Here is a 57317-nt window from a genome sequence, read left to right as displayed (position 1 = left end):
AGCTCGGCACCATGCCGATCCTGCTGTCGGCCTCCGAACAGCTCAAACAGCAGGTCATGCCCTCCATCGCCTCCGGCGAGACCACCGCCTCCTACGCGCTGTCCGAACGCGAAGCCGGCTCCGACGCCGCCGCGATGAAGACCCGCGCGCACGCCGACGGCGACAACTGGGTGCTCAACGGCGCCAAGTGCTGGATCACCAACGGCGGCGAATCCAGCTGGTACACCGTCATGGCCGTCACCGACCCGGACAAGGGCTCCAACGGCATCAGCGCCTTCGCCGTGCACCGCGACGACCCCGGCTTCGTGGTCGGCCCCAAGGAGAAGAAGCTCGGCATCAAGGGCTCGCCGACCGTGGAGCTCTACTTCGAGGACTGCACCATCCCCGGCGACCGGATCATCGGTGACCGCGGAACCGGCTTCAAGACCGCGCTGCGCACCCTCGACCACACCCGCCCCACCATCGGCGCCCAGGCGCTCGGCATCGCGCAGGGCGCGCTGGACGCCGCGATCGAGTACGTCAAGGAGCGCAAGCAGTTCGGCACCGCCATCGCCGACTTCCAGGGCGTGCAGTTCATGCTCGCCGACATGGCCATGAAGATCGAATCCGCGCGCCAGCTCGTCTACGTCTCCGCAGCACGCGCCGAACGCGGCGAGGGCAACCTCGGGTTCATCTCGGCGGCCGCAAAGTGCCACGCCTCGGACGTGGCCATGGAGGTCACCACCAACGCCGTCCAACTGTTCGGCGGCGCGGGCTACACCCGCGACTTCCCCGTCGAGCGCATGATGCGCGACGCCAAGATCACCCAGATCTACGAGGGCACCAACCAGATCCAGCGCATGGTGATGGCCCGCTCGCTGCTCAAGGGCTGACCGCCCCGCGGTGGTGGTCCAGCGTCCGACAGGCCACCACCGCTCAGCGCGACCGGGACGCGTCCCCGGCCGACTCCGCCGCGTCCTCCTCGGACGCGACGCCCTGCGCCAGGTAGTTACCGGCCTCCGCGTACAAGCTCGTCAGCAGCCACGCGCCGACCCCGATGTCGTCGCCGATGCCCAGCAGCGGCAGGAGATCCGGCACGAAGTCCAGCGGCCAGACCAAGTACGCCCCCGCTACCAGCCACAGCAGCACCTGGTAGCGCGGCAGCAGCGGATTCCGCCCGCGCGCCGAGGCCACGACCATCCGCGGCACCGCCGCCGCACGCCGCACCGGACCACCCGCCGGCGCGCTCCGGTGCGCGCGGGCCACCCCGCGCACGACCGCGATCCTGCGGCGCAGCAGCGCGAGCACCCCGGCGACGAGCACTCCCGCACCACCGGCCAGCAGTCCGATCGGCAGCAACCACCCACCGGGGGACTCCCCGCCCATCGCTACGGACAGCACCAACCCGGCGAGCACCAGCACACCGCCGACGACGATCACCGGCACCTCCTCGTCCTGCGACCAGCCTGCCACGCGTGGGCTGCCCGGTCACCGCCCCGCACCTCCGAGCAGCGCCGCGCCGAGATCCGTGGCACGGTCGACCCTGCCGCACACACGCCGCACACCGGGGAGAACCGTGGTCGACCAGGCCGAATCCCGTTCCTCGCGCAGCGGTTCGCTCGTCCGCGCCAGCAGCGCGATGGCGCTGGCCACCGCGGTCAGCCGGGTCAGCGGCCTGCTCGCCAAAGTGCTCCTGGTCGCCGTACTCGGTCTCGGCGTCATCAACGACTCCTACACCGTCGCCAACACGCTGCCCACCGTGGTCAACGAACTGCTGCTCGGCGGCGTGCTCACCAGCATCGCCGTCCCCCTCCTGGTCCGCGCCCAGCAACGCGGCGCACGCGAAGGCGAGAGCTACGCGCAGTGGATGATCACCATGGGAGCGGTGCTGCTGGGCGTGGCCACCGTGCTGGCCGTCCTGGCCGCACCCCTGCTCACCGCGCTCTACCTCGGCCCGGACACCCGCGCCAACGCCGCGCTGACCACCGCCTTCGCCTACCTGCTGCTGCCCGGCATCATCTGCTACGGCCTGTCCGCGCTGCTGCAAGCGATCCTCAACGTGCGCGGGGTGTTCGGCACCCCCGCCTGGGCCCCGGTCATCAACAACCTCGTCGTCATCGCCACCGTGTTCACCTACGCGGCCATGCCCGGCGAGATCTCCACGGACCCGGTCCGCATGGGCGAACCCAAACTCCTCGTGCTGGGCCTGGGCACCATGTCCGGCATCGCCGCCCAAGCGCTCATCATGATCGCCTCCCTGCGGCACAACGGCTTCCGCTTCCGCTGGAACTGGGGCTGGGACCACCGGCTGGCCGAATTCGGCGCCCTGGCGTTCTGGGTCGTGCTCTACACCGCCGTCAGCCAGGTCGGAATGGTGGTCATCACCCGCGTCTGCGGCCAAGGCTCACCTGGCAGCGTCGCCACCTTCAACTACGCCTGGCTGCTGTCCCAAGTCCCTTACGGCGTGCTCGGCGTATCCCTGCTGACCGCGCTCATGCCCCGCATCAGCCGCTCCGCCGGAGACGACGACCACCACTCCTTCGTCGCCGACCTGTCCCTGGGCACCCGGATGAGCGCCGTGCTGCTCATGCCCATCAGCGCCCTGATGTTCGTGGCCGGCGGTTCGATCGGCGTCGCCTTCTTCTCCGTCGGCGCCAGCGACGTCGCAGCCGGCGACCGACTCGGCTGGACCTTGGCCGCAGCAGCTCTGGGCATCGTGCCCTTCGCGATCACCATGCTCCAACTGCGCGCGTTCTACGCCATGAAGGACGCGCGCACCCCGACCTGGATCAACGTGATCATGGTCGCCGTCCGCAGCGGACTGTGCTACCTGGTACTCGCGCTGGCCACCGCCGATGACCTCGTCGTGGGCGTGGCCGCGGCGATGTCGGTGAGCTTCCTGCTCGGCGCCGTGGTCGGACAACTGTGGCTGCGCACCCGCCTCGGGCGCCTGGAAACCCGGCGCACCATCATCGGCGTGCTGCGCGCCCTCCTGGCCTCGGCCATCGGCTGCGCCTGCTCCGCAGCGGCCGTGGCCGCGTTGCGCGGCATCACCGGCGAACTCGATCCGGTCAGCGACGCATGGCTCTCCCTGATCATGCACACCGTGGTCGTGCTCGCCACCAGCTTCGGCGTGCTCATCCTGCTGCGCGCACCCGAGATGCAGCCCGTCGTGCGCAGGCTCTCCCGACTGGCCCGGCGCAGCGGCTGACCGATCACTTGCGCTCGCGCACGTGCAACCGCGTCCGCTGCGTGCGCAGCGCCCGCAGCTCCGGCGGATCCGGCAGCGGCTCCAGCGGCTCCCCGATCGCCCACTCCAGCAGCAGGTCCGCCAACTGCGGATTGCGCGCCAACACCGGGCCGTGCAGATAGGTGCACACCACGTGCCCGCTGACGGCACCCTCGACCCCGTCATGCCCGTTGCCGGTCCCCCGGGTGACCCGACCCAGCGGCTGCGCGTGTTCGCCCAGCACCGTGCGGCCCAGGTGGTTCTCGAAACCGGTGAGCATGCCGACCGCCCCCAGCGTGGCGTGCTCGGTCACCTCCCCGATCGCCCTGCCAGCACCCGGTTCGGTCCACGCGTCCACGAGCCCCAAGCCCTCGTGCTCGTCACCGTCACCGGTGACGAACCCGGTCCCCAGCACCTGCAGCCCCCCGCAGATGCCCAATACCGGCGCTCCCCTGCTCACCGCCCGCTGCAGACCGCCACCGCGGCGCAGGAAGTTCACCGCCGCCACCTGGGCGACGTCCTCTCCCCCGCCGATCATGTACACGTCGCAAGACTCGGGGACCTCCTGCGCCGAGGACAGCACCGTCACGGCCTCGCTGTCGATACCGCGCCACTTCAGGCGCTGAGCGAGCACCATCACGTTGCCCCGATCCCCGTAGGTGCCGAGCAGATCGGGCAGCACGAGTGCAATCCGCACCGGGTCGCGCGTCATCCTCGCCTCCTCGCGAACACGTCACGGAACGCCGTGTAGTTGGCGATCACATCCGGGACACCGTCCGGCATCCCGACCAGCGCTTCGTCCACATCGGACTTGACCCAGCACTGCACGCCGGCGTAGCGCAACCGCACCGCCAGGTCCAGCGCCCGATCACCGGCCACGTACACCGCACGACCGCGCAGCACCTCGAACTCCACGTCCCACAGCCAGGACACGTCGTAGCCGTCGGCCTCGCGGCTGTTGACCACCAGCACCAGCGGGCGACCGTGCCCGGCCGCGAGTTCGAGCATCTCCAGCCAACTCGCCGGGTTCTTGGCCAGCAGCAACCGCACCGAACGACCGGCGACCCGGACCGTGCCGTAGCGGCCCGCAGCCTGGTCGATGCGGCTCACATGCTCCAGCGCGGCATCCCCACCGCACCCCAGCAGCAGCGCCGCGGCCAGGGCGAACGTGGCGTTGACCCGGTTCACGTGCCCGGGCAGGGCCAGCGCGAGCCGGTGGTGCGCACCGGCGGCGTCGAACACCCCCGTCTCGGTGACGGTCCAATCCGGGGCGGGACGGGACAACCCGCACCGGCACGACCAGGGCCCCCGCTCGTCCTGCTCGATCGAGGCACCGCAGCGCGGGCAGTTGAGCGCGTCCTCCCGCCACCGCAGTCCGCCGGAAACCCAGGTCGTCCGCGGGTGGTCGGCCGCGGCCTGCACGATGTTCGGGTCGTCGGCGTTGGCCACCACCCGCGCTCCCGGAGCCTGCTCCAACGCGCGGCGCAGGCTGGTCACCACCGTGCGAATCTCGCCGACGCGGTCCAGCTGGTCGCGGCTGAGGTTGAGCAGCAGGATCACCGCCGGTTCGAACTCGCCGGTGATCTGACCGAGGTGCAGCTCATCGACCTCCAGGGCCGCGAAGGGCGCCTCCCGATCACCGATCAACGCCGCCACGTGCCCGTCGGGCATGTTCGCCCCGGTCGCGTTGCTGACCGCGGGCGCCTGCGAGCGCAGCGCCTCGGCGACCATCTGCGTGGTGGTGGTCTTGCCGTTGGTGCCGGTGACCATCACGACACGCCGCCCGAGGACCAACTCCGCGAGCAGGTTCGGTTGTACGGTCAGAGCCAACCGACCACCGATCATCCCCCCGCTGCCGAACCCGAACCGCCGCGACGCCCACGCAGCCATCCGACCCGCCCCGATCGCCGCCGCCGTCCGCGGCCCGGCCCGGCGCCGGGCGGGCGGCTCGGGAATGCCCGGCCCCGGTACGACGTGCCAGCGCTGGTCGAGCGCGGTGGACTCGGCCGGATCCGAGTTCACCGGAGCTTCGGCGGATCCCCCGGTGGTGTCGGGCATGCGTCCCCTCCCCCTGACACGCCCCGGTCCGGGGCGGCTGCGCGCTGCGCGGGGGCGCCCCCGGCTCTAGCTCTTGCCGGTCCCCGGGTGCACCGTCCGCCGCTTCCTGGCCAGTGTCGCTCGGGTCCGGCGAAACAGCGCGACGATCAGCAGCGCCACCCCCGCCAGCACCGCGCTCGGCGCGACCCAACCGGTGAACGCGCTCAGCTCGGTCGATGCCACGTGCTGCACGAGGTGCATCGCACCGTCTCCTTCCGTGACCGATCGCGGGGGCTGCTGCGCACCGGGGAGGTAGCTCGAAACCCGGCGCGCGCCCCCGTCATCATCGCTCGGGATCAGGAGTCGTGCCTGCACAACATGCCCGCGGGCCACCCTTCCGGAATCGTTTCACCCGCGACGGCATTGCCGCTGCACACAGCGTATTTGCTGCACGGCGTAGTGGATCTCGGGGAAATGGCGCAGATCTCGATCTAGTCCACTGTGGATCATGGCGGAATCGGTGCAGTCCCGCGCCGGCATCGCCCACTCGGTGCGGCCTCCCGGTTCACCGCGGAAGAGCGGTCGCATCGGGGATAACCTTCAACACGAAAGCATTTCGTAGATCGTGCACCGGTAGCGGAGGCGGTGAACGTTTGCCATCCGAGTGAAAACCGGTGCCGCGGGGGAACGATCCCGCATCGAGGGGTATGCAACCGACGACGGGCGACGCAGGATCGGCGCAGAGGACCGCACCAGTGCGATCGACCCGAGGCCACTCACCGCAGCGGCGCGCGAGCACAAGGGCGCCGTCCCGGCGATGCGCCAGGAGGGAGCCCGCAGTGCTCGAAGTTCTCATCGTCCTGTTGCTGCTGGGCGGCCTGGTCATGGGCGGCATCGGCTGGACCACGTGGGACGTGCTCAGCGACCTCCGCCGGCACCGGCTGAAGTGAGCCGCACCGCGCACGACCCCGAGACGCGAAAACGAGGAACCCCGCCCGGAGAGAGACAGGCGGGGTTCCTCCAGCACTCGGTCACCGCAGACCGGGTGGTCAGTTCACGCTGAGCTCCTGACCCGGGAAGATCAGGTGCGGGTCGTTGACGACCTGGCCGTTCTGCTCGAACACGGCCTGCCAGTTCACGCCGAACTGCTCGGCGATCGCACTGAGGGTGTCGCCCTGCTGCACGGTGTAGTCACCGGACATCGGCGCGGCCTCGGACTGCAGCTGGAGGTCGCCCTCCTCCTGCGCCGGCTCGGCCTCTTCCTGGACCGGCTCGGCCTCTTCCTGCGCCGGCTCGGTGGACTCGGTCTCCCCGCCGGCCTCGACGTCCTGATGCTCGGCACCGCTACCGGCCGACAGACCGGCCTCCGGACCGCACGACGGCCACGCCTCCGGGCCCTGGCCCTCCAGGATGCGCTCGGCCACGGCGATCTGCTGCTCGCGGGTGGCGTCCGACGCGCTGGCGGCGTACTCGTCGCCGCCGTAGGCCGACCAGGTGGACGGGCTGAACTGCAGGCCGCCTTCGTAGCCGTTGCCCGTGTTGATCTGCCAGTCGCCGCCGCTCTCGCACTCGGCCACGGCGTCCCAGGTCGACTCGTCGGCGGCGTTGGCCGGCAGCGTCAGGGCGAACGGCGCGGCCATGACGGCGCCGGTCAGCGCCACGCGGGCGATGTTGCGGTTCGCGTTTCCGCTCTTGCGGTGCTTGCCTCGGGAGCTAGCCATTTCTGTTCGTCTCCAGCTGTGCCTGCCCTGGCACCAGGCCGGTTTCGCGGGGTGCGCTCTCGTCGGCACCTCGGTGGCTGGTCGGTCCGCGGGCCCCTGCCCCCGTTCGCGTGTCGGGGGTCGGAAGCCCGCGGGGCAGGGCTCGGCAAGGCGGACTTCCGGTCGTGCGGTCGGCTCGGGGCGCCGACCGGGGGACACGCTACGTAGCGAAAAACGCGCGACCAAACCACACGGTCGTGGTGATCGTCACAGAAACAGCACCAAGATCGCTGCGATTTGATCGTATTCGCAGGTCAACTCGTGATCACAGCGAGCAACGTTCGAACAAAGGTGATCACCGAGGGTGAGACAAGACCCACGAAACACTGGACGACCGGTGCACGCACCGCGGCGCATCGTACGCACCGTGTGCGGCGTACACCCCCCGGAAAACCCCGGGTTTCCTCGCCGTTTTTGTCCGGTGACCATGGGCCGGTAGTTTATTTCGGTCGTCGCTGAACTGATGGAGTGCATAAATCGACGGCGGGCTGTTCGAGCGCGAGAGGTATCGATCGCGGATCCGGTCAGCTCACGCGGGGGACGAGCCGGTGCGGTCGAGCCCGATCTGCAGCCCCGGCCTGCGCATGTGCGCGGTGAAGTAGGACAGCCCCTCGTCACGCGCAGTGATGGACCGGGTGCTGCCGCGCGGCAGCCACAGGACGGTGCCCTCGGTCAGCTCGCGTCCCGGCACGTGATCGGACCGCAGCACCCCGGCGCCACGCACCACGAGCAGCAGCACGTCCACATCCGGTTCAGCGTGCGCAGGGACGTGCTGATCAGCGGCGAGGTGCACCAGATTGGCGTCCAACTGGCGTCCCGGCTCGGCCAGCTTCCAGAGCACACCCCCGGCCCCCTGCCCCGGACCGAGCAACTGCTCGATCTCGGCGAGGACCTCGGGAACCGGCACCTCGGCGGACGGCTGCCCGCGCCCGCCCGGTACGTCTGCCTGCGCCACGTGCCACACCTCCCGCTGCGGCCGATAGTTTCGCACGCGACGATCGAGACCGGTCGGCCACGCCGGACGGAGTCAGCGGCTGCGCAGCCGCTGCGGCTCGACGGTGTAGCGAGGGTCGCGCGCCGAAGCGTGCCCGGCCTCGAAGATGCCGAACCGCGTCGCCAACCCGGCCCCGGTCAGGCACAGACCCGAAGCGACCGCGGCGATCCGGCTGCGCCGGGCGAGCAGCGCCGTGACCGACCCGGCCACCACCAGGGCCTCCGCGGTGCGCAGCAGCCGTCCCGCACGACCCTGCCCGAAGACCTCGCCGACCATGCCCGCGCGGCGCTGCATCCGCCGCGTCGCCGCCACTTCCAGCGCCGAACCCGCCACCGCCATCCGCCGTGCCGGACCGGCCTGCGCCGCCGGCGCCGCCACCACGCCCAGTCCGGCCGCGCTGGCCACAGCGCTGCCGGCGAACACGAACGGCAGTTCGCGGTAGGGCTCGTGCCACGCGGGCACCGCCGTATCGGCCAACAGCACCGCGGTGTAGGTCGTCATCGCCGGGGCCAGCACGGCCGCGGCCGACGAGCTCAGCCAGCCCAGCCGGGGCAGCAGCCCGGTGGCGGCGCTGACCGCGCCGGCCCCGGCCAGCGCGGAGAACGGGGCGAGCACCCACGAACCGACGCTCAGCGGCGACGTCGGTTTGAACACCCGCAGCATGTTCAGGAACCGCAGCGGGCGGCCGAGGTCGTGCACCAGGAACGCGACGCTCGCGGTAGCCCCGATCCCGGAGCTGACCCGCCCGGCGCGCGCCAGACCAGGTCGGCCGGTGAGCCCGGCGCCGGCCGCCATCAGCGCCGCGGCACCAGCCATCCCGCCTAGGTAGAGGTACGCGGGCACGTCCGGCACCTTCCACACCGGCTCCTTGATCACCGGCCGGCCGTAGTAGGTCGCCCCCTCGGAACGGGTCGGCTCGGCCGCTTCCCGCAGCTCGCCGGTCATCGCCGCCTCCCCAGGAAACTGCCCGCCACGATCGCCAGCGCGGTCGCCGCGCCGACCGCCGCGTGCCGCCACATCGACGGCAGGTCCCGCGTGGTCACCACCGGATCCGGCGGTAGCCCGTACACCTCCGGCTCGTCCAGCAGCAGGAAGAACGCACCGTCACCGCCGACGCCGTCATCGGGTTCGTGGCCGTACAACCGGGCCCCGCTGAACCCCTGCTCCTGCAGGTCGGCGACGCGCAGCGCCGCCCGCTCGCGCAGCTCGTCCAGCGGGCCGTACTGGATGGACTCCGTGGGGCAGGCGGTGGCGCAGGCCGGCGCGAGACCCGCGCCGAGCCGGTCCTGGCACAGCGTGCACTTGGCGACGCCACCGGTGTCCGGCCGCCGGTCGATCACCCCGTACGGGCAAGCCGGCACGCAATATCCGCAGCCGTTGCACACATCGTCCTGCACGAGCACCGTGCCGTGCTCGGTGCGGATCAGCGCCCCCGTCGGGCAGACGTCCAGGCATGCGGCGTGCGTGCAGTGCTTGCACACGTCCGACGACATCAACCAGCGGACCTGCTCCTCGTCCCCGCCCGGCGGCCCGAGAGCGGGCATCCCGAGCTCCTGCGCCGTACCGCGCTGCTCGACGAAGGCCACGTGCCGCCAGGTGGTGCCGCTGAGCTCGCCGGTGTTGTCGTAGGACATGCCGGTGAGGTCCAGTCCGTCCTCGGGCAGCAGGTTCCACTGCTTGCAGGCGACCTCGCAGGCCTTGCAGCCGATGCACACGCTGGTGTCGGTGAAGAACCCGACCCGCGGCGGGTGGTCGTCCGGATAGCCCGCATCGCCCGCCGGGTCGGCGAGCGGCCCGCTCAACCGGTTACCGGTCAACGTTCCTCCTCTCCGGTGCGTGCCGGGTGATCGAGGTATTCGGCGCCGGTGAGCTCAGTGATTCCCGCGCGCCGCCGGTACTGCTCGACCAGCAGCCGCAGGTCCGGGCCACGTGGGCGCCTGCCCGGCCGGATGTCGCAGGTTCCCGCCTTGGTCTCCATGATGTGCACGTTCGGGTCCAGCGCGACGTTGATCAGCTCATTGGCCGCATCGCCGGTGGTCAAACCGTTCGGCCCCCAGTGCCACGGGATGCCGATCTGGTGGATCGTGCGCCCGTCCAGCTGCAGCGGCCGGATCCGCGAGGTCACCAGCACGCGGCCCTCGATGGCGCTGCGCGCGGTGATCACGGTCGCCCAGCCCACGTGGTCGAGGCCGCGTTCGGCGGCCAGTTCCGGCGAGACCTCCAGGAACATCGCCGGGGCCAGTTCGGACAGGTGCGCCAGCCACCGGCTCATGCCGCCCGCGGTGTGCTGCTCGGTGATCCGGAACGTGGTGAACACGTAGGGGTACACCGCGCTGCCGCGCTCGTCCCCGCTGGGCTGGTAGCGGTTCTCCGGCCGCGACCGGACTTCCCGGGCGGGATTGCGCTGCTGGTGCGGGTGCAGCCGGTTCGGCACGGGTGATTCCTGCGGCTCGTAGTGCGCCGGGAACGGCCCGTCCACCAGCCCGGACGGGACGTACAACCAGCCGCGGCCGTCGGTCTGCATGACGAACGGGTCGGTCCCGGCGATGCCCTCCGGGCCGGTCGCCCCCGGCGCGGGGACGTGGTCGGGGCGCTTGTGCCGGTCGAAGTCCGGGATGTCGTGCCCGGTCCACTCGCCGCGCTCGGCGTCCCACCACACGTACGCTTTGCGGTCGCTCCACGGGTTTCCGTCCGGATCGGCCGACGCGCGGTTGTAGAGCAGGCGCCGGTTGGCCGGCCAGGCCCAGCCCCACTCCGGTGCGACCCGGGTTTGCTCACGACCGGGCGTGCGCCGCGCGGCCTGGTTGACGCCCTCGGCGCGCACCCCGCAGTAGATCCAGCAGCCGCAGGAGGTCGAACCGTCCGGGCGCAGCTGGGTGTAGGCCGACAGCGGGACGCCCTCCCCGCCACTGCCGTTGATCTCGGCCAGCACCGCATCGGCGCTGGGTTCGTCGATCGCCCCGTGCGTCGGGTAGTCCCAGGTGAGTTCGCGCAGCGACCGGTCCCGCGGCCGGTCGGAACCGCGCAGCTTCTCGCGCAGCACCCGCCCCAGGTGGTAGTAGAACCACAGATCGCTGCGCTGGTCGTCGCGCGGTTCCACCGCCTTGTGGTGCCACTGCAGCAGGCGCTGGGTGTTGGTGAAGCTGCCGTCCTTCTCCGTGTGCGCGGCGGCGGGCAGGAAGAACACCTCGGTGCCGATGTCCTCGGCGCGCATCTCGCCGGTGGCGATCTCCGGGCCGTCCTGCCAGAACGTGGCCGTCTCGACGAGGTTGAGGTCACGCACCACCAACCAGTCCAGGTTGGCCAGACCCATCCGCTGTTGGCGCGCGTTGGCGGTGCCCACCGCCGGGTTCTCCCCGATGACGAAATAGCCCTTGACCGTGCCCTCGATCTGGCCGACGACGGTGCGGAACGTGCTGTGGTCGCCGTCGAGCCGGGGCAGCCGATCGAAGCAGTAGTCGTTGTCCGCGGTCGCGTGCTCGCCCCACCACGCCTTGAGCAGGCTGATCAGATAGGAGCGGATGTTGCCCCAGTAGCCGCTCGCCTGCTCGTCTTCGGAGACGTAGGCGTCGAGGTCGGCGTGGGTGTGCGCGTGCGGCATCGGCAGGTATCCCGGCAGCAGGTTGTACAGCGTCGGGATGTCGGTGGAGCCCTGGATGCTGGCGTGGCCGCGGAGCGCGAGGATCCCGCCGCCGGGTCTGCCGATGTTGCCCAGCAGCAGCTGCAGGATCGAGGCGGCGCGGATGTACTGGACGCCGACCGTGTGGTGGGTCCAGCCGACCGCGTAGGCCATCGCGGTGGTGCGTTCCCGGCCCGAGTTGGCGACGAGAGTGCGCGCCACACGTAGGAATTCCTCCGCCGGAACCCCGCAGACCTGCTCGACCATCTCCGGTGTGTAGCGCGCGTAGTGCCGCTTGAGCAGCTGGAAGACGCACCGCGGGTGCTGCAGGGTCGGGTCGGTGCGCGCGTGGCCGTGGTAGACGGGGCCGCCGGAGCCGGCGCGCTCCGGACCACTGGTCTCCCGCTCGCGCGCGTGCCGCTTGCCCGCCTGCGAATCGGTGCCGCGGCGGCCCAGCGTCGGTTCGGCGAAACCGCCCTCGTACTGCCAGCTGGCCGTGTCGTAACTACCGGTCTCCGGATCGAATCCGGAGAACAGCCCGTCGAGGTCCTCGGTGTCGGCGAAGTCCGCGCCGACGATCATCGCCGCATTGGTGTAGTGCAGCACGTACTCGGCGAAGTAGGCGTCCTGAGTGAGCACGTGGTTGATCAGCCCGCCGAGGAAGGCGATGTCACTACCCGCGCGCAGCGGCACGTGCTGGTCGGCCAGCGCCGAGGTGCGGGTGAACCTCGGGTCGACGTGGATGATCCGCGCCCCGCGGTGCTTGGCCTCCATGACCCACTGGAAGCCGACCGGGTGCGCTTCGGCCATGTTCGATCCCTGGATCAGGATGCAGTCGGCTTCGGCGAGGTCCTGCTGGAACGTGGTCGCCCCGCCGCGCCCGAAGGAGGTTCCCAGACCGGGAACCGTGGAGGAGTGTCAAATGCGGGCCTGGTTCTCCACCTGCACCGCGCCCAGGGCGGTGTAGAGCTTCTTCATGAGGTAGTTCTCCTCGTTGTCGAGGGTCGCTCCTCCGAGGCTCGCGATGCCCGCCGTGCGGCGCAGGGGCCTGCCCTGCTCATCGGTGTCCTGCCAGGTCTCGTCCCGGGTGGCCAGCACCCGGTCGGCGATCATGTCCAGTGCGGTGTCCAGGTCGAGGTCCTGCCACTCGGTGGCGTGCGGCGGGCGGTAGCGGACCCGGCTCTCCCGCGTGGGCGAGGTGACCAGTTCACGGCTGGCCGAGCCCTTGGGGCAAAGCCTGCCGCGGCTGATCGGGGAATCCGGGTCGCCTTCGATCTGGGTGACCGCACCGTCACGCACGTACACCCGCTGGCCGCAGCCCACGGCGCAGAAGGGGCAGATCGAGCCGACGACCTCGTCGGCCTGCTCGGTGCGCGCGCGCCACGCGTCGGTGCTCGCGGAACGTGCGGCCGCGCCCCGGCCCAGCGGATCGGAACCGGTCAGCTGGCGCAGCACCGGCCAACGCAACCACTCCGGCATCGGGCCTCCTCGAACCGCGGTGTGCGTCGAGGAGAACCCCGCGGGTACCGGCTGCGCAACCCGCCGCGCTGCTGCGACCACTCGGCCGGGGTGGCGGGTCACGCCTCCCGGTCAGGCTTCGCGCACCGGTTCGGGATCCGGTTCTGCCTCCGGTTCCGGGTGCTCGGGCATGGTCCGCGGTAGCCACCGCCAGGCGATCAGCGCGGCCAGCAGGATCAGCCCCGCACCGACCAGGTGCGCCAGCTGCATGCCGTTCATCCAGGAGTCGGCCACGACCCGGGCGAACGCCCAGCCGCTCTCGCCGAGCATCCCGGCGACCTGCATCCCGCCGGCGAGCGAGGATTCGGCGGCATCGCGCAGCGGGCCGGGCAGGCCCTCGGTGAAGGCACCCAGCTGGGTGGCATAGCTGGTGCCGAGCACACTGCCCAGCACCGCCACGCCGAGCGAGGCACCGACCTCGCGGGTGACGTCGTTGGTGGCCGAGCCCATCCCCGCCCGCTCCCGCGGGACGGCGGCCATGAGCTGATCGGTGGCCGGGGCCATGGCCAGGGTCATGCCCAGCGCGGTCAGCGACAGCCCGCCGAGCAGGTGCCAGTAGCCGGTGCTCGCGGTCATCGTGCTGAGCACGCCCATGCCGAGCCCGGCCGCGACCAGCCCGCCGGCGACCACCGTGCGGGGACCGAGCGCGCGCACGAGGTCGGGCACCTTCGGAGCGACCACGAGCATGACGACCGACATGGGCAGCATGGCCAGCGCCGCGGTCACCGGGGAGTAGCCGAACACGAGGATCAGCGTCTGGCTCAACGCGAAGAACACGCCGATCAGCGCGAAGAACACCAGGGTCAGCGCCACGGCCGATGCGGAGAACGCGGCGTTGCGGAACAGCGAGATGTCCAGCATGGGGTCGCGGGCGTGTCGCTCCCAGAGCACGAACACCGCGATGAGCAGCAGACCGCCGAGCACCATCAGCAGGGTCCGGTTCGCCGCCCACCCCACGTTCTGCGCTTCGATGAGGGCGTAGACGAGCAGGGTGATGCCGGCGGTGGACAGCACGGCGCCGGGCAGGTCGATCCCGCCGATCGTGCGGTCCCGGGTGCCGCTGTGGGCGGGCACGTACCGGATCCCGGCGAGCACGCCGACCACGACCACCGGGATGTTGAGCGCGAACACCGCGTGCCAGGTGGTCACCTCCAGCAGCAGCCCGGCGATCACCGGGCCCAGCGCGGTACCACCGCCGGAGACCGCCGCCCACAGACTCACCGCCTTCGTGCGTTCCGCGGAGGGGAAGACGCTGGTGAGGATGGACAGGGTTACCGGCATGATCATCGCCGCACCCAAGCCGAGCACGCCGCGCGCGGCGATGAGCTCGGCGCTGGTGCTGACGAACAGCCACACGTACAGCGACGCCGCGCCGAACAGCACCATGCCGGTCTGCAGCATGAGCTTGCGTCCGTAGCGGTCGGCCAGCGCCGAGGTGGTGAACAGCAGTCCGGCGAACACCAGCGCGTAGGCGTTGTTGAACCACTGCTGCTCGGACATGGAGGCGCCGAGGTCCTGGGCCAGGAACGGCAGCGCCACGCCGAGCGAGGTGTTGGCGAGCATGGTCGCCGCCAACGCCAGGCACAGCACCAGCAACGTGGTCCACCGCCGCCGGTAGACCACCGGGTCGATCCCTTCGGCGACGGCTTGCTGCTCCCCCGGCGAAGGCCCACCGGCCTCCGGCCCGGCCGCTTCGGACCCCGACACGCGCTCCTCCGTTCGGCGACGACGACCCGACCAGGTTCGGTCAGTGCCCCCATTGTCCCGGGTGGCCCCGCGGGGTCGACCCACCCGGGTCCGCCCGGTGGGGTTCGGGTGTCGCACGACCTGCGTGGACGGGCGATGCCCAGTCGGCGTGGTGGCCGCCGCCGGCGTCCGCGCCCGCCGAGGAAGTGCCCGCGAAACGGTGAGCGGAGGTGTGCGCCTGCCCGGCACCTGCCGCCACGAGCTGTTCGACCCGGTCGCGCCGGACCCGTTCGTAGGTGTGCAGCGCCGCGGTCGTTCCGGGTACGTCGCGCAGGCACTTGCCGAGCACGACCGCGTCTTCGAACGCGAGGGTGGCGCCGATGCCGGCGGCCGGCGAGCAGGCGTGCACGGCATCGCCGACGAGCACGGTGCGGTCGTCGTGCCAGACCGGGGTGCTCGGCAGTTGCCGCGCGTTGACGGCCAGCACGTCGTTCCCGGAGGCGCGCACCACCCCGGCCGCGGGTGTCCGGTCGTCGCCGAGGTGGTCCAGGACCAGGCGCTTCCAGTCCTGCGGGCCGTTGCCGTCCAGTTCGTCGCGGGTCAGTTCCGGCCGCGGGATCCGGGCGAACCACCAGGTGGTCCCGTCCGGTGCCGTCGTGTAGCCGACGTAGCAGCGGCTGCCGTAGATCATCCGGTACCCGTCCGGGAAGGGGTCCGGGACCTCCCGCGCGCTGCCGTAGACGACGTTGATGCCCGCGTAGGCGGGTTCCGGCGCGGCCGGGTCGAGCATCCGGCGCACCGCGGAACGCAGTCCGTCGGCGCCGACGAGCAGGTCGGCGTGCTGCGCGCTTCCGTCGGCGAACCGGGCTTCGACGCCGTCGCCGCGGTGCTCGACACCGACCAGCCTGCGTCCGTGCTGCAGCTCCGCGCCGCGGTCGAGTACCTCGGCCTGCAGCTCCCGGTAGAGCGCGGCGCGGGTGAGGGTGCGCGGGCGGACCCGGGTTCCGTCCGACCGGTGCAGTTCGGCGGGGCGGTCGGCGTCGCGGACCTCGATGTCCGTCGCCGGGAACGAGGCGTCGCGCACGCGCGTCTCCGCGCCCAGCGCCGCCAGCGCGGTCAGCCCACCGGGCATGATCGCCAAAAACGCGCCGAGGTCCGCACCGCCGGACGGACGAGCTTCGCAGACCACGGTCCGCACTCCGGCCTGCCGCAGCGCCAGCGCGGCGGTCGCCCCGGCTGCTCCGCCACCGATGATCAGCGCTCGCACCCCTCGCCCCTCCCCCGTCGCGGACGTCGATCAGCCTGCCAGGCGGATCGGGCGGGATCCAGGCTGCCACTCACCCGTTCGAGTGCTGCGATCAGCCGAGCGGACTCGCATCGTGGACGGGTGGCGACCCGGTGAGGGGAGGAAGCCATGCCCTCGCGCAAGATCTGGACCGGTTCGATCAACTTCGGGCTGGTGACCATCCCGGTCGGCCTGTACGCGGCCACTGAGAACCACACCATCCAGTTCCACCAGTTCGAACGCGGCACCAACGACCGCGTGCGCTACAAGCGGGTCAACGAGCGCACCGGCAAGGAGCTCGGCTACGACGACATCGTCAAGGGCCGCGAGTACGGCGGTGCGGTGGTCACCGTCGAGCCGTCCGAGCTCGACGAGATCGCACCCGGGCGTTCGCGCACCATCGACATCACGGCCTTCGTCGACCTCGCCGAGATCGACCCGGTGCACTTCCAGAAGACCTACTGGCTGGCGCCGAACAGCAAGGAGCAGTTCCGGCCGTACAACCTGCTGCGCGCGGCGATGCGCGAGACCAACCAGGCCGGGATCGCGACCTTCGTGCTGCGCGGTAAGGAGTACCTCACCGCGGTGCGGGCCGACGAGGGTGTGCTGGCGCTGAACACGCTGTTCTTCGCCGACGAGATCCGCGATCCGGCCGAGATCATCTCCGACTCGGCGGAGCAGGCGGCGCCTTCGGACAAGGAGCTGCAGATGGCCACGACGGTCATCGACTCGATGAGCGAGTCCTGGGAGCCGGACAAGTACGCGGACACCTACACGGCCAAAGTCGAGGAGCTGCTGGCCGAGAAGGCAGCCGGGCACCAGCCGGAGACCGCCGAGGCCCCGCCCTCGCCCACCGATGTCATCGATCTGACCGAGGCGCTGCAACGCAGCGTCGACCAGGCCCGCGGTGGCCGTTCGCGGAGCGGGTCCGACGGCGAGGAGCTCACCGGGATGAACAAGGCCGAACTGGAGGACCGGGCCAAGAAGCTGGGGATCCGCGGCAGGTCGAAGATGAACCGGGCCGCGCTGGAGAAGGCGGTGGCTGCGGCCAGCCACGGTCCGCGCGGGCGCAGCAAGGCGTCCTGATGGGCACCGGCGCGAAACCGGCCGCCGAGGTGGCGGTCGACGTGCAGGGCCGCAGGCTCACTCTGTCCAATCTGGACAAAGTGCTGTACCCGGAGACCGGGTTCGCCAAGCGGGACGTGCTCGACTACTACCAGCGGGTCGCCCCCGCGCTGCTGCCGCACGTGCGCGAGCGCGCGGCGACGCTGATCCGCTTCCCGGACGGGGTGGGTGGCGGGTCCTTCTTCGAGAAGAACATCTCGCGGCACGCCCCGGACTGGGTCCCCACGGCCCGCGTGGTCAGCGGAGCGCAGGGACGCGGCAGGGCGACGAACCACCACGTGCGCCTCGACGACCTGCCGACACTGGTGTGGACGGCCAACCTCGCCGCGCTGGAACTGCACGTTCCGCAGTGGACGGTCGGCCCGGGTGACGAGCGGCGCTGCCCGGACCTGCTCGTGTTCGACCTCGACCCGGGAGAGCCGGCGACGATCGTGGAGTGCTGCCGGGTGGCCGAGCAGCTGCGCGAGGAGGTGGGCGCCGACGGGCTGCGCCCGTACCCAAAGACCAGCGGTTCGAAGGGCATGCAGGTGTACTGCCCGGTGCGCACCGACCGCCCGGAGCGCACGGCCGAGTACGCCAAGGACCTGGCCTGGCGGATGTCGGCGGCGGCCCCGGACCGGGTGCTGGCCCGGATGGCGCGGGCCGAGCGGCACGGCAAGGTGTTCATCGACTGGAGCCAGAACAACACGGCCAAGACCACCGTGGCGCCGTACTCGCTGCGCGCCCGGGCGCAGCCGACGGTGTCCACCCCGGTGACCTGGGCGGAGGTGCTGGCCTGCCGCCGACCGGCCGATCTCGCGTTCACCAGCGCCGATGTGCTCGCGCGGCTGGCCGACGGGCCAGACCCGATGGCCGATCTGCACACCGATCCGACTCCGCTGTGAGGCTGCGGACGCCGGTGCGCGCCGGCGCCCGCAGCGGGTCACTCGTCGAAGTCGATGGTGACCGCATCGGTGACCGGGAGCGACTGGCAGGTCAGCACGAACCCGTCGTCCACTTCGGACTGTTCGAGGGCGAAGTTGCGCCGCATGGTGACCTCGCCGCCGGTGACCTTGGCCCGGCAGGTACCGCAGACGCCGCCCTTGCACGCGAACGGCAGGTCCGGCCGCGCCTTCTGCGCCGCGTCCAGCACCGGCACGTCGCGCGGCAGGGACAGCTCCGAGGAACGCCCGTCCAGCACGACGGTGACCTCGCTGGCCGGCCCGTCGAAACCCGGGCCCTCATCGCGGCGGACGGGCTCGGGCGGCAGGTCGTCGACGTAGAACAGCTCCTGATGGATCCGGCCCGCGGTGACCCCGTGCTCGCCCAGCACCTCCTGCGCGCCGGTGACCATGCCGTAAGGCCCGCACAGCCACCACTGGTCCACCCCGCCCGGGTCCAGCACGGTCGAGAGCAGGTCGCGGAGCTTGTCCGCGTCGAGGCGGCCGCTGAACAGCTCGGACTCGCGCGGTTCGCGGGACAGCACGTGCACGAGCTCCAGCCGGGAGCGGTAGCGGTCCTTGAGGTCGGCGAGTTCGTCGGCGAACATCACCGTGTCGGTGCGCCGGTTGCCGTACACCAGGGACACCGTGGCACCGGTCTCGCGCAGCACCGACGCGGCGATCGACAGCATCGGGGTGATGCCGGAGCCCGCCGCGACGAGGACGTGCCGCTCGTCGCGGTCCAGCTCCGGGGAGAACGACCCGGACGGCGGCAGCACGTCGATCCCGTCGCCGGGCCGCACCTCGTTGACCAGCCAGGTGGAGAACAACCCGTCCGGGACCAGGCGCACCCCGATGCGCGGGGCCGTTCCGCGGGCCGCGCAGATCGAGTAGCTCCGGCGCTCCTCGCGGCCGTCCAGCACGCGGCGCAGCGTCAGCGACTGCCCGGGCCGGAAGTCGTACTCATCGGCCAGTTCCGGGGGCACCTCGAAGGTGACCGCCACGGCGTCGTCGCAGAGCCGGTCGACCTCGGCCACCCGCAGCCGGTGGAAGGAGTTGCGCCGGCGCCGGTTCGCGCCCGTGCCGGTCGCGGACTCGTCGACGGTAACGGGACTGGACACGGTCAGATCTCCTTGATGTGCTCGAAGGGTTCGCGGCACGACAGGCACCGGCGCAGCGCCTTGCAGGCGGTCGAGCTGAACTGCGAGAGCTCCTCGGTATCGCGCGATCCGCATTGCGGGCACGGCACGGCCGGCCGCGGCGCACCCAGCGCCAGCGGCACCGGTCCGGTCGGCCGCGCGGGCGCGGTGCCGGGTGGTGCGATGCCGTACTCGGCGAGTTTGCGCCGGCCCTCGTCGCTGATCCAGTCGGTGCTCCACGGCGGGTCCAGCACCGTGCGGACCTCGGCGTGGAAACCGGCCCGGGTCAGTGTGTCGTGCAGTTCCGTGCGCATCTCGTGCATGGCCGGGCAGCCGGAGTAGGTGGGCGTGATGGACACGACCACCGTTCCGGTCTCGGACAGCTCGACGCTGCGCAGCACGCCGAGGTCGGCCAGCGTCACGACCGGCAGCTCCGGGTCGGTCACCGTCGCGGCGACCTCCCTGGCGTGCTGCAGGTCCACGTGGGTGCTGGTCACCACGTCGCCTCCGGGTGCGCGCGGGCGAGGCTCTGCATCTCGGCGAGCAGGAACCCCAGGTGTTCGGTGTGCAGGCCGTCGCGCCCGGTCCGGCCGGCGACCCCGGACAGCGGAGCGACGTCCGCGGGCACCGGGATCCCGGCTGCCCCACAGACCTGCGCGAGCACCTGGTCGAACTCCTGGCGCAGGTCGGCCGGGTCGGGTGCGATGCCGCTGTCGACCATCCGGCGTTCGGTGGCGCCGGCGTGGAACAGCTCGTCCACCAGCGGCCAGATCTCGCGCAGGCCCTGCTGCGTCCGGCGGTGCGACTCCTCGGTCCCGCCGCCGAGCCGCAGCACCCAGCGGGCCGCGTACTCGCGGTGGTAGGTGAGTTCCTTGCCCGCCTTGGACGCGATGGCCGACAGCATCGGGTCGTGGCCGACCACCAGCCGGTCGAACAGGGCCAGGCGCCAGCTGGAGAAGACCAGCAGCCGGGCCACGGTGTGCCCGAAGTCGCCGTTGGGCAGTTCGGCCAGCCGCACGTTGCGGAACTCCCGTTCCTCGCGGAAGTAGGCGAGCTCGTCCTCGGTGCGGCCGGTCCCGTCGACCTGGCCGGCGCGGGCCAGCAGCAGTCGGGCCTGGCCGAGCAGGTCCAGGGCGATGTTGGCGAGGGCCAGTTCGTCTTCGAGCTCGGGGCTCGCGGTGACCCATTCGCTCAGCCGCTGCGACGCGATCAGCGCGTCGTCGCCGAGCATCAGGCAATACCGCGCGAGCTCGGCACCGTCGACGCCCGCGGGCGGGTTCGGGTCGATCCCGGCCAGCGGGTCGTCGAATCCGGTGCCGAAGGCCCACCGGCCCTCGCCGTCCTCATCGGCGGCGGTCAGCGCCTCGTAGGCGTTGTCGAACGACATGAGCCGACCTCACATGTGCGGAACGTTGTCGGGAATGCTGTAGAACGTCGGGTGCCGGTAGACCTTGTCCCCGCTGGGCTCGAAGAACGGATCCTTCTCGTCCGGGCTGGAGGCGGTGATGTCCTCGGCCTTGACCACCCAGATGCTCACGCCCTCGTTGCGCCGGGTGTAGAGGTTGCGCGCGTTGTGCAGCGCCATCTGCTCGTCCGGTGCGTGCAGCGAGCCGACGTGCACGTGGTTGAGCCCGCGCTTGCCGCGCACGAACACCTCGAACAGCGGCCACCAGGCCCGCGCGGCACCGTTGTCGTCGGAACTCATCGGGCCTCCTCCTCGGTTGCGGCCTGCTTGGCGGCGTAGGCGGCCGCCGCGTCGCGCACCCACTGCCCCTCCTCGTGCGCCCGGCGGCGGCGGGCCAGCCGCTGCTCGTTGCACGGGCCCTGGCCGGACACGACCTGCTTGAATTCCGACCAGTCCGGTTCGCCGAAGTCGTAGTGCCCCCGCTCGGCGTTCCAGTGCAGCTCGGGATCGGGCAGCGTGACGCCGAGCGCCTCGGCCTGCGGCACGGACATGTCCACGAACTTCTGCCGCAACTCGTCGTTGGTGTGCCGCTTGATGCGCCAGGCCATGGATTGCTGGGTATTCGGCGAATCCCCGTCCGGGGGGCCGAACATCATCAGCGAGGGCCACCACCAGCGGTCGGTGGCGTCCTGCACCATCTCCCGCTGCTCGTCGGTGCCGCCCATCATCGTCATCAGCGACTCGTAGCCCTGGCGCTGGTGGAACGACTCCTCCTTACAGACCCGCACCATCGCCCGCGCGTACGGACCGTAGGAGGTGCGGCACAGCGGCACCTGGTTGCAGATCGCAGCCCCGTCGACCAGCCAGCCGATCACGCCGATGTCAGCGAAGGTCAGCGTCGGGTAGTTGAAGATCGACGAGTACTTCTGCCTGCTGTCGATGAGCTTTTCGGTGAGCTCACCGCGGTCCACGCCCAGCGATTCGGCCGCGGAGTACAGGTACAGCCCGTGGCCGGCCTCGTCCTGCACCTTGGCCAGCAGGATCGCCTTGCGCCGCAGGCTCGGGGCACGGGTGAGCCAGTTGCCCTCCGGCTGCATCCCGATGATCTCCGAGTGCGCGTGCTGGGCGATCTGGCGCACGAGGGTCTTGCGGTACGCCTCGGGCATCCAGTCCCGCGGTTCGATCCGCTGGTCCTTGGCGACGCGGTCGTCGAAGTGCTGCTGCAGCTCGGCCTCGCCGAGCTCGGCCATCGCGGTCATGCCTGCTCCTCGCCTCCCTTGGCCACCAGGGTGAGCACGTCGTACTTGGCCACTGATGCGCCGTCCTGGTTGGTGACGTCCACATCCCACCGGACCTCGCCGTGCTCGGCGTCGACCCGCGGGATGATCTGCTTGGCGGTGATCGTCACGGTGATCTCGTCGCCGGGGTAGGTCGGCGTCAGGAACCGGAGGTTCTCCAGCCCGTAGTTGGCCAGCACCGGCCCGGGTGCCGGGTCCACGAACAGGCCCGCGGCGAACGAGACGACGAGGTAGCCGTGCGCGACGCGTCCTTCGAAGAACGGGTTGGCCGCGGCGGCGTCCTCGTCGGTGTGCGCGTAGAAGGTGTCCCCGGTGAACTCGGCGAAGTGCTCGACGTCGTCCAGGGTGACCACCCGCGGTGCGGTGACCACGCTGTGGCCCACCCGCAGTTCGCCGAGGTGTTTGCGGAACGGGTGCACCTCGCTGCTGCGGCGCTCGGCGCCGGCGACCCACTGCCCGGTCACCGCGGTGAGCACGCCCGGGTCGGCCTGCACGGCGGTGCGCTGCATGTGGTGCAGCACCCCGCGGATGCCGCCCATCTCCTCACCGCCGCCCGCGCGACCCGGTCCTCCGTGCACCAGCTGCGGCATCGGCGAGCCGTGCCCGGTGGATTCCGCGGCGTTGTCCCGGTTGAGCACGAGCAGCCTGCCGTGCCGGGACGCGGCGCCGAGCACCACCTGCCGGGCGAACTCGGGGTCGGCGGTGACCACGGACCCGGCCAGCGAGCCGGCGCCGCGGCGGGCGAGCGCGATGGCCTGCTCGGTCGTCTCGTAGGGCAGCACGGTGCTGACCGGGCCGAACGCCTCGACCTCGTGCGGCTCCGGGCGGTCCGGGTCGGTGCAGCGCACCAGCAGCGGCGGCAGGAACGCGCCGGCGACGGCGTCGGCCCCGGTGACCTCGAAGTGGTCCGGGTCGCCGTACACGAGCTCCCCGGCTTCCAGCAGCGACTTCAGCGAGCGCAGCACCTCTTCGCGCTGTTCGAGCCCGGCCAGCGCGCCCATGCGCACGTCCGGGTCGGCGGGGTCGCCCACCACGACCTTGTTCAGCCGCTCCTTGGCCGCGGCGACCACCGCGTCGATCTGCGCGGCCGGCACCAGGGCCCGGCGGATGGCGGTGCACTTCTGCCCCGCCTTGACGGTCATCTCGGTGACCAGCTGCTTGACGAACAGGTCGAACTCCGGGGTACCGGGTTCGGCGTCCGGGCCCAGGATCGAGCAGTTCAGCGAGTCGGCCTCGACGTTGAACCGCACGGACTGCGCGTTGACCACCGGGTGACTGCGCAGCTTGCGGCCGGTCGCGGCCGAACCGGTGAAGGCCACCTGGTCCTGGTCGGTGAGGTGGTCGAGCAGATCGCCCGTGCTGCCGCAGATGAGCTGCAGCGAGCCGGCGGGCAGCAGTCCGGACTCGACCATGAGCTCCACCAGCCGGTGGGTGAGGTGCGCCGACTGGCTGGCCGGCTTGATCACGCTGGGCACCCCGGCCAGGAAGGCGGGTGCGAACTTCTCCAGCGGGCCCCACACGGGGAAGTTGAACGCGTTGATCTGCACCGCGACGCCCTGCAGCGGGGTGCACACGTGCTGGGCGACGAACGTGCCGCCCTTGCTCAGCGGCTCGACCGGACCGTCCACGTAGACGGTGCTGTTGGGCAGTTCGCGGCGGCCCTTGCTGGAGTAGCTGAACAGCACCCCGATGCCGCCGTCGATGTCGAATTTGGCATCGCCGAGCGTCGCGCCGGCGCGGTGGGCGAGCCCGTACAGCTCCTCGCGGTGCTCGCGCAGGTGGGACGCCAGCGCCTTGAGCAGCGCAGCGCGCTGGTGGAAGGTCAGCTCCGCGAGCGCAGGCCCCCCGGTGCTGCGGCCGTAGTCGAGCACACCGGCCATGTCGATGCCCGCAGTGGAGATCCGCGCGATCTCCGCACCGGTGACGGCGTCGCGCAGCGGAACTCCGTCGTCCGCCGGGACGTGCCAGTCACCGTTGACATAGCTCCGAAGGGCAGCCATGCAGCCCGACCTCCTCCGCCTGGTTCGTGGGCGTGTCGTGAACCGGTCGAATTCTTTAACTGACCGTTCGTTCGGTGACGCTAGCACCGCGATCGGCGCGGGACCAGAACCGGCCCGGCGGATCAGGAAGCTGTACCGAGTCAGCAGCCGACCCGCCCGCTCGCGCTCTTGACAGGACGAGAGGCCGCAGTATTAATTACCGACTATTCGTTCAGTTGAGGGCGGTGAATCCGGTGCAGCAACCCGCATCCCCGACGGCCAGCCCGGCCGAAGCGATGTTCGACGAGGACCACGCTTCGCGGGCGCTCGGCATCGAGCTCGTCGACAACGGCGAGGGGCACGCCACCGCCCGCATGCGGATCACCGCCGAGATGGTCAACGGCCACGGCAACGCCCACGGCGGTTACATCTTCCTGCTGGCCGACACCGCGTTCGCCTGCGCCTGCAACGACAGCCATGAGACGTCCACCGTCGCCTCGGGAGCCGACATCACCTACGTTCGGCCCGCGCGCCGGGACGACGACCTGGTCGCCCGGGCGCACGAGCGCACGCGGTTCGGGCGCAGCGGGATCTTCGACGTCTCGGTCACCCGGGGCGACGAGGTGATCGCCGAATTCCGCGGCCACAGCCGCACACTCAGAGTCGAGGGAGTCAAGCCATGACGGGGACGACGACGTCGCTGACATCGACGCGCAGGCTCGGGACCGCGCCCCGCCCCGAGGAGCTCGACCCCGCGGAGCGCTACTCCGCCGACGAGCTCGCCGCCGTGCAGTTCGACCGGCTGCAGCAGACCCTGCGCCGCGCCTACGACAACGTCGCCGTGTACCGCGAGCGGTTCGACGCGGCCGGAGTCCGCCCGGAGGACCTGTCCAGCCTCGCCGATCTGGCGAAGTTCCCGTTCACCACCAAGCACGACCTGCGCGACAACTACCCGTTCGGCATGTTGGCCGAGCCCATGTCGAACGTGCGCAGGCTGCACGCCTCCAGCGGCACCACCGGCAAGCCGACCGTCGTCGGCTACACCGACAACGACCTCGACGCGTGGTCGGACGTCGTGGCCCGCTCGATCCGGGCCGCCGGTGGGCGCCCCGGGCACATGGTGCACGTCGCGTTCGGCTACGGGCTGTTCACCGGTGGGATGGGCGCGCACTACGGCGCCGAACGGCTCGGCTGCACCGTGGTGCCCGCCTCCGGCGGGATGACCGCCCGGCAGGTGCAGATCATCGAGGACTTCCGGCCCGAGATCATCATGGTCACGCCCTCCTACATGCTCACGCTGCTCGACGAGTTCGAACGCCAGGGCATCGACCCCCGGTCCACCTCGCTGCGCGTGGGCATCTTCGGCGCCGAGCCGTGGACCGAGCAGATGCGCGTGGAGATCGAGGAGCGCCTGGACATCGACGCGGTGGACATCTACGGGCTGTCCGAGGTGATGGGGCCGGGCGTGGCCGCCGAGTGCGCCGAGACCAAGGACGGCCTGCACATCTGGGAAGACCACTTCTACCCGGAGGTCATCGACCCGTTCACCGGCGAGGTGCTGCCGGACGGGTCCGAGGGCGAGCTGGTGTTCACCTCGCTGACCAAGGAAGCGCTGCCGATCATCCGCTACCGCACCAAGGACCTCACCCGGCTGCTGCCGGGCACCGCGCGCTCGATGCGGCGCATGGCCAAGGTGACCGGCCGCAGCGACGACATGATCATCCTGCGCGGGGTCAACGTCTACCCCACCCAGATCGAGGAGCTCGTGCTGCACACGCAGGGGATGTCCCCGCACTTCCAGCTGGTGCTCACCCGCGAGGGGCGGATGGACAAGATGACCGTGCGCGTGGAGGCCCGGCCCGACTGCCCCGGCGTGCGGCGCGACCCGGCGGCCACCGAACTCGCCAAGGGCATCAAGGACGGCGTCGGGATCAGCACCGAGGTCACCGTGGTGGACCCCGACACGCTGGAGCGCTCCGTGGGCAAACTGCGCCGGGTGGTGGATCGGCGCGACGCCTGAGCGGGACGGTTGGGATACTGGACATGATGGAGGGCAACACGGGACGGGGATCCGGCCGCCGAGGTCGTCCGGGCTACGACCTCGGCACGCTGCTGGACGTGGCGGTGCGGGTGTTCAACGAGCGCGGCTACGAGGGCACCAGCATGGAAGACCTCGCGCAGCGGCTCGGGATCACCAAATCGGCGATCTACTACCACGTGTCCAGTAAGGACGAACTGCTGCGGCTGAGCGTCAACCGCGCGCTGGACGCGTTGTTCGCGGTCACCGAGGAGAAGGCCTCGACCACCGGCAGTGCCCTGGACCGCCTGGAACACGTCCTGCGTCGCAGCGTCTCGGTCCTGGTCGCCGAGCTGCCGTTCGTGACGCTGCTGTTGCGGATCCGCGGCAACACCCGGATCGAGCGCCAGGCGCTGGCCCGACGCCGGGAGTTCGACCGCATCGTCAGCGACCTCGTCAAGCAAGCCGAGTCCGAGGGCGGTATCCGGCCCGATGTGGACCCGGCGCTGACCAGCAGGCTGCTGTTCGGCATGGTCAACTCGATCAACGAGTGGTACCGCCCGTCCCGCAGCCTGCAGTCGACCGAGATCGCCGACGCGATCATCACGATCGCCTTCGACGGCCTGCGCAACGGGCCCGCTCGCGAGCCGTCCTGACCGCCGGGCGCGCGGTCGCGGTGGGCGGGATCACCGCCACCGCCCGTCCGGCGCGCGGGGCTGCGCGCATGTGCTGAGATTCCGGTATGGACAGGGGCGCCGAACCGGTGGCACCGCGGCGCGAGCTGGACGCCGCCGGGATCGGCGACCCCCGGTTGCGCCGGTCCTACCGGCACTGCCGGCAGCTGCACGCCCGGCACGGGCGGACCTACTTCCTGGCGACCCGGCTGCTGCCCGCGCCGCGCAGGCCTGCGGTGCACGCGCTGTACGGGTTCGCCCGCTGGATCGACGACCTCGTCGACGCCCCGGACCCGCGCACCCGCGCGGAGCAGCCGCGCACCGCGCTGCGGACCGCGCAGCAGCGGCTCCACGCAGCGCTGCGCGGGGACGGCGCCGAGGATCGGCACCCGGTGCTGGCGGCGGTGGTGGACGCGGTCCGCCGGTACTCGATCGAGCCCGCGCTCTTCGACGACTTCTTCCGCTCCATGCGCATGGACCTGCGGCCGCGCACCTACCGCACCCGCGCCGAACTGGACGACTACGTGCACGGCTCGGCCGGGGTCATCGGCCTGCAGGTGCTGCCGGTGCTGGGCACGCGCTGCCCGGTCGAGCGGGCAGCGCCGTACGCCGCCGAGCTGGGCCGGGCCTTCCAGCTGACCAACTTCCTCCGCGACGTCGGCGAGGACCTGCGCCGCGGCCGGGTGTACCTGCCCGCCGAGGAACTGGCCGCCTTCGACGTGGACCGGGAACGGCTCGAAGGATGCCTGCGCACCGGGCGCCCCGACCCCGCGGTCCGCCGGGCACTGAGCGACCAGGTGGCCCGCGCACGAGCCGTCTACCGCGCCGCCGAACCCGGCATCCGACTGGTGGACGCCGGCGCGCGACCGTGCGTGCGCACCGCGCACCAGCTCTACGGCGAGATCCTCGACCGCATCGTCGAATCCGGCTACGCGGTGTTCGACCAGCGGGTCGCGGTCGGCCCCGCGCGACGGGCCGGTGCCGCCGCGCGGGCGGCGGGCTCGGTGCTGGCCACACGATGGGGCACCGGATAGCGGCCCGCGGACGCGAGTGTGGCCGCGGCGCGGCCCGGGTACTCCGATCGTGCGGGGCTCCGCCGCACAGCCCGTGCGCGGCGGAGCCGCACGATGTCGTGCCACGGTCCCGCTCGTGGCACCGGGAGGATGAGCGATGGCCTCGCGCTGGCAAGAACTGCGCACGACGGCGGAGGCGCAGGCGCGCGCCGGCGAGCAGCTGGACAGCACGTCGCGCGGGACGCCGACCGGCGGTGCGGACCGCGCCGCGGCGCGCGAGGCACTGCTGGTCCTCACCTCGACCGCCGCAGCGCTGGCACGCCAGCTGGACATGCTCGCCAGCGCGTACGCCTCCCCCGGCCTCGCCGAGGACTCCGAGGTGCACACCGCCCTCGACCAGGCCGCTGCGGCCGCGGAAGACCTCGGCACCTGCACCTCCGTCGCCGCGCAGGCCATCGTCGAGCAGGACTGACCCGACGCCCCGTCCGGCGGACGCGCGCGGCTGCAGATGACAACCGAGCGCGACCGTACGCACACTGGACGCACTCGGCCGTCGGGACTCCCGCGGCTGCGCACCCGACGACGGATCGGAGCTGCTCGTGCCCACCTTGCAGGACCGGACGATCCTGGTGACCGGTGCGACCGGCGGGCTGGGACTGGCGCTGTCCCACCGGCTGGCCGCCGACGGGGCGCGGGTGGTGCTGCACGGCCGCGACGAGCAGCGGACCGCGGCCGCTCGCGACGAGGTGGCCGCGACCAGCGGCAACGCCGACCGGCTGGCGGTGGCGACCGCAGACCTGTCCGACCTGGCACAGGTGCGCGCGCTGGCCGACGCGGTCGCCACCCGGTTCGACCGGCTGGACGTGCTGGTGAACAACGCCGGCGTCGGTGGCGGGCCGCCGGAGGCGCCGCGGGTGTTCAGCGCCGACGGGATCGAACTGCGCTTCGCGGTGAACTACCTGGCGGGCTACCGGCTCACCCGGCTGCTGCTGCCGACTCTGCGCAGTGCGGCACCGGCCCGGATCATCTCCGTGGCTTCCGCGGGCCAGCACGCCATCGACTTCGCCGATCCGATGCTCGACCACGACTACACCGGGATGCGGGCTTACGCGCAGAGCAAGCTCGCGCAGATCATGTTCACCCTGGACTTGGCCGCAGAACTGCCCGCCGACGAGGTGACCGCCAACGCGCTGCACCCGGCCACCTTCATGAACACGCGGATGGTGCGCGAGGCCGCGGTGACCCCGGTCAGCACGGTGGCCGACGGGGTCGAGGCGACCGCGCGGCTGGTCGGCGACCCCGCGCTGGACGGCGTCACCGGCGAGTACTTCCACGGCACCCGGCCCAGCCGGGCGCTCGACGAGGCGTACGACCCCGGGGACCGGGCGAAGCTGCGCGAACTGTCCGAACGGCTCATCGGCCAGGCCGCGACCTGATCCGACACGCATCCGGAGGCAGCGATGAACGACACGGCAGACCGCAAGATCGTCGTCGGCGTCGACGGCTCCAGTTCGGCCCGCAGCGCGCTGCTCTGGGCGGTGCGCCAGGCCGAACTCACCGGCGCGCGGGTGCAGGCCGTGGCCGCGTGGGAGTTCCCGGCCTTCTACAGCTGGGAGGGCGGACCGATGCCACCGGACGACTTCGAGCGCTCCGCGCGCAACGGGATGGACGAGACGGTCGACGCGATCCTGGTCGAAACCGGAACCGCCGTGTCCGTGCAGCGCGACCTCGAACACGGCCACGCCGCCCAGGTGCTGCTCGACGCCGCGCAGCAGGCCGACCTGCTGGTCGTCGGCTCGCGCGGGCACGGCAGCTTCTACGGTGCGCTGCTCGGCTCGGTCAGCCAGCGCTGCGCGCAGCACGCGCAATGCCCGGTGGTGATCGTGCGCGCTTGAGGGATGTCCCGGCTCAGCCCGGGTGCCCGAGCCTGCGCGACAGTTCCCGCGCGCCGTCGCGCACCCGGTCGCGGTGCGCGGCCTCGATCTCGTCGTCCCAGCGCAGGATCGGTGCCGAAATGCTGATCGCGGCCACCACGGCTCCGGTCCGGTCGCGGACGGGCGCCGCCACGCACGCGACCGACTCGGTGGACTCGCAGTGCTCGCGGGCGCAGCCGCGCGCACGCGCCGCGGTCAGTTCCCGGCGCAGGTGCTCGGGATCGGTGGTGCTGCCTGCGGTCATCGCGGGCAGGTGCCCATCGCCGAGCAGGGCGTCGAACTCGGTGCCGGACAGCTCGGCCAGCAGGACCTTGCCGACCGCGGTGCAGTGCGCGGGCACCCGCTTGCCCACCGCGGAGACCATCCGCACCGGGTGGCTGCTGTCCGCCTTGGCCACGTAGAGCACGTCGGCGCCCTCGCGCACCGCCACGTGCACGGTCTCCCCGCAGTCCGCGGCGACCTCGGCAGCCACCAGCCGGCCCTCGCCGGCGAGGTCGAGCCGCTCGGCGTAGGCCGCACCGAGCTGGAAGGCCGCCACGCCCAGCCGGTACCGATTTCCGGGCACCTGGGTGAGGTAGCCGCGGCGGGACAGCGTGCCGAGCAGCTCGTGCACGGTGGTGCGCGGCAGGCCGAGCCGGGCGGTGATCTCGGGGGCGCTGAGCTCGGCCTCGTCCAGGAACAGCTCCAGGACGTCGAAGGCCCGCTGCACCGCGGGTACCGCTCGGGTCACGCCTGTCCGCCCTCCGCAGGTCCGGCGAATCCGGCGCCATCCTAGCCGCGCCGCCGCACTCCGGGCGGTGCTGCCCCACCGCGGCGGACCCCGTCCCGCTACGCGGCCGGGCCCGCGCGTGCCACCGGTGGCACTCCTATGCTCGGGCGATGGGCGCATCGGGAACCGCCGCGCCGCTGCGGAGCCGGTCCGGTCGCTGGATCATCCTGGCCACCATCCTGGGATCGGGCGTGGCCTTCCTGGACGGTTCGGTCGTCAACGTGGCGCTGCCGGTCATCGGCCGCGACACCGGGGGAAACCTCGCGCTGCTGCAATGGGTGCTGGACGCCTACCTGCTGACGCTGAGCGCGCTGCTGCTGCTCGGCGGGGCGCTCGGCGACCGGTACGGACGCCGACGCATCTACACGATCGGTCTCGTGGTGTTCACGCTGGCCTCACTGGGCTGCGGACTGGCGCCGACCGGGGAGGCGCTCGTCATCTTCCGATTGCTGCAGGGCGTGGGTGGGGCGCTGCTGGTCCCGGGCAGCCTCGCGCTGATCAACTCCACGATCCACCACGACGACCGCGGGCAGGCGATCGGCCGCTGGGCGGGGTTGACCGGCGTGGCCTCGGCGCTGGGTCCGTTCATCGGCGGTTGGCTCGTCGACGCGGTGTCCTGGCGGTGGGTGTTCTTCATCAACCTGCCGGTCGCCGCGGCCGCGCTATTGGCCCTGCGGCGCGTGCCGGAGACCCGCGACCCGGACGCGACCGGAACCCCCGACCTGCTCGGCGCCGCCGCGGTCACGGCAGGCTTGGCCGGTTCGGTCTACGCGCTCATCGAGGTCCCGTCCACCGGCTGGACGGCGGTGTCGATCGCCGCGGCGGTCCTCGGGGCGGTCGGGCTGGTGAGCTTCCCGTTCATCGAGGCGCGCACCGCCCGGCCGCTGCTGCCGCTGTCCCTGCTGCGCTCGCGCCAGTTCGACGGCGCCAACACCACGACCCTGGTCGTGTACTCGGCGCTGGGCGGCGCGCTGTTCCTGCTGTCGCTGCAGCTGCAGCAGAGCATGGGCTACACCGCGCTGGAGGCCGGGATCGCGACCCTGCCGATCACGGTCATCATGCTGCTGCTGTCCGCGCGGGTGGGCAAGATCGCCCAGCGCATCGGACCGCGGGTGCCGATGACGGTCGGGCCGTTCGTGTGCGCGGGCGGCCTGGTGCTCATGACGCGCGCCGCACCGGGCGCCGACTACCTGTCCGGGGTGCTGCCGGGGGTCGCGGTGTTCGGGTTCGGTCTGTCGCTGACCGTCGCGCCGCTGACCTCCGCCGTGCTGGCCTCGGTCCGCGAAGAGCACGGCGGCGTCGCCTCCGGGGTGAACAACGCGGTCTCCCGGATGGCCAGTCTGCTGGCGGTGGCGGTGCTGCCGCTGGTCGCGGGGCTGTCGGACACCGGCACGGGTGCTCCGCTCGGACCGGGATTCGCGCGGGCGATGCTGATCTCGGCCGCGTTGTGCGTCTGCGGCGGGATCGTCGCGTGGCTGACGATCGAGCGCGCGGCTCCGGTGCGCAACCACCCGCTGCCGGGTGTGCAGCAGGCGTGCCAACCTCCGGAGCCGCGCGAATCCGCGACCGGCTGAGGACACGATCAGCCTGCCATCGGGCGAAATCCGCATCCGGACGACGACGTGCGGTGCGGGTGCGTGATGTGCTCCGGGCATGCGAACCGGGCGGAGGGGCCACCCCTGCGAGGTGGACACGACGCAGATCGGCGTGTGGCGGTGCGGAATCTGCGGCCAGCAGTGGGAAGTGCACGGTGTGGCGGGCAATCCGCGGGTGCGCAGGGTCAGCCGGTTCGGCTGGTTCCTCGCCAAGCTCATGGGGTGATGGCCCCGCTGGGTTGATCGCACCGCTGGGCTGATCGAGTGAATCCGTCCCGTTCCGGCCCAGTCCCGCGGCGGATTCCGCATCCTCGGACACCCCGGTGCACAATCACCGGGAGAGGACGGGAGATCGCCTTGCGACACACCACGCGCGCTACCACCGCCATTGCCATCGCCGGCATCGTCGGCGCCACGCTGACCGGGGCCTCCGCCGCGCAGCCGGACGGTTCCGCCGCGCAGCCCGAGGACCCGGGCGCGCAGGCGCAGAACCCGGTGTACTTCGTGCACGGCTGGGGCGACGAAGCCAAGGACTGCACCGACACCTGGGGCAACGCCGTCGAGCACTTCGCCGAGACCGAGGGGATGGCCCCGTCCAAGCTGCACATGCTGCAGTACTACGACGGCGACTACGCGGACGACGACGCCTGCAACGAGCGGGCCGGCGGGGAACTGACCTACGCCGACATCTCCGGGGACGGCGAGAACGACGGGACCAACGACACGCGGATCCGCCACGTCGCAGCGGCTTTCGCGCACCAGCTCGCCGATGAGCACGACGGCGAGAAGATCGACATCGTGGCGCACTCGATGGGCGGGCTGATCACCCGGGTCGCGCTGCTGGGCACCGCGCAGGGCTGGGACGACTTCCCGACGGACTCCGACGGCAGCCCGGCCGAGCTCAACGTCGACGACGTGGTCACCCTCGGCACCCCGCACCAGGGGGTGATCCAGAAGTTCGGCAACACCAACGACGACACGCAATGGAAGTCGATGGACCCGGACTCGGAGTTCATGCGGGTGCTGCACCTACCGGAGAACCGGCTCAGCCGGGACTGGGCGCAGGACGTGGACTGGAGCTTCGTCGGCTCCAACGAGGACGACACGGTCACCGGCGAATCGGCCATCGACATCGGGTTCCACGCCGACCACAAGTACCTCTACCGCGGCGGTAACGAGCTGGAAGTCACGCACGGGACGATTCGCACCTTCGTGGCCGGTGACCACCACTTCAACCTGCGGCACACGCACGTCGGTGAGGGAACGACCGACACGACCGAAGGCCGCGCGCCGGTGGCGCTGGCCTGGCGGGCCATCACCGACAAGGACCGGTGACCCGGATCCGGGCGCGGCCGCGGTGATGTCGCTCAGCTGCGGTCGCGCCCGGACGCTGTCGGGCGCCCGGTCGGCAGGTTGACCGCCAGCAGCAGCACGAGCAGTCCGGCCACCGGCACGACCAGCAGCCCCGCGCGCAGGCTGTAGGCGTCGGCCAGCAGGCCGACGACGGGTGGTCCGGACAGGATGCCGATCCGGTACACCCAGCCGACGACGGCCAGGCCCGTTCCCGGTGGCAGCCCGGGCAGCTCGTCGGCGGCGTGCATGCCGGCCGGGATCAGCGTGGCGATGCCGCAGCCGGCCACGGCGAAACCGGCGATCGTGCCCAGCGGGCTCGGCCACAGCAGCGCCGAACCCGTGCCGAGCAGCACGAGCACACCGCCGCAGCGGGCCACCGCGCGCGGACCGAAGCGGTGCACCACGCGGTCGCCGCTGAACCGCCCCGCCATCTGCGCGGCCTGCAGCGCGACGAACACCATGCCCGCCAGCGCCGGTGCGGCCGACAGCTCCTCGCGCAGGTACACCGCGCCCCACGAGGCCGCGGTGTCCTCCACCAGAGCCGCTGCCGCGCACAGCATCCCGAGGGCGACCAGCACCCCGACCAACCGCCGGCCGGGAATCCGGTGCCCGTGCCCGGCTTCCGGCTGCTCGCCGCGGTCGTCCCCGGGCAGCAGGAATCCGCGGGTCAGCACCGCCACTGCCGCCAGCACGACCGCGGCCGCGCACAGGTGCAGCGGGAGCGGGACCGCGGCCCCGGCGGCCAGCGACCCGGTAATGCCGCCGATGATCGCGCCGAGGCTCCACAAACCGTGCAGCGAGTTCACGATCGACCGCCCGTAGCGCCGCTGCACGCGCAGCCCGTGCGCGTTCATCGCCACGTCGACGATCGCGTCGAGGGCTCCGGCCACCAGCAGTGCACCGGCCAGCGCCCACCACCAGCCCGCCACGGCGACCAGCACCAGGTCGGCTGCCAGCAGCACCGAGCACCACACCGAGACCGCGGCCGAACCCCAGCGGCGCTGCACCAGCGCGGCCAGCGGTCCCGCCAGCAGCGAGCCGAGCGGGAACGCGGCGATGGCCGCGCCGAATTCGGCGTTGGACAGCGCCAGCGCGTCCTTGAGGTCGGGAAAGCGCGGGACGAGGCCGGCGTAGGTGGCGCCGTTGGTCAGGAACAGCGCCGCCACCGCCGCCCTCGCCCGCACCGGTCGTGCGGTCGCGCCGGGTTCAGCCATCCGGCCCGTTATATCGGGGCCGTCCGGCCGAATCCAGTCACACCAGCTTGCCGAGCTGGTCGGCCAGCAGCGCGATCGAGAAGTACCCGTAGAACACGACCGCGACCAGCATCATCGCCAGCCGCCACCCACGCAGCCGGATCGCCCCGGGCAGGAACCGGCGGTTGGTGTAGATGAGCAGCATGGAGTACAGGAACATCACCACCCCGCCCGCGGAGGAGGAGATGAGGATGAGCAGCAGCGGTTCCTGCATCCCGGACAGCAGGATCACCGACCCGGCCACGATCAGCAGCCACACCATGCCGAAGTAGATGCGGCTCTCGGTGATCCGCGTGCTGGTGCGGAAGAACGTCACCTTGAGCGTGTCGGCGGTGAGCCTGCTGACCCAGTCCATGATGCCGATCTGGGTGGAGAACAGGGCGATGGCGCCGGCGGCCCAGAACGCGGTGCGGAACCACCCGCCGAAGCGTTCGGCGAACACGTGCCCCTGCTCGCGGATGAAGTCGAACTCGCCGGAGGGCAGCGGCATCCCGAAGACGGTCGCGTAGGCCAGCACCGACATGATCACCAGCGTCGCGCAGCCGAGCACGAAGAAGGTGAAGAACTGCTCGGTGTTGGCGACCCGCCACCACCCGCGCCAGCGGCGGCGGTTGTCCGGGGTGTCCAGGAACATGTACCCGGTCCCGGCCGCGGCGGCTTCGTGCCCGGTGAACGGCGAGGTGACCCGCGGCAGGTAGCCGCCCATGCCCATCTGCTTGTCCCGGGCCCAGTTGCTCTGCACCAGGTTGTTCCCGCCACCGGCACCGGCGAAGGCGATCGCCCCGAGCAAGGCGGCGATCCCGCCGAGCTCCTCGACCGGCGGGATCCGGCCGACGTGGGCGAAGCTGGTGCCGAACGCGGCCCAGTCGGAGGCCCCGGTCCCGATCACCGCGGCGACCACCAGGAACACGGTGATCCCGCCGACGAGCACCAGCTCGATCTTCTCCACCGTGCGGTAGACGACCTTGGACAGGGTCAGCACCGCGCCGATGGTCAGCATGGCCGCGATCGCCACGATCACCGGGTCCCCGGCGCCGGCGACGTAGGTGAGGATGGTCGCCGCTCCGGTCCCCCAACCTGGCCAGAGGTTCGGGATGATCGCCAAGAGCATGATCGTGGTGCCCAGCGGCGCCCAGATGCGGGTGAAGCCGGTGACCGCCGTTTCACCGGTGGCCAGCGTGTAGCGCTCGATCTCCATGTTGAGCACGTACTGGATGAAGAACCCGAGCACGGCGGTCCACATCAGGACCAGGCCGACCTGGGAGGTGATGTAGGGCCAGAGCACGAACTCACCGGAGCCGATCGCGGTGGCGGTGAGGATGATGCTGGCGCCGAACACGGTCCGGAACTTGCGCGGTTCGGGGATGTTTCGGTAGGTCGCCGGGGGCAGGAACCTGCTGGGGAGTTCATGCGCGATGGCGCCTTCTTCCGGTAACTCGCCGTCCTTCGTGGTGGGCATCGTTGCCTCCTGCGGAGTGCGCTGCCGGCGCAGCACCCGGGTGATCGGGCGCGGCGAAGCCACGGGTATACCAAGCACCCGGCCGGATTGTGAAGTGCCGCACACTCCGCGCCCGGTGCCGATCCCGGCGGCGAGCGCGCGGCGCACCCCCGAACCCGGGGTTCGCTGGGCTAGCCTGAGCCGTTCGAGCCGCCGCGGGAGGGAGCAGCGATGCCCAAGTTCACCTGGCACACCCACCCCGTGCCGGACCACCTGCCGGTGCGCCAGGTGTACGGCTTCCTGTTCGTGCCGGACGGGAGGCTGCTGATCCGGCTCGACCACGGCAAGCACTCGCTGCCCGGCGGCCGCCCGGAGGTCGGCGAGGTCCACTACCGCGACATCCTGCGCCGCGAAGCGCACGAGGAGGTCACGGTCGACATCGGCGATCCGCACTACCTCGGCTACCAGTGCGTCGACGACGGCATCGCGCCGTACGCGCAGGTGCGCATGGCCGCGCTGATCACCCTCGCGCACCCGCCGCTGCCCGATCCGGACAGCGGACGCACCTACGACCGGCTGCTGGTGCACCCGGGCAAAGCCGGCGACCTGCTGGCCTGGGGCGAGACCGGCTACCAGCAGGCATCAGCGGCCGCCGAGGCCGCGGTGGCCGTGTTCGGCCTGCCCGCGGACGGACTCCCGGAGTCCGGCCACCTCTGAGCCCGGGACACCCCGGGCGCCACTGAGCCGCGGACCCGTCCCGCACACCTCCGACACCTCTTGACCTGATCGCAACACGCCTTCTATCGTTCGCATAAAGCACATACGTTCACTATGCGTACAGAGTGGAGTTGGTCGGGGTGGCACGCATCCTGCGGCTTCGAGAAGCCGTCGAGGAGCTGGTCCGGGACGGCGATACGGTCGCCCTGGAGGGCTTCACCCACCTCATCCCGGTGGCGGCCGGGCACGAGATCATCCGGCAGCGGCGGCGCGACCTGACGCTGGTCCGCATGACACCGGACATCATCTACGACCAGATGATCGGCGCCGGCTGCGCGCGCAAGCTCGTGTTCTCCTGGGGCGGCAACCCCGGCGTCGGCTCGCTGCACCGCTTCCGCGATGCCATCCAGCACTCCTGGCCGGTGCCGCTGGAGATCGAGGAGCACAGCCACGCGGGCATGGCCAACCGCTACGTCGCCGGCGCCTCCGGGCTGCCGTTCGCGGTGCTGCGCGGTTACAAGGGCACCGACCTGCCCGCGCAGACCTCGACGATCAAGATGATCGAGTGCCCGTTCACCGGAGAGGAGCTGGCCGCGGTGCCCGCGGTCAACCCGGACGTGGGCATCATCCACGCCCAGCAGGCCGACCGGCAGGGCAACGTGCAGATGTGGGGTATCACCGGGGTGCAGAAGGAGACCGTGCTGGCCTCCAGCCGGTCGCTGGTCACCGTCGAGGAAGTGGTCGACGAACTCACCCCGCGGCCGGGCGCCGTGGTGCTGCCCAAGTGGGCGGTGTCGGCCGTGGCCGAGGTCCCGGGCGGGTCGCACCCCTCCTACGCGCAGGGGTACTACGACCGGGACAACGCCTACTACCAGCAGTGGGACCCGATCGGACGGGACCGCGAGACGTTCGAAGAATGGCTGCAGACCGAGGTCTACGGCGCCGAGAGGAGCGCGTGATGACGGCGTCCGAATCCACCGCGTCCGAGTTCACCGCCGACGAGATGATGACCGTGGCCGCGGCCCGCTCGCTGCAGGACGGCGGGAGCTGCTTCGTCGGCATCGGCCTGCCCAGCACCGCGGCCAACCTGGCGCGCCGCACGCACGCGCCGGAACTGGTCCTGGTCTACGAGTCCGGCACGCTGGGCGCCAAACCGGACCGGCTGCCGCTGTCCATCGGCGACGGGGTGCTGGCCGACACGGCCGACTCCGTGGTCAGCTCCGCGGAGATCTTCAACTACTGGCTGCAGCCCGGGCGCATCGACGTCGGGTTCCTCGGCGGCGCGCAGGTCGACCGGTTCGGCAACATCAACACCACGGTCATCGGCGGCGACTACCGCAACCCGAAGGTCCGGTTGCCCGGTGCCGGCGGTGCTCCCGAGATCGCCGCGTCCTGCAAGGAGGTCCTGATCGTCATGCGGGCCAGCCCGCGCAACTTCGTCGAGCAGCTCGACTTCGTCACCTCGGTCGGCTACGGCAGCGGCAAGGGCGACCGGGAGAAGCTGGGCCTGCCCGGCGGGGGGCCGATGAAAATCATCACCGACCTCGGCATCCTGGAACCGGACCCGGACACCAGCGAGCTCACCCTCACCACGCTGAGCCCGGGCTCCACCGCCGACCAGGCCCGCGAGGCCATCGGCTGGCCGCTGCAGGTCGTGGACGCGCCCGGCGTGCAGCAGGCGCCGACCGAGCAGGAGCTGCGCGTGCTGCGCGAGCTCAAGGCCACCGTCGCCGAGGCGGATTGACCGGGAACGAACCGAGGAGCTGCGATGACCACCAAGGAGAGCCGGTCGTCGACCGGGCTGATCCTGCCCTCCTACGCTCGGGACGACGCGTCGCACCCGGCGCTGAACACGCCCGAGTACCACTCGTCGGCGCTGCGCCACCCCCAGCAGCCGCTGCAGTACCTGCCGGAGTACCTGACCGAGGTCACCGGCCCGCTGCTGGGCCAGGACCGCTGCGGGGAGCACGACCACGACCTCACGGTGCAGCACGACGGCGAACCGCTCGGTGAGCGGATCATCGTCAGCGGGCGGGTGTTGGACTCCGGCGGCAAGCCGGTGCCGAACACGCTCGTGGAGGTCTGGCAGGCGAATTCGGCGGGCCGCTACCTGCACCAGGGCGACCGGCACCCGGCCCCGCTGGACCCGAACTTCTCCGGTACCGGCCGGTGCATGACCGACGAGGACGGCTTCTACCGGTTCATCACGATCAAGCCCGGCGCCTACCCGTGGCGCAACCACGACAACGCCTGGCGCCCGGCGCACATCCACTTCTCCCTGTGCGGGCAGGCGTTCACCCAGCGGCTGATCACCCAGATGTACTTCCCGGGCGACCCGCTGTTCTACCAGGACCCGATCTTCAACTCGGTGCGGGACCCGAAGGCGCGCGACCGGATGATCTCCCGGTTCGACCTCGACACGACGGTGCCCGAATGGGCGTTGAGCTACAAGTTCGACATCGTGCTGCGCGGGCCGCACGCCTCGGTGTTCGAGGACGAGGAGGACGACGACTGATGAGCGAGAGCACTCCCCCGCCGGCCACGACCCCGTCGCAGACCGTGGGCCCGTTCTTCGCCCTGCCCGGCGGAGTCCTGTGGGACGACGGTCCGGACGTCGTCGCCGAGGGCACTCCGGGCGCCGTGCAGCTGACCGGGCGGCTCACCGACGGCAACGGCGATCCCATCCCGGACGGGATGCTGGAGATCTGGCAGGCCGATGCGCAGGGCCGCTTCGACCACCCGGACGACCCGCGCCCGGAAACCTCGGCCTGGCAGGGTTTCGGCCGCTGCCCCACCGATGCCGACGGGCGGTTCTGGTTCCGCACCGTCAAGCCGGGTCCGCTGCCGACCCCGGACGGGCGCACCGAGGCTCCGCACATCGACGTCACGGTGCTGGCCCGCGGCATGCTCAACCGCGTGGTGACCCGCATCTACTTCGACGACGAGCCGGAGGCCAACGCTGCGGACCCCGTGTTGTCCACAGTGGATCCGCAGCGGCGGGGTACGCTCATCGCCGCCGCCGGCGAGCACGGGTACCGCTTCGACATCCGGGTGCAGGGTGATGACGAAACAGTCTTCTTCGCCGTCTGACGGGCTGTTCGGGCCGATGTTCAGCACACCGGAGGCCACCCGGCACTCCGGTGCACAGGCGTGGCTGCAGGCCATGCTGGACTTCGAGGGCGCGCTGGCCACCGCGCAGGCGGCGGCCGGACTCGTCCCGCCGGACGCCGCGGCGGACATCGCCCGCTGCTGCCGCGCCGAGCTGTTCGACGCCGCCTCGATCGCCGAGCGGGCCGCGGGCTCGGCCACCCCGGTGATCCCGCTGGTGCGCGACCTCACCGAGCTGGTCCCGGCCGAGGCCCGCCCGCACGTGCACCGCGGGGCGACCAGCCAGGACGTGCTGGACACCGCCGCGATGCTGGTGTGCCGCGGGGTCCTGGACGGAGTGCTGGCCGATCTGCGCGGTGCGGCCGACGAATGCGCCCGGCTGGCCGCGGAGCACCGCACGACCCCGATGATCGCCCGCTCGCTGCTCCAGCAGGCGCTGCCCACCACGTTCGGCGCCCGCGCCGCCACGTGGCTGACCTCGCTGGACGAGGCCGCCGGCGCGCTGCAGGTCCTGCACCGGCAGCGGCTGGCCGTGCAGTTGGGCGGGCCCGCCGGAACGCTGTCCGCGCTCGGTCCGGACGGTCCGCGGGTCGTGGGCCTGCTGGCCGCCGAGCTGGGCCTGGCCGAGCCGGTCGTGCCCTGGCACACCGACCGCACCCGCATCGCGGAACTGGCCGGCAGCCTGGGCACCGCCGCCGGGGCGCTGGGCAAGATCGCGCTGGACGTGACACTGCACGCGCAGACCGAAGTCGGGGAACTCGCCGAGGGCCGCTCCGGTGGCTCCTCGGCGATGCCGCACAAGCAGAACCCGGTCGGTTCGGTGCTCGTCACGGCCGCAGCCGAGCGGGCGCCCGGCCTGGTGAGCACGTTGCTGGGCGCGATGCGCCAGGAGTACGAGCGCGCGGCGGGGAGCTGGCAGGCCGAGTGGGAACCGCTCGGCGAACTGCTGCGGCTGGTCGCCTCCGCTGCCGCCCGCACGCGCGAGCTGCTCGCCGGACTGCGGGTGCGCCCCGAGCGGATGAGCGAGAACCTCGGTCTGACGCGCGGTCTCGTGATGGCCGAGAGCGCGGCCGGGCCGTTGGTGGCCGAACTCGGCCGCACCGCGGGCCAGGACCTGGTCACCGAGCTGTGCCGGCGGACCGTCGAGCGGGGCAGCTCGCTGCGCGCGGAGTTGCTCGCCGAACCGCGGGTGCGCGAGATCCTCTCGGCCGAGGACATCCACCGAGCCACCGAACCCGCCGACCACCTGGGCTCGGCCGCGGAGTTCGCGGACCGGGCCCGCACCGCACACGCCGAAAGGCAGGACCGTTGAACCTGAACTACGAGCTGACCGGACCGCAGGACGCGCCGGTCGTCGTGCTGTCCAACTCGCTGGGCACGGACCTGTCGCTGTGGGACGAGCAGGTCCCCGCGCTGCAGCGGCACTTCCGGGTGCTGCGCTACGACCAGCGCGGACACGGCGCCAGCCCGTCGGCCCCGGGGCCGTTCACCCTGGAGCAGCTCGGCGGGGACGTGCTGCAGCTGCTGGACCAGCTGGGCATCGCCCGGGCGCACTTCGCGGGCGTGTCCCTGGGCGGGATGACCGGGATGTGGCTGGCCGAGAACGCCCCGGACCGCATCGCGGGCCTGGCGCTCATCTGCACCTCGGCCGCGCTCGGGCCGCCGTCGATGTGGACCGAGCGCGCCGCGGTGGTCCGCGAGCAGGGCATGGCGGCGATGGTGGAGCCGTCGCTGCCCAAGTGGTTCACCCCCGAACTGGCTCAGGACCCCGAGGTCGCCGCGAAGTTCGGCGGGATGATCCGGGCCTGCGACCCGGAGGGCTACGCCGGCTGCTGCGAGGCGATCGCCGAGATGGATCTGCTCGACGGGCTCGGCCGGATCTCGGCGCCGACGCTGGTGATCGCCGGTGCCGAGGACCCGGCGACCCCGCCCGCGCACGCCGAGCAGATCGCCGCGGGAGTGCCCGGGGCCCGGGTGGAGGTGCTGTCCCCGGCCGCGCACCTGGCCAACGCCGAGCAGCCCGCGGCGGTCAACCGGCTGCTGCTGCAGCACTTCACCGCCGGGGACGACGACTCGCGCCGCGAGCAGGGCATGCGCACCCGCAGGCAGGTCCTCGGCGATGAGCACGTGGACCGCGCCACCGCGAAGATCACCTCGTTCACCGAGGGGTTCCAGGACTTCATCACCCGCTACGCCTGGGGCGAGCTGTGGAGCAGCGACGCCGTGCCGCGCGAGACGCGCAGCATGCTGACCCTGGCCATCCTCGCCGCGCGGGGTCTGGACGACGAGTTCGCGATGCACGTGCGCGCCGCGCGCCGCAACGGTGTCGAGGCCGAGGAGATCCGCGAGGTGCTCATGCACGTGGCGGTTTACGCGGGAGTGCCGCGCGCCAACGCCGCGTTCGGCATCGCCGACCGGATCCTGTCCGCGGAGTCCGAACAGGACGCGGACTGACGCGCCGCGGGCTCGGGACCGGCCTGCCCCGAGCCCGCGACCGGTCCGGGCCGCTGAGGTAGGTTTGCCCGCCGGTGCCGGCGCAGCGACATCCCCGGAGGAGAGCATCATGGAGCCCGTGTCCGACCAGAACGGCGGTTACGTCCAGTCGCTGGCGCGCGGACTCATGGTCATCCGCGCCTTCGACGAGTCGAACCCGGAGATGACCCTGGCGGAAGTGGCCCGGGCGACGGACCTTTCGCGCGCGGCGGCCCGGCGCTTCCTGCACACCCTGGTGCAGCTGGGTTACGTGTGGACCGACGGGCGGGTGTTCACGCTCACCCCGCGGGTGCTCGAACTCGGCTTCGCCTACCTGTCCAGCCTGTCGTTGCCCGAGATCGCCCAGCCGTACCTGGAGCAGCTGGTCGGCGAGGTGCACGAATCGGCGTCGGTGTCGGTGCTGGACGGCCCGGACATCGTCTACGTCGCGCGCGTGCCCACCTCGCGGATCATGACCGTGTCGATCAACATCGGCACCCGCTTCCCGGCCTATGCCACCTCGATGGGCCGGGTGCTGCTGGCCGACCTCACCCCGGCCGAGCTGGAGCGCCGGGTGGGCTCGGCGGCGCTGGAACCCCTGGGGCCGCACACCATCACCACCTCCGAGGACCTCCGGCGCGAACTCGCCCGCACCCACGAGCAGGGTTGGGCGCTGGTGGACCAGGAGCTGGAGGCGGGGCTGCGCTCGATCGCCGCCCCGATCCGCGACCGCTCGCACCGGGTGGTGGCCGCGGTGAACATCTCCTCGCACGCCACCCGCACGACCCCCGAGCAGGCGCAGCAGAACCTGCTGCCGCCGCTGCTGGCCACCGCCGAACGCATCGAGGCCGACCTGCGCGTCGCGCCGAACGCGGGAAGCGGCGCGGCCACGAGCTAGCGGTCAACCCCGCGGGTCGGTGCGCGCGTCCGGACCCGCGACCTCCGGGATCCGGGCGTAGAAGCCGCGGATGTGCGCCTCCATGCGCTGCTCGGCCTGCTGCGGATCGCGGTCGGCCAGCGCGCGCAGCACGCCTCGGTGGTCCTCGCGCAGCACCTCGGCGATGGGTCCCCAGGAGTCGCCGAGATCGCGGAACGCCTGCTGCAGCGGGCAGCGCAGCGACTCGCGGATGGCGATGGTCATGTCCGCGACCAACCGGTTGCCACTGGCTTCGGCGATGGCGACGTGGAAGTCGGTGTCCAGCTCGTTGAACCGGTCGCGATCTTGATCCGGGTCGTCCATCCGGTCCAGGAGGTCGCGGAGTTCGGCGAGATCGGCGTCGGTGGCCGCCAGCGCCGCGCTGCGCGCGCTGGCCCGCTCCAGCGCCACGCGCGCCTCCACCACGTCACGCAGCGGGAAGTTCGCCAATCCCACGTGCAGGCGCAAGAGCCGGGTCAACGCCTGGCTGGGCATCGCGGCCACGGTGGTACCCGAGTCCGGACCGGTCCCCACGGCCATGCGCAGCACTCCTTGCGCCTGCAGCGCGCGCAGCGCTTCGCGCACCGCCGAGCGGCTGATTCCGAGCATGCCGGCCAGATCGCGCTCGGCGGGCAGCCGGTCGCCGACGCGCAGCGTGCCGTCCAGGATCTGCTCCTCGATGCGCTCGACGACGAGTTCGTAGGTGTGCGCGCGGACCAGCGGGCGCCAGGCGCTGCCGTCCTGGTCGCCGTCGTCGGCCGCGAATCCGGCCATCGCCCGTCCTCCCACTTCTTTACAACCACCGCGAGCGTCCCTAGAGTACCGCTGGCTTTGGTCAGACCATAGTTTTGGTCCGTACGAACCGGGCACAGAGAGGTGTCGCGACCGTGTACCAACCCAGCATCGCGCCCATCGCGGGCAGCCTCGTGCTGTCCGCCTTCCTCGCGGCGTTACCCCTGATCATCGTTTTCGTGCTGCTCGGCGTGCTGCGCGTGCGGGCGCACTGGGCCGGATTGAGCGGACTGGCCGCGGCGCTGGTCGTGGCCGTGGCCGGCTACGGGATGCCGGCGGACAAGGCCCTGCTGTCGGCCGGGCAGGGCGCGGCGTTCGGCCTGCTGCCCGTGCTCTGGATCCTGGTCACCGCGATCTGGCTGCACCAGCTGACCGTGCGCAGCGGCCGGTTCGAGGACCTGCGCACCGCCTTCGGCGCGATCTCCCCGGACCCGCGGGTGCAGGCCGTGGTCATCGCGTTCTGCTTCGGCGGTCTGCTGGAAGCGCTGGCCGGGTTCGGCGCGCCGGTGGCCATCACCGGGATGATGCTCGTGGCACTGGGTTTCCCGCCGCTGCGGGCGGCGATCACGGTGCTGCTGGCCAACACCGCGCCGGTCGCCTTCGGCGCGCTGGGCACACCGATCATCACCGCGGGCGAGCTCACCGGCGTGCCCTACGAAACGATCGGCGCGGTGGTCGGCCGGCAGACCCCGGTGCTGGCGCTGGTGGTCCCACTGCTGCTGGTCGCCGTCATCGACGGCAAGCGCGGGGTGCGCGAGACCTGGCCCGCCACCCTGGCCAGCGGCGCCGCGTTCGCGCTCGCCCAGTTCGTGTGCGCCAACTACGTCTCGGTGCAGCTCACCGACATCGTCTCAGCGCTGGTCGGTGCCCTGGCCCTGCTGGTGCTGCTGCGGTTCTGGCAGCCGCGCGGCGGCACCGACGCCCGCAACAGGGTGCTCACCGGGACTCCGACGACCGCGGAGACCGCCGGCGCGAAACCGCTCACGGCCACCCGCACGCTGCTGGCGCTGTTCCCCTACCTGCTGGTGATCGTGGTGTTCGCAGCGGTCAAGCTCATCGGGCCGCTGGAGGACGCGCTGGCCGCCACCGACGTGGAGATCCCCTGGCCCGGATTGCACGGCCAGGTGTTCAGCGCCGCGGGCGAACCGGACAGCACGACCGCGTTCGACCTGGCGTGGCTGTCCACCCCGGGCACCCTGCTGCTGCTGTGCGGGGGTGTGGTCGCCCTCGTCTACCGGATCCGGTTGCGGGCGGCGCTGCTGGAGCTCGCCGGAACCGCGGCGAGCATGCGCTGGGCGGGCCTGACCGTGCTCAGCGTGCTGGCGCTGGCCTACGTGATGAACCACTCCGGCCAGACCGCCACGGTCGGCACCGCCATCGCCGCGGCCGGCGGCGCGTTCGTGTTCCTCTCGCCCGTGCTCGGCTGGCTGGGCGTGGCGGTGACCGGGTCGGACACCAGCGCCAACGCGTTGTTCTCCGGACTGCAGCAGGTGGCCGCGCAGCGGGTCGGCGTCGATCCGGCGCTGCTGCTGGCCGCCAACACCTCCGGCGGCGTGATGGGCAAGATGATCAGTCCGCAGAACCTGACCATCGTCGCCACGGCCGTGGGGCTGGCCGGTCAGGAGGCCGTGATCCTGCGGGCGGTGGTCAAATGGAGCCTCGGACTGCTGCTGGCGCTGTGCGCGCTGGTGTTCCTGCAGTCCGGTGTCCTGGCCTGGACGCTGCCGCTGTGACCCGCGGAACCGGATCGTCGAGGAGTGAGGGGAAGCCGTGAAGGTGGCGCTGTTCGCGACGTGCCTGGGGGACACCATGTTCCCGGACGCGCCGAAGGCCACGGTCCAGGTGCTGGAACGCCTCGGCTGCCGGGTGGAGTTCCCGCTGGCGCAGACCTGCTGCGGCCAGATGCACACCAACACCGGCTACCGGCGCCAAGCGCGCACCTCGGTGCGCACCTTCGTCGACGCCTTCGACGGCTACGACGCGGTGGTGGCACCGTCCGGGTCCTGCGTGGGTTCGGTGCGCCACCAGCACGAGACCGTCGCCGCCGGGGACCCCGGGCTGACCCGCTCCGTGCAGCGGATCGCGCCGCGGGTGCACGAGCTGTCCGAGTTCCTCGTCGACGTGCTCGGGGTGACCGACGTGGGCGCCCGGTTCCCGCACCGGGTCACCTACCACCCGACCTGCCACTCCAGCAGGCTGCTGCGCGTCGGGGACAAACCGCTGCAGCTGCTGCGCGCGGTGCGCGGGCTCGACCTCGCCGAGCTGCCGCAGGCCGACGAGTGCTGCGGGTTCGGTGGCACGTTCGCGCTGAAGAACCCGGACGTCTCGGTGGCCATGGGCGCCGACAAAGCGCGGCACGTGCGCGACACCGGTGCCCAGGTGCTCTGCGCCGGGGACAGCTCCTGCCTGATGCACATCGGTGGGCTGCTGTCCCGGCAGCGCTCCGGGGTGCGCGTGCTGCACCTGGCCGAGATCCTCGCCGCCGCGGAAGGAGAAGACCGTTGAGCGACACGTTCCTGGGCATGCCCGCGTTCCCGCAGGCGGCCAAGACCGCGTTGGCCGATTCGCAGCTGCGGCACAACGTGGGTGCCGCCACCGCCACGATCCGCGGCAAGCGCGCGGCGGTGGTCGACGAGCTCGACGACTGGGCGCAGCTGCGCGAAGCGGGTGCGGCGATCAAGGCGCACACGCTGTCCTATCTGGACGACTACCTGGAGCGCTTCGAGCGCGCCGTGACCGAGGCAGGCGGAACCGTGCACTGGGCGCGGGACGCGGCCGAGGCCAACCGCATCGTGACCGGACTGGTGCGCGACACCGGGGAGTCCGAGGTGGTCAAGGTGAAATCCATGGCCACGCAGGAGATCGAGCTCAACGAAGCGCTCGCCGAAGCGGGCATCTCGGCGTGGGAGACCGATCTCGCCGAGCTCATCGTCCAGCTCGGCGAAGACGCCCCGAGCCACATCCTCGTGCCCGCGATCCACCGCAACCGCGCCGAGATCCGGGAGATCTTCCGCGAGCACATGGGCGAGGCCGGCGTTCCCGCGCCCGCGGACCTCACCGACGACCCGGTGCGGCTGGCCGAGGCAGCGCGCCGACACCTGCGGGAGAAGTTCCTGCGCGCCAAGGTGGCCGTGTCCGGGGCGAACTTCGCCGTCGCCGACAGCGGGACGCTCGTGGTCGTCGAATCCGAGGGCAACGGGCGGATGTGCCTGACGATGCCGGAAACGCTGATCAGCGTGGTGGGCATCGAGAAGCTGGTGCCGAGCTGGCAGGACCTGGAGGTGTTCCTGCAGCTGCTACCGCGGTCGAGCACCGGGGAGCGGATGAACCCCTACACCTCCACCTGGACCGGGGTGCGCGCCGACGACGGCCCGCAGGACTTCCACGTGGTGCTGCTGGACAACGGGCGCACCGACGCGCTGGCCGACGAGGTGGGTGCGCAGGCGCTGCGCTGCATCCGCTGCTCGGCGTGCCTGAACGTCTGCCCGGTCTACGAGCGCACCGGCGGGCACGCTTACGGGTCGGTGTACCCGGGCCCGATCGGCGCGATCCTCAACCCGCAGCTGCGCGGAACCGAGTCCGATGTGGACCGCGCGCTGCCGTACGCGTCCTCGCTGTGCGGGGCCTGTTACGACGTGTGCCCGGTCGCGATCAACATCCCGGATGTGCTGGTGCACTTGCGCACCCGGGTGACCGAGGAGCACGGGCCGCGAGACGCGCCGCTGGACGCGGCCATGGGCGCGGCGAGCTGGATGTTCGGCGACCGGCGGCGGATGGAGCTCGCGCAGCGGGTCGCCGCGGCCGGCCGGCGGTTCGCGGGCCGCGCCGGCCGGTTCGGGCGGCTCCCTCCCCCGCTGTCCCGGTGGACCGATGCCCGCGACGCCCCCGCACCCGCGGCGGAGTCCTTCCGCGCGTGGTGGAAGCGAACCCGAGGAGACCCATCGTGACCGTGCCGTCCGAAGCCCGCGCAGCGGTGCTGGGCCGGGTGCGCTCGGCGCTGCAGCGCACGACGCGCCTGCCCGCTGCCGACATCCCCCGCGACTACGCGCGGTCGCGTCCGAGCCCGGACGTCGTGGAGCTGTTCTGCGCCCGCGTCGCCGACTACCGGGCGACCGTGCAGCGGGTGACCGGCGCGGACCTGCCCGCAGCGATCGCCGAGTCGGTGCGCGCGACCGGAGCACGCAGCACGGCCACCCCCGGCGAGGTACCGCAGGAGTGGTGCCAGGCGTTGCAGGCGGAGTTCGCGCACGTCGCGGGCGAACCGGAGGCGGCCGACCTCGACCGCATCGACGCGGTGGCCACCGCCGCCGCGGTCGGCATCGCCACGACCGGCACCATCGTGCTCGACCACGGAGCCGACCAGGGGCGGCGGGCGCTGACCCTGGTGCCGGACGTGCACGTGTGCGTGGTGCGCGAAGCGCAGATCGTCGACGACGTGCCGGCCGCGCTGGCCCGGCTGGACCCGGCGCGGCCGACCACGTTCATCAGCGGCCCGTCGGCGACCAGCGATATCGAGCTCAAGCGGGTCGAGGGGGTGCACGGCCCGCGCACGCTGCACGTGCTGGTGGCCGCCGACTGACCACCGGAGGCCCGGGTGTCCGGACCACCCGATGTGCCAGGATCGTCCGCGGCGCACCCACCCCGCGGCCGGAACGGAGGAGGCCATGGCACGCACCGCGACCGGCACCGACGTCGTGCACCGCGCTCGCGGGCTGCACGACCTGCTCCGCGACGAGCGGCCCGCCGGGGAACGCGACCGCAGGCTCACCGATCGGGCCGTCGCGGGTCTGCGCGGGGCGGGCGCGCTGCGCGGCTGGGTGCCGGAGTCCTTCGGCGGCGCGGGGCTGGACCTGGCCGGGATGGTGCAGCTGGTCCGCGAGGTCACCCGCGCGGACCCGGCGGCGGGCTGGTTGGTCATGATCCTCGGCGTGGGCGACTGGCTCACCGCGCAGTTCGACGTCCGGGCGCAACGCGAGGTCTTCGCCACCGGGCCGGACACGAGCACGTGCCAGGTGCTGACCCCGAAAGGCAGCAGCACCCGGACCGGCGGCGGCTGGCTGGTCAGCGGTTCCTGGGCGCCGGCCTCCGGCTGCCGGCACGCGCGCTGGGCCATGCTCGGCACCCGGCAGCCCGACGGGAGCAGCGCGCTGGTGCTGGTGCCGACGGACGAGCTCGTGATCACCGATACCTGGCACGTGCTCGGCATGCGCGCCACCGGTAGCGAGCTGCTCAGCGGGCGGGAGCTGTTCGTCCCGGATCACCGGGTCCTGGCCCGGGCTCCGCTGACGCGCGGCGACTTCCCGACCGAGCACACCCACCCGCGGTACCGGATGGCGCTGGTCCCGGCGCTGGCGACGCTGCTGACCGCCCCGATGCTGAGCATGGCCGAGGCCGCGCTGGAGCACGTGCTCGACCGGGCAGGCAGCCGCGGGGTGCCGTTCACCAGCCGTGCGCGCCAGCAGGATTCGCCCGCGTTCCAACTGGCTGTGGCCGAAGCGGCCGCCAAGACCGACGCCGCGCGGGTGGCCGCCGACGACGCGGTCCGGGTGCTGCAGCAGCACGCCGCGGACGGCACGCACCCGGATCCGGTCCTGCGCACACGCCTGCGCATGCGGGCGGTGCACGCGGTGCGCCAGTGCCACCGCGCGCTCGACGAGCTGATCACCGCGCACGGGGCGGGGTCGCTGGCGGAGACCAGTCCGCTGCACGGCCTGCTGCGCGACGCGCAGACCGCCGGCCGGCACGCGCTGATCGACCCGGCCACCAGCGCCGAGCTCTTCGGGCGGATCCTGCTGGACCTGGACCCGGAGATCACCGAGATGCTCTGACCCGGCGCACACGATCCGGTGACCGGGGGAACCCGGCGGCTCCGGCGCAGGTCCCACCCGGGACATCGCCGAGCGAGAGCGGAGGACCGGACCGTGGGCGAGATCCGGGTGCGGCTGCGGGGCGGGCCGAAGGACGGCCACGAGGTCGACGTCGCCACGGACACCGGCGGCAGACCCGTTCCGCGCATCGAGCTACCGGTCGCCACCCGGGACAGCCGCGCGCGGGCTCCGGTGCTGGTCTACGAGCGCGCCCGGCGCGGCGGCCGAGCGGCCTGGGAATTCGTCTACGTGGGCGCGCAGACCTGAACCGGGCGGTGCGCGGTTGACTTCGACCGCACTCCAAGGCGCAGGATCGTTCGCAGCACCGGGCAGCAGAGGGGGAAACGATCTTGAGCACCAGTTGGCAGGCGATGCGCTCGTTCACCAAGGACACCTCGGTGACCGCGCAACGGCTCTCCCCCGGCCTCGCCCGGCGCATCCTCGGCTACGCCCGCCCGTACGCGCGTGACATCGTGCCGTTCCTGATCGCGGTCGCGGTGGCCGCCGTGCTCGGGGTGGTCAATCCGCTGCTGTTCAAGGCCATCATCGACAACGGGATCGTCCCGCGGAACATGTCGCTGGTCGTGCTGCTGGCGCTGGCGGTCGCGGCAGTGGCGGTGCTGGAGGCCGTGCTCGGCCTGCTGCAGCGCTGGTTCTCCTCCCGCCTCGGCGAGGGGCTGATCTTCGATCTGCGCTCCGAGGTGTTCGACCACGTGCAGCGAATGCCGGTCGCGTTCTTCACCCGGGCGCAGACCGGGGCGCTGGTCAGCAGGCTGAACAACGATGTGATCGGGGCACAGCGCGCACTGACCACCACGTTGTCGTCGATCGTGTCCAATGTGCTGAGCCTGGTGCTCGTGCTGGCCACCATGCTCACGCTGTCCTGGCAGATCACCCTGGTCGCACTGGTGCTGCTGCCGCTGTTCCTGCTGCCGGTGCGCTGGGTCGGCAAGCGGCTGCAGCGGGTCACCCGCGAGCAGATGCGGCTGGACGCCGAGATGAGCTCGCTGATGACCGAGCGGTTCGGCGTCGGCGGGGCGATGCTGACCAAGCTCTACGGCCGCACCGACGAGGAATCGCAGCGCTTCTCCGGACGCGCCCGCCGGGTGCGGGACATGGGCGTGGTCTCGGCGATGTACAGCCAGGTGTTCTTCGTGGCGCTGACCCTGCTGACCGCACTGGCGACGGCGGTGGTGTACGGGCTCGGCGGCGGTCTGGTCATCGGCGGTGCCTTCGAGCTCGGCACCTTGGTGGCGCTGGCGACGCTGCTCAACCGGCTCTACGGACCGCTGACGGCGCTGTCCAACGTGCACGTCGACGTGATGACGGCGCTGGTCAGCTTCGACCGGGTCTTCGAGGTGCTGGATCTGGAGCCGATGATCCGCGACGCCCCGGACGCCACCGCGCTTCCCGATGGGCCTGCCGCGGTGGAGTTCGACCGGGTAGCGTTCAGCTACCCGTCCGCGGAGCGGATCTCGCTGGCCTCGCTGGAGTCGATCGCCCGGGAGGACCGTTCCCCGGCGCACGACGTGCTGCGCGACGTCTCGTTCCGGGCGGAGGCGGGCCAGACCATCGCGCTGGTCGGGCATTCCGGGGCGGGCAAGACCACGATCACCCAGCTGGCGGCGCGCCTCTACGACGTCGATGCGGGCGCGGTGCGCATCGGCGGGCGGGACGTGCGCGGGGTGCTGCTGTCCTCGCTGCACGACCACGTCGGGGTGGTCACCCAGGACGCGCACCTGTTCCACGACACGATCCGGGAGAACCTGCTGCTGGCCGAACCCGGCGCATCCGACGAGGAGCTGCTCGCGGCGCTGCGCACCGCGCAGCTCGGCGCACTCGTCGACGACCTGCCCGATGGCCTGTCCACAGTGGTCGGCGATCGCGGATTCCGGCTCTCCGGCGGCGAGAAGCAGCGGCTGGCCATCGCTCGCCTCCTGCTCAAGGCCCCGCCGGTGGTGGTGCTCGACGAAGCGACCGCGCACCTGGATTCCGAGTCCGAAGCCGCCGTGCAGCGCGCGCTGGAAACCGCGCTGACCGGGCGCACCGCACTGGTCATCGCGCACCGGCTGTCCACGATCCGCCGCGCCGACCGCATCCTGGTCGTCGCCGGCGGCCGCATCGCCGAGCAGGGCACGCACGCCGAGCTGCTCGCCGCGGGCGGCCGGTACGCCGAACTGCACCGCACCCAGTTCCGCCAGGACCAGGATCCGCGGTCGGTGGCCTGACCGCGGTCAACTCCCGGATTCGGGCATCGGCGGCGTGCCCGGTCCGGTGCACAGCCTGCGGTCCGGGTCCAGGTGCTGCAGGATCGCCGCGCTGAGTTCGTCGAGCTGCCGGACCTGGTCGCGGGTGAGCCCGTCGAAGATCAGCGACCGCACCTGCTCGACGTGCCCGGGGGCGCTGGCGGTGAGCTTGCCGAACCCGGCGTCGGTCAGCTGCGCCACGCTGCCGCGCGCATCGCCGGCGGCGCGGTGCCTGCGCACCCAGCCCTCCCGCTCCAACCGGGAGACCACGTGCGAGACCCGCGACGGCGAGGCATTGGCCCGCCCGGCCAGATCGCTCATCCGCAGCCGCCGGTCCGGGCTCTCGGACAGCATCGCCAGCACCCAGTAGCCGAAGTGGGTCAGATCGGCGTCGCGCTGGAGCTGCGCATCCAGCGATGCGGGGATGACCGTCAGCAGCGCGGCCAGCTTGCGCCAGGCTGCCTGCTGCTCCTCGTCGAGCCACCTCGGTTCGGTCATCCCGCAAGGATACGCCGATTTTTGAAGGTTCAATGTCGTGCGGTGCGTGCCAGCAGCTGCTCGGCGGTGCCGGTGTTGCGGATCTGCTCCGGCTGCAGGTCGCACTCGGCCGCCCGGCGGCATCCGTGCGCCAGCCAGTCCAGCTGGCCGGGGGCGTGCGCGTCGGAGTCGACGGTGAACGAGCAGCCGAGATCGGCGGCCAGCCGGATCAGCCCGCGCGGCGGGTCCAGCCGGTCCGGACGCGAGTTGATCTCCACCGCGACCCCGTGGTTGCGGCAGGCGGTGAACACCGCGGCGGCGTCGAAGGCCGACTGCGGGCGCGGCCGGGTGCCGAGGCGTCGCCCGGTGCAATGCCCCAGCACGTCCACGTGCGGATTCGCCACCGCGGCGCAGATCCGGCGGGTCATCGGCTGGGCATCCATCCGCAGCCGGGAGTGCACGCTGGCCACCACCAGGTCCAGCTCGGCCAGCAGGTCCTCGTCCTGGTCCAGCGACCCGTCGTCGAGGATGTCCACCTCGATGCCGGTCAACACGCGGAACGGGGCGAGATCCCGGTTGATGCCGGCGATGAGGTCCAGCTGCTCGCGCAGCCGCGCGGCGGAGAGCCCGTGCGCGACGGTCAGCCGCGGGGAGTGATCGGTCAGCGCCACCCACTCGTGGCCCAGCCAGGCCGCCGCCGCGGCCATCTCGGCGATCGGCGCGGCCCCGTCCGACCACTCGGAATGGGTGTGGCAGTCCCCGCGCAACGCCCTGCGCAGCGCTTTCCCGGGCCCGGCGTCGTCGGTGCGTTGTTCGCGCAACTGCTGCAGGTAGTCCGGCACCGTGCCGCGCAGCGCCTGCTCGATCACGCCCGCGGTCGTACCGCCGATCCCGGCCAGCCGGGTCAGCGTGCCCTCGGCGGCCCGCCGCTCGAGGTCTGCGCGCTGCTCGGCGGCCGCGGCCGCGTTCCGGAACGCCCGCACCCGGTAAGTGGGGGCGTCCGCGCGTTCCAGCAGGAACGCGATCTCACGCAGGGCCTGCACCGCGTCCACGGATCCTTGATAACGCCCGCCGTCCGGGCGCGCACCGCGAGGGCTTGGCCGAACCGGGTGCACGGGGGTTGGATGGCCGGGCAAGCGGTCGACGAGAACACGAGCGAGGTGTCCGTGCAGCGGTACGAACTGGCGATCCTGCCAGGAGACGGAATCGGGAACGAGGTCATGCCGGAGGCGCTGCGGGTGCTGGACGCGGTCGGCGCCCGGCACGACGTGCGGTTCGACTACCGGCATTTCGACTGGAGCTGCGAAACCTACGCCAACACCGGGCGAATGATGCCCGAGGACGGCCTGGACCAGCTGAGCGGGCACGACGCGATCCTGCTCGGCGCGGTCGGCTGGCCGGGCGTGCCGGACCACGTGTCGCTGTGGGGGTTGCTGCTGCCGATCCGGCGGGCCTTCGACCAGTACGTCAACCTGCGCCCGGTGCGCCTGCTGCCCGGGGTGACCCCGCCCGTGCGGGACAAGCAGCCCGGCGACATCGACTTCTGGGTCGTGCGGGAGAACTCCGAGGGCGAGTACTCCAAGATCGGCGGCAGGCAGGGCGAGGGCACGCCCGCCGAAATGGTGGTGCAGACCGCCGCGTTCACCCGGCACGGCACCGACCGGATCATCCGCTACGCCTTCGACCTGGCCGAGCGGCTCGGCACGCCGCACGTGTCCTCGGCGACCAAGTCCAACGGCATCTACTACTCGATGCCCTACTGGGACGAGCGGTTCCGGGCCATCGCCGCCGAGCACCCGGAGGTCGCGGTCGACGAGCACCACATCGACATCCTGTGCGCACGATTCGTGATGCAGCCGGAGCGCTTCGACGTGGTGGTGGCCAGCAACCTGTTCGGCGACATCCTCTCCGACCTGGGCCCCGGTGTGACCGGCACCATCGGCGTGGCCCCATCGGCCAACATCAACCCGGAGGGCGAGCACCCGTCGATGTTCGAACCGGTGCACGGCTCCGCCCCGGACATCGCCGGGCGCGGGGTGGCCAACCCGGTGGGCCAGATCTGGTCGGCGGCCATGATGCTCGACCACCTGGGGCTCACCGAAGCGGGTGCGAACGTGGTGGCCGCCATCGAGCGTGTGCTCGGCGACCCCACCGCCCCGCACACGCCCGACCTGGGCGGCAACGCCTCCACCGCGGACCTGGGGGCGGCGATCGCCGACGCGGTCGGCTGACCCGCGCCGCGCCCGGCGGTCGTTGCGGCGACCGTCGGGCGCCTGCCCCGCGCACCCCAGCAGCCCCAGCGGCACCGGCACCACGGGGCCCGCCCCAGCGGATGCGCTGCGGCGGTTACGGTCGGTGGTTGGACATGCCCCGTGAAAGGCAGGTACGCGAATGGAACCGCACGGCGTCGACCACTTCGACGCGACCTTCGTGCGCGATCTGGTGTGGGCCCGCGAGTTCCGCGAGCAGTTGGCCGAACTCCCGACCACCGACGAGGATCCGGGCGGGCGGGACACCTGATCATCGCGGCAGCACAGCGGCCAGCACCCCGGCCAGTTCCGCCACGTCGACGGGTTTGCTGATCGCCTCGGTAGCGCCGGCCGCGAGGCTGCGTTCCCGGTCGTCCGGTAGCGCCTGGGCCGTGACGGCGATCACCGGCAGGTTCCGGAACCGGGGAACCTCCCGGATCAGTTCGATCGCCGAATTGCCGTCCATGCCGGGCATCATCACGTCCATCAGCACGGCGTCGACCTCGGATCCCTCCCGCAGCACCCGGATGCCCGCCGACGCCCCGTCGGCTTCGGCGATCCGCAGCCCGCGCTGCTGCAGCGCGGCGGCCAGCGCGTGCCGGCCGCGCGCGTCGTCGTCGATGAGCAGCACCAGCTGCCCGCTGAACCGCGCTTCCGCGGACGGTTGCGCGGCAATCTCCGGGCCGCTGACCTCGACTCCCTCCTCCTGCTCGGGCGGCTGCCCCGGCAGGTAGAGGGTGAAGGTGCTGCCCTGACCAGGCTCGCTGCGCACGGCGAGTTCCCCGTGCAGTAGCGTGGTGAGTTCCTTGCTGATCGACAGGCCCAGCCCGGTTCCGCCGTAGTTGCGCACCGCGGTGCCGTCGGCCTGGCGGAAAGCTTCGAACACGGCATCGAGCTGGTCCGGCGCGATGCCGATGCCGGAGTCGCTCACCTCGAAGGCGACCGCGGGCTCGGCCTGTTCGGCACCGGCAGGCGTCTCACCGGGCTCGGCGGGGCGGATCCGCAGCAGCACCGACCCCTGCTCGGTGAACCGGACCGCGTTGGACACCAGGTTGCGCAGAATCTGGTCCAGCCGGTTGCGATCGGTGCGCAGCACCTCCGGGGCGCCCGGTTCGACGCGCACCTCGAAGCCCAGACCGCGGTCGGCGGCGACCGGTTCGTACATGGCCCGCACCCCGGCCGCGATCTCGGACGGCGCAACGTCCTCCGGCAGCAGGAACATCCGCCCTGCTTCCACTTTGGACAGATCCAGCACGTCGTTGATCATCTGCAGCAGATCGCCGCCGGCCTGGTGGATGGTGCCTGCCAGATCCACCTGCTCCTCGGTGAGGTTGCCCGCCGCGTTGTCGGACAGCAGCTTGGCCAGGATCAGCACGCTGTTGAGCGGAGTGCGCAGTTCGTGCGACATGTTGGCCAGGAACTCGGACTTGTAGGCCGAGGCGCTGGCGAGTTCCTGGGCGCGCTGCTCCAGCTGCTGGCGCGCCTGCTCGATCTCCTGGTTCTTCAGCTCGATGTCCCGGTTGCGCCCGGCCAGCTGCTCGGCCTTGTCCTCCAGCTCCGCGTTGGACCGGCGCAGCTCGTCCTGCTGGTGCTGCAGCTGTTCGGACCGGGTGCGCAGCTCGGCGGCCAGCCGCTGCGAATCGCCGAGCAGCGCGGCGGTGCGCGAGTTGACGCGGATGGTGTTGATGTCCACGCCGATGCTGCCGCTGAGCCGCTCCAACAGGTCCAGGTGCACCGGCGTGAACTCGTGCACCGAGGCGAGTTCGAGGACAGCCTGCACCTCGTCCTCGAACGACACCGGCAGCACCACCACGCTGCCCGGCACCGACTGGCCCAGCCCGGTGCCGATGCGCACGTGCCCGGGCGGGGCGTCGGTGACCCGGATCGTGCGCCCGTCGGCGGCGGCCTGGCCCACCAGCGACTCGCCGAGCCGGAACCGCGGCGGCGGGCCGTCCTGCGGGGCGCGACCGTAGGAGGAGGTGCGCTCCAGCACCACCCCGCCGTCGGTATCGGTGCTGCGCAGGTAGAAGCCGCCGTACTGCGCCGAGACCAGCGGGGTGAGCTCGGTGGTGATCAGCTGCGCGAGCTCGCCGAGGTCGTGGCACTCCTGCAGCGCCGCCGAGATGCGCGCGAGGTTGCTCTTGAGCCAGTCCTGCTCCCGGTTGGCCTCCGTGCTGGCGCGCAGGTGCCCGATCATCGCGTTGATGTCGTCCTTGAGCTCGGCCACTTCGCCGGAGGCGGCGACGTCGATGCGGCGGGTCAGATCGCCTTCGGCCACGGCGGTGGCCACACCGGCGATCGCCCGCACCTGGGTGGTGAGGTTGCCTGCCAGCCGGTTGACGCTCTCGGTGAGTCGGCGCCAGGTCCCGGACACGTCGGCCACCTCGGCCTGCCCGCCGAGCTTGCCCTCGGTACCGACCTCGCGCGCCACCCGGGTGACCTCCGCGGCGAAGG

The 57317-nt window shown here is 71.9% G+C and carries 55 protein-coding genes (1 of these 55 running past the window's edge); 31 read left to right on the top strand and 24 right to left on the bottom strand.

Annotation, left to right across the window (positions count from 1 at the left end; genetic code table 11):
* Positions 1–872, top strand: the 3' portion of a protein-coding gene (locus IQ251_RS17915) for an acyl-CoA dehydrogenase (RefSeq protein ID WP_193929882.1). It extends 286 nt beyond the left edge of the window; only the last 872 of its 1158 coding nucleotides appear in the window; the start codon falls outside the window, past its left edge; the stop codon is at positions 870–872.
* 43 nt (positions 873–915) lie between these two features.
* Here IQ251_RS17915 and IQ251_RS17910 read toward each other — a convergent pair whose 3' ends face one another.
* A complete protein-coding gene (locus tag IQ251_RS17910; protein WP_370591485.1) occupies positions 916–1452 on the bottom strand; it encodes a YkvA family protein in 537 nt (178 codons plus the stop codon).
* 103 nt (positions 1453–1555) lie between these two features.
* On the opposite strand from IQ251_RS17910, the gene murJ reads away from it, so the two are divergent.
* The gene (gene murJ, locus IQ251_RS17905) at positions 1556–3190 is read left to right on the top strand and encodes a murein biosynthesis integral membrane protein MurJ (protein WP_193929880.1); all 1635 of its coding nucleotides are present in this window, start codon (positions 1556–1558) and stop codon (positions 3188–3190) included.
* 4 nt (positions 3191–3194) lie between these two features.
* On the opposite strand, the gene IQ251_RS17900 is transcribed toward murJ, so the two are convergent.
* The 10 genes from IQ251_RS17900 to IQ251_RS17850 form a co-directional block, all read right to left on the bottom strand.
* The gene (locus IQ251_RS17900) at positions 3195–3920 is read right to left on the bottom strand and encodes a type 1 glutamine amidotransferase (protein WP_193929878.1); all 726 of its coding nucleotides are present in this window, start codon (positions 3918–3920) and stop codon (positions 3195–3197) included.
* Entirely contained in the window at positions 3917–5266 is a 1350-nt protein-coding gene (locus IQ251_RS17895; protein WP_193929876.1) for a DUF1727 domain-containing protein, read from the bottom strand. Before IQ251_RS17895 ends, IQ251_RS17900 begins: the two co-directional genes overlap by 4 nt.
* Before the next feature lie 66 nt (positions 5267–5332).
* Positions 5333–5506: a hypothetical protein gene (locus IQ251_RS17890; RefSeq protein ID WP_193929874.1), complete on the bottom strand. Its 174-nt coding sequence runs from the start codon at positions 5504–5506 to the stop codon at positions 5333–5335.
* A 788-nt stretch (positions 5507–6294) separates the two neighbouring features.
* Entirely contained in the window at positions 6295–6966 is a 672-nt protein-coding gene (locus IQ251_RS20135; protein ID WP_193929872.1) for a LysM peptidoglycan-binding domain-containing protein, read from the bottom strand.
* Positions 6967–7534: 568 nt separating this feature from the next.
* Positions 7535–7960 (bottom strand): cupin domain-containing protein, encoded by a 426-nt coding sequence (locus IQ251_RS17880; RefSeq protein ID WP_193929870.1) that lies wholly within the window; start codon positions 7958–7960, stop codon positions 7535–7537.
* Positions 7961–8032: 72 nt separating this feature from the next.
* Positions 8033–8944, bottom strand: coding sequence for an NrfD/PsrC family molybdoenzyme membrane anchor subunit (gene nrfD / locus IQ251_RS17875; RefSeq protein ID WP_193929868.1), 912 nt, complete (start codon positions 8942–8944; stop codon positions 8033–8035).
* Complete coding sequence (locus tag IQ251_RS17870) at positions 8941–9816, bottom strand: 4Fe-4S dicluster domain-containing protein (RefSeq protein ID WP_193929866.1); 876 nt, start codon at positions 9814–9816, stop codon at positions 8941–8943. Before IQ251_RS17870 ends, nrfD begins: the two co-directional genes overlap by 4 nt.
* The gene (fdh, locus tag IQ251_RS17865) at positions 9813–13097 is read right to left on the bottom strand and encodes a formate dehydrogenase (protein WP_228047440.1); all 3285 of its coding nucleotides are present in this window, start codon (positions 13095–13097) and stop codon (positions 9813–9815) included. The genes IQ251_RS17870 and fdh overlap by 4 nt, the downstream gene beginning before the upstream one ends.
* 111 nt (positions 13098–13208) lie before the next feature.
* Positions 13209–14843 (bottom strand): MFS transporter, encoded by a 1635-nt coding sequence (locus IQ251_RS17855; RefSeq protein WP_193929862.1) that lies wholly within the window; start codon positions 14841–14843, stop codon positions 13209–13211.
* 40 nt (positions 14844–14883) lie between these two features.
* A complete protein-coding gene (locus IQ251_RS17850; protein ID WP_193929860.1) occupies positions 14884–16089 on the bottom strand; it encodes an FAD-dependent oxidoreductase in 1206 nt (401 codons plus the stop codon).
* 147 nt (positions 16090–16236) lie between these two features.
* Here IQ251_RS17850 and ku point away from each other — a divergent pair, with 147 nt between their 5' ends.
* Together ku and ligD are read left to right on the top strand one after the other, a co-directional pair.
* Positions 16237–17193, top strand: a complete 957-nt coding sequence (gene ku, locus IQ251_RS17845; RefSeq protein ID WP_193929858.1) for a non-homologous end joining protein Ku — start codon at positions 16237–16239, stop codon at positions 17191–17193.
* Entirely contained in the window at positions 17193–18116 is a 924-nt protein-coding gene (gene ligD / locus IQ251_RS17840) for a non-homologous end-joining DNA ligase (protein WP_193929856.1), read from the top strand. The genes ku and ligD overlap by 1 nt, the downstream gene beginning before the upstream one ends.
* 38 nt (positions 18117–18154) lie before the next feature.
* Here the strand turns inward: ligD and paaE are convergent, their stop codons facing one another.
* Genes paaE through paaZ form a run of 6 tightly spaced genes read right to left on the bottom strand, consistent with a single transcriptional unit; the run spans position 18155 to position 23994 of the window.
* Positions 18155–19273, bottom strand: coding sequence for a 1,2-phenylacetyl-CoA epoxidase subunit PaaE (paaE, locus tag IQ251_RS17835; protein WP_370591484.1), 1119 nt, complete (start codon positions 19271–19273; stop codon positions 18155–18157).
* A 2-nt stretch (positions 19274–19275) separates the two neighbouring features.
* On the bottom strand, positions 19276–19791 hold the full coding sequence (paaD, locus tag IQ251_RS19870) for a 1,2-phenylacetyl-CoA epoxidase subunit PaaD (RefSeq protein WP_370591483.1): 516 nt from the start codon (positions 19789–19791) through the stop codon (positions 19276–19278).
* A complete protein-coding gene (gene paaC / locus IQ251_RS19865; RefSeq protein ID WP_228047438.1) occupies positions 19785–20678 on the bottom strand; it encodes a 1,2-phenylacetyl-CoA epoxidase subunit PaaC in 894 nt (297 codons plus the stop codon). The genes paaD and paaC overlap by 7 nt, the downstream gene beginning before the upstream one ends.
* Positions 20679–20687: 9 nt before the next feature.
* Positions 20688–20996, bottom strand: coding sequence for a 1,2-phenylacetyl-CoA epoxidase subunit PaaB (gene paaB / locus IQ251_RS17825; protein ID WP_193929852.1), 309 nt, complete (start codon positions 20994–20996; stop codon positions 20688–20690).
* Positions 20993–21955, bottom strand: coding sequence for a 1,2-phenylacetyl-CoA epoxidase subunit PaaA (gene paaA / locus IQ251_RS17820; protein WP_193929850.1), 963 nt, complete (start codon positions 21953–21955; stop codon positions 20993–20995). The genes paaB and paaA overlap by 4 nt, the downstream gene beginning before the upstream one ends.
* Positions 21952–23994, bottom strand: coding sequence for a phenylacetic acid degradation bifunctional protein PaaZ (gene paaZ, locus IQ251_RS17815; protein ID WP_193929848.1), 2043 nt, complete (start codon positions 23992–23994; stop codon positions 21952–21954). The genes paaA and paaZ overlap by 4 nt, the downstream gene beginning before the upstream one ends.
* A gap of 275 nt (positions 23995–24269) precedes the next feature.
* Between paaZ and paaI the strand changes: the two genes are divergently transcribed.
* The 7 genes from paaI to IQ251_RS17780 all read left to right on the top strand — a co-directional run bounded on the left by paaI (position 24270) and on the right by IQ251_RS17780 (position 29572).
* Positions 24270–24656, top strand: coding sequence for a hydroxyphenylacetyl-CoA thioesterase PaaI (paaI, locus tag IQ251_RS17810; protein WP_193929906.1), 387 nt, complete (start codon positions 24270–24272; stop codon positions 24654–24656).
* Positions 24653–25993: a phenylacetate--CoA ligase PaaK gene (paaK, locus tag IQ251_RS17805; protein WP_193929846.1), complete on the top strand. Its 1341-nt coding sequence runs from the start codon at positions 24653–24655 to the stop codon at positions 25991–25993. Before paaI ends, paaK begins: the two co-directional genes overlap by 4 nt.
* Positions 25994–26019: 26 nt before the next feature.
* Positions 26020–26646: a TetR/AcrR family transcriptional regulator gene (locus IQ251_RS17800; protein WP_193929903.1), complete on the top strand. Its 627-nt coding sequence runs from the start codon at positions 26020–26022 to the stop codon at positions 26644–26646.
* Positions 26647–26732: 86 nt separating this feature from the next.
* On the top strand, positions 26733–27698 hold the full coding sequence (locus IQ251_RS17795) for a phytoene/squalene synthase family protein (protein WP_193929844.1): 966 nt from the start codon (positions 26733–26735) through the stop codon (positions 27696–27698).
* Between the two features lie 136 nt (positions 27699–27834).
* The gene (locus tag IQ251_RS17790; protein WP_193929842.1) at positions 27835–28149 is read left to right on the top strand and encodes a hypothetical protein; all 315 of its coding nucleotides are present in this window, start codon (positions 27835–27837) and stop codon (positions 28147–28149) included.
* A gap of 127 nt (positions 28150–28276) precedes the next feature.
* Positions 28277–29113, top strand: coding sequence for an SDR family NAD(P)-dependent oxidoreductase (locus IQ251_RS17785; protein WP_193929840.1), 837 nt, complete (start codon positions 28277–28279; stop codon positions 29111–29113).
* A 24-nt stretch (positions 29114–29137) separates the two neighbouring features.
* Positions 29138–29572, top strand: a complete 435-nt coding sequence (locus IQ251_RS17780) for a universal stress protein (RefSeq protein ID WP_193929838.1) — start codon at positions 29138–29140, stop codon at positions 29570–29572.
* Between the two features lie 13 nt (positions 29573–29585).
* On the opposite strand, the gene IQ251_RS17775 is transcribed toward IQ251_RS17780, so the two are convergent.
* Entirely contained in the window at positions 29586–30341 is a 756-nt protein-coding gene (locus IQ251_RS17775) for an IclR family transcriptional regulator (protein WP_193929837.1), read from the bottom strand.
* 149 nt (positions 30342–30490) lie between these two features.
* On the opposite strand from IQ251_RS17775, the gene IQ251_RS17770 reads away from it, so the two are divergent.
* The 3 genes from IQ251_RS17770 to IQ251_RS17765 all read left to right on the top strand — a co-directional run bounded on the left by IQ251_RS17770 (position 30491) and on the right by IQ251_RS17765 (position 33310).
* On the top strand, positions 30491–31954 hold the full coding sequence (locus tag IQ251_RS17770; RefSeq protein ID WP_193929835.1) for an MFS transporter: 1464 nt from the start codon (positions 30491–30493) through the stop codon (positions 31952–31954).
* Positions 31955–32066: 112 nt separating this feature from the next.
* The gene (locus IQ251_RS20045) at positions 32067–32201 is read left to right on the top strand and encodes a hypothetical protein (protein WP_255526623.1); all 135 of its coding nucleotides are present in this window, start codon (positions 32067–32069) and stop codon (positions 32199–32201) included.
* A 131-nt stretch (positions 32202–32332) separates the two neighbouring features.
* Complete coding sequence (locus IQ251_RS17765; protein WP_193929833.1) at positions 32333–33310, top strand: esterase/lipase family protein; 978 nt, start codon at positions 32333–32335, stop codon at positions 33308–33310.
* Between the two features lie 32 nt (positions 33311–33342).
* Here the strand turns inward: IQ251_RS17765 and IQ251_RS17760 are convergent, their stop codons facing one another.
* Both IQ251_RS17760 and IQ251_RS17755 read right to left on the bottom strand, forming a co-directional pair.
* Positions 33343–34542 carry an MFS transporter gene (locus IQ251_RS17760; protein WP_193929831.1) on the bottom strand — a complete coding sequence of 400 codons (1200 nt, stop codon included), beginning with the start codon at positions 34540–34542 and terminating at the stop codon, positions 33343–33345.
* A gap of 37 nt (positions 34543–34579) precedes the next feature.
* The gene (locus tag IQ251_RS17755) at positions 34580–36040 is read right to left on the bottom strand and encodes an Nramp family divalent metal transporter (RefSeq protein WP_193929829.1); all 1461 of its coding nucleotides are present in this window, start codon (positions 36038–36040) and stop codon (positions 34580–34582) included.
* Positions 36041–36250: 210 nt separating this feature from the next.
* On the opposite strand from IQ251_RS17755, the gene IQ251_RS17750 reads away from it, so the two are divergent.
* The 8 genes from IQ251_RS17750 to IQ251_RS17715 all read left to right on the top strand — a co-directional run bounded on the left by IQ251_RS17750 (position 36251) and on the right by IQ251_RS17715 (position 43214).
* On the top strand, positions 36251–36736 hold the full coding sequence (locus IQ251_RS17750; RefSeq protein WP_193929827.1) for an NUDIX domain-containing protein: 486 nt from the start codon (positions 36251–36253) through the stop codon (positions 36734–36736).
* Between the two features lie 140 nt (positions 36737–36876).
* Entirely contained in the window at positions 36877–37695 is an 819-nt protein-coding gene (locus tag IQ251_RS17745) for a CoA transferase subunit A (RefSeq protein WP_193929825.1), read from the top strand.
* Positions 37695–38480, top strand: a complete 786-nt coding sequence (locus IQ251_RS17740) for a CoA-transferase subunit beta (RefSeq protein WP_193929823.1) — start codon at positions 37695–37697, stop codon at positions 38478–38480. Before IQ251_RS17745 ends, IQ251_RS17740 begins: the two co-directional genes overlap by 1 nt.
* Before the next feature lie 24 nt (positions 38481–38504).
* Complete coding sequence (pcaH, locus tag IQ251_RS17735; protein ID WP_193929822.1) at positions 38505–39251, top strand: protocatechuate 3,4-dioxygenase subunit beta; 747 nt, start codon at positions 38505–38507, stop codon at positions 39249–39251.
* Positions 39251–39826 (top strand): protocatechuate 3,4-dioxygenase subunit alpha, encoded by a 576-nt coding sequence (gene pcaG / locus IQ251_RS17730; RefSeq protein WP_193929821.1) that lies wholly within the window; start codon positions 39251–39253, stop codon positions 39824–39826. The genes pcaH and pcaG overlap by 1 nt, the downstream gene beginning before the upstream one ends.
* The gene (pcaB, locus tag IQ251_RS17725) at positions 39798–41156 is read left to right on the top strand and encodes a 3-carboxy-cis,cis-muconate cycloisomerase (protein ID WP_228047434.1); all 1359 of its coding nucleotides are present in this window, start codon (positions 39798–39800) and stop codon (positions 41154–41156) included. Before pcaG ends, pcaB begins: the two co-directional genes overlap by 29 nt.
* Positions 41153–42298, top strand: a complete 1146-nt coding sequence (pcaDC, locus tag IQ251_RS17720; protein WP_193929820.1) for a bifunctional 3-oxoadipate enol-lactonase/4-carboxymuconolactone decarboxylase PcaDC — start codon at positions 41153–41155, stop codon at positions 42296–42298. The genes pcaB and pcaDC overlap by 4 nt, the downstream gene beginning before the upstream one ends.
* A gap of 109 nt (positions 42299–42407) precedes the next feature.
* The gene (locus IQ251_RS17715) at positions 42408–43214 is read left to right on the top strand and encodes an IclR family transcriptional regulator domain-containing protein (RefSeq protein ID WP_193929818.1); all 807 of its coding nucleotides are present in this window, start codon (positions 42408–42410) and stop codon (positions 43212–43214) included.
* A 3-nt stretch (positions 43215–43217) separates the two neighbouring features.
* Here the strand turns inward: IQ251_RS17715 and IQ251_RS17710 are convergent, their stop codons facing one another.
* The gene (locus tag IQ251_RS17710) at positions 43218–44006 is read right to left on the bottom strand and encodes a FadR/GntR family transcriptional regulator (RefSeq protein WP_193929816.1); all 789 of its coding nucleotides are present in this window, start codon (positions 44004–44006) and stop codon (positions 43218–43220) included.
* Between the two features lie 113 nt (positions 44007–44119).
* On the opposite strand from IQ251_RS17710, the gene IQ251_RS17705 reads away from it, so the two are divergent.
* The 7 genes from IQ251_RS17705 to IQ251_RS17675 all read left to right on the top strand — a co-directional run bounded on the left by IQ251_RS17705 (position 44120) and on the right by IQ251_RS17675 (position 52119).
* On the top strand, positions 44120–45757 hold the full coding sequence (locus IQ251_RS17705; RefSeq protein ID WP_193929814.1) for an L-lactate permease: 1638 nt from the start codon (positions 44120–44122) through the stop codon (positions 45755–45757).
* A 37-nt stretch (positions 45758–45794) separates the two neighbouring features.
* Complete coding sequence (locus IQ251_RS17700; RefSeq protein WP_193929812.1) at positions 45795–46529, top strand: (Fe-S)-binding protein; 735 nt, start codon at positions 45795–45797, stop codon at positions 46527–46529.
* A 17-nt stretch (positions 46530–46546) separates the two neighbouring features.
* Positions 46547–47971 carry a LutB/LldF family L-lactate oxidation iron-sulfur protein gene (locus tag IQ251_RS17695; RefSeq protein WP_193929899.1) on the top strand — a complete coding sequence of 475 codons (1425 nt, stop codon included), beginning with the start codon at positions 46547–46549 and terminating at the stop codon, positions 47969–47971.
* Entirely contained in the window at positions 47968–48603 is a 636-nt protein-coding gene (locus tag IQ251_RS17690; RefSeq protein WP_193929810.1) for a LutC/YkgG family protein, read from the top strand. Before IQ251_RS17695 ends, IQ251_RS17690 begins: the two co-directional genes overlap by 4 nt.
* Positions 48604–48688: 85 nt before the next feature.
* Positions 48689–49852 carry an acyl-CoA dehydrogenase family protein gene (locus IQ251_RS17685; protein WP_228047432.1) on the top strand — a complete coding sequence of 388 codons (1164 nt, stop codon included), beginning with the start codon at positions 48689–48691 and terminating at the stop codon, positions 49850–49852.
* A gap of 93 nt (positions 49853–49945) precedes the next feature.
* Positions 49946–50158 carry a DUF8847 domain-containing protein gene (locus tag IQ251_RS17680; RefSeq protein WP_193929809.1) on the top strand — a complete coding sequence of 71 codons (213 nt, stop codon included), beginning with the start codon at positions 49946–49948 and terminating at the stop codon, positions 50156–50158.
* An 83-nt stretch (positions 50159–50241) separates the two neighbouring features.
* Positions 50242–52119 carry an ABC transporter ATP-binding protein gene (locus IQ251_RS17675; RefSeq protein WP_370591482.1) on the top strand — a complete coding sequence of 626 codons (1878 nt, stop codon included), beginning with the start codon at positions 50242–50244 and terminating at the stop codon, positions 52117–52119.
* A gap of 6 nt (positions 52120–52125) precedes the next feature.
* Here IQ251_RS17675 and IQ251_RS17670 read toward each other — a convergent pair whose 3' ends face one another.
* On the bottom strand, positions 52126–52635 hold the full coding sequence (locus IQ251_RS17670; RefSeq protein WP_193929807.1) for a MarR family winged helix-turn-helix transcriptional regulator: 510 nt from the start codon (positions 52633–52635) through the stop codon (positions 52126–52128).
* Positions 52636–52664: 29 nt separating this feature from the next.
* Positions 52665–53666: a PHP domain-containing protein gene (locus IQ251_RS17665; protein WP_193929805.1), complete on the bottom strand. Its 1002-nt coding sequence runs from the start codon at positions 53664–53666 to the stop codon at positions 52665–52667.
* A gap of 72 nt (positions 53667–53738) precedes the next feature.
* Here IQ251_RS17665 and IQ251_RS17660 point away from each other — a divergent pair, with 72 nt between their 5' ends.
* Together IQ251_RS17660 and IQ251_RS20040 are read left to right on the top strand one after the other, a co-directional pair.
* Positions 53739–54845: a tartrate dehydrogenase gene (locus IQ251_RS17660; RefSeq protein ID WP_193929803.1), complete on the top strand. Its 1107-nt coding sequence runs from the start codon at positions 53739–53741 to the stop codon at positions 54843–54845.
* Positions 54846–55005: 160 nt separating this feature from the next.
* Complete coding sequence (locus tag IQ251_RS20040) at positions 55006–55134, top strand: hypothetical protein (protein WP_255526621.1); 129 nt, start codon at positions 55006–55008, stop codon at positions 55132–55134.
* Here IQ251_RS20040 and IQ251_RS17655 read toward each other — a convergent pair.
* A partial coding sequence (locus IQ251_RS17655; RefSeq protein ID WP_193929801.1) for an ATP-binding protein occupies positions 55135–57317 on the bottom strand: 2183 nt, incomplete at its 5' end.

Source organism: Saccharopolyspora montiporae (assembly GCF_015209505.1).
Lineage (GTDB): Bacteria > Actinomycetota > Actinomycetes > Mycobacteriales > Pseudonocardiaceae > Saccharopolyspora > Saccharopolyspora montiporae.
This window is presented reverse-complemented; position numbering and strand designations above follow the sequence as displayed.

Coding starts and splice junctions, on each gene's coding strand:
- IQ251_RS17900 (WP_193929878.1), bottom strand. CDS start 3,920: ATGACGCGCGACCCGGTGCGGATTGCACTCGTGCTGCCCGATCTGCTC.
- IQ251_RS17895 (WP_193929876.1), bottom strand. CDS start 5,266: ATGCCCGACACCACCGGGGGATCCGCCGAAGCTCCGGTGAACTCGGAT.
- IQ251_RS17890 (WP_193929874.1), bottom strand. CDS start 5,506: ATGCACCTCGTGCAGCACGTGGCATCGACCGAGCTGAGCGCGTTCACC.
- IQ251_RS20135 (WP_193929872.1), bottom strand. CDS start 6,966: ATGGCTAGCTCCCGAGGCAAGCACCGCAAGAGCGGAAACGCGAACCGC.
- nrfD (WP_193929868.1), bottom strand. CDS start 8,944: ATGACCGGCGAGCTGCGGGAAGCGGCCGAGCCGACCCGTTCCGAGGGG.
- ku (WP_193929858.1), top strand. CDS start 16,237: ATGCCCTCGCGCAAGATCTGGACCGGTTCGATCAACTTCGGGCTGGTG.
- ligD (WP_193929856.1), top strand. CDS start 17,193: ATGGGCACCGGCGCGAAACCGGCCGCCGAGGTGGCGGTCGACGTGCAG.
- paaC (WP_228047438.1), bottom strand. CDS start 20,678: ATGTCGTTCGACAACGCCTACGAGGCGCTGACCGCCGCCGATGAGGAC.
- paaB (WP_193929852.1), bottom strand. CDS start 20,996: ATGAGTTCCGACGACAACGGTGCCGCGCGGGCCTGGTGGCCGCTGTTC.
- paaA (WP_193929850.1), bottom strand. CDS start 21,955: ATGACCGCGATGGCCGAGCTCGGCGAGGCCGAGCTGCAGCAGCACTTC.
- paaZ (WP_193929848.1), bottom strand. CDS start 23,994: ATGGCTGCCCTTCGGAGCTATGTCAACGGTGACTGGCACGTCCCGGCG.
- paaI (WP_193929906.1), top strand. CDS start 24,270: ATGTTCGACGAGGACCACGCTTCGCGGGCGCTCGGCATCGAGCTCGTC.
- paaK (WP_193929846.1), top strand. CDS start 24,653: ATGACGGGGACGACGACGTCGCTGACATCGACGCGCAGGCTCGGGACC.
- IQ251_RS17800 (WP_193929903.1), top strand. CDS start 26,020: ATGGAGGGCAACACGGGACGGGGATCCGGCCGCCGAGGTCGTCCGGGC.
- IQ251_RS17795 (WP_193929844.1), top strand. CDS start 26,733: ATGGACAGGGGCGCCGAACCGGTGGCACCGCGGCGCGAGCTGGACGCC.
- IQ251_RS17790 (WP_193929842.1), top strand. CDS start 27,835: ATGGCCTCGCGCTGGCAAGAACTGCGCACGACGGCGGAGGCGCAGGCG.
- IQ251_RS17780 (WP_193929838.1), top strand. CDS start 29,138: ATGAACGACACGGCAGACCGCAAGATCGTCGTCGGCGTCGACGGCTCC.
- IQ251_RS17770 (WP_193929835.1), top strand. CDS start 30,491: ATGGGCGCATCGGGAACCGCCGCGCCGCTGCGGAGCCGGTCCGGTCGC.
- IQ251_RS17760 (WP_193929831.1), bottom strand. CDS start 34,542: ATGGCTGAACCCGGCGCGACCGCACGACCGGTGCGGGCGAGGGCGGCG.
- IQ251_RS17755 (WP_193929829.1), bottom strand. CDS start 36,040: ATGCCCACCACGAAGGACGGCGAGTTACCGGAAGAAGGCGCCATCGCG.
- IQ251_RS17750 (WP_193929827.1), top strand. CDS start 36,251: ATGCCCAAGTTCACCTGGCACACCCACCCCGTGCCGGACCACCTGCCG.
- IQ251_RS17740 (WP_193929823.1), top strand. CDS start 37,695: ATGACGGCGTCCGAATCCACCGCGTCCGAGTTCACCGCCGACGAGATG.
- pcaH (WP_193929822.1), top strand. CDS start 38,505: ATGACCACCAAGGAGAGCCGGTCGTCGACCGGGCTGATCCTGCCCTCC.
- pcaG (WP_193929821.1), top strand. CDS start 39,251: ATGAGCGAGAGCACTCCCCCGCCGGCCACGACCCCGTCGCAGACCGTG.
- pcaB (WP_228047434.1), top strand. CDS start 39,798: ATGACGAAACAGTCTTCTTCGCCGTCTGACGGGCTGTTCGGGCCGATG.
- IQ251_RS17715 (WP_193929818.1), top strand. CDS start 42,408: ATGGAGCCCGTGTCCGACCAGAACGGCGGTTACGTCCAGTCGCTGGCG.
- IQ251_RS17710 (WP_193929816.1), bottom strand. CDS start 44,006: ATGGCCGGATTCGCGGCCGACGACGGCGACCAGGACGGCAGCGCCTGG.
- IQ251_RS17695 (WP_193929899.1), top strand. CDS start 46,547: ATGCCCGCGTTCCCGCAGGCGGCCAAGACCGCGTTGGCCGATTCGCAG.
- IQ251_RS17685 (WP_228047432.1), top strand. CDS start 48,689: ATGGCACGCACCGCGACCGGCACCGACGTCGTGCACCGCGCTCGCGGG.
- IQ251_RS17670 (WP_193929807.1), bottom strand. CDS start 52,635: ATGACCGAACCGAGGTGGCTCGACGAGGAGCAGCAGGCAGCCTGGCGC.
- IQ251_RS17660 (WP_193929803.1), top strand. CDS start 53,739: ATGGCCGGGCAAGCGGTCGACGAGAACACGAGCGAGGTGTCCGTGCAG.
- IQ251_RS20040 (WP_255526621.1), top strand. CDS start 55,006: ATGGAACCGCACGGCGTCGACCACTTCGACGCGACCTTCGTGCGCGAT.